This is a genomic window from Klebsiella sp. 28 (assembly GCF_018223905.1).
GTDB classification, from domain to species: Bacteria; Pseudomonadota; Gammaproteobacteria; order Enterobacterales; family Enterobacteriaceae; genus Klebsiella; species Klebsiella pneumoniae.
The window spans coordinates 1-55,322 of the sequence record NZ_JAGRQY010000057.1 but is presented as its reverse complement, the minus strand read 5'-3'; the positions used below and the strand labels follow the sequence as shown (position 1 = coordinate 55,322).

Genomic DNA, 55,322 nt, shown 5'->3' with positions numbered 1-55,322 from the left:
TCCCACTCCGCGGTCCTTGGCGTCAGGACGCACAGCGGGTGATTGAACAACGGCAGAATGGTGAGGCTGCTATCCTCCTCGACAGGCAGGGCGGTCATCGCCATATCAAGTTCGCCATTACTGACCGCCTGCTGGACCGTCAGGCCGCCAAACTCGGCGATCTTCAGCTCGACGCCCGGGTAGCGCTGGCGGAAGCGACTGATCGGTTCAGCCATCAACATCCCGACCATCGGCGGAATGCCAAGCCGCAGCACCCCTTTATGCAGGTGGTTGATATCGCTCAGCTCTGACTCCAGCTGGCTGAACTCGCCCAAGATCGCCTGGCCGCGTTCAAAAACGACGCGCCCGGTATCGGTGAGCAGCAGTTTGCGGCCGTCGCGGATCAACAGCGTGCAGTTCAGCTCATCTTCGAGATTCTTGAGCATCTTGCTGATGGTGGGCTGTGTGACAAACAGCTTTTCCGCCGCGCGAGTAAAACTCTGCTGACGAACCACTTCAACGAAATAGCGCAGCGTTCGGATATCCATAATTATTCCCTGAGACTATACCTGCGATGATTTTAATTCATTTCTGTCCGCTTCGGCGGCTCTCTATACTGCTCGCCTGACTTCTTTTTTTCAGGACTATCGCACATGGCCTTCGCGCCAGCTCGCGTTGCCCCCGCCGTGGCGCAACGACTTCAGATCCCGGTACAGGTACTTCTCTACGTCGGGTTATTCATCTTCGCACAATATCTGGTGAACAGGTGGCAGGTACCGCTGCCGGCTAACCTGGTCGGCATGGTGATGCTCCTGCTGCTGATCGTCTGCCGGGTGATACCGGTAAGCTGGGTGCGCGCCGGCGCCCGCTGGCTGCTGGCGGAGATGCTGCTGTTTTTCGTCCCGGCGGTGGTCGCGGTGGTGAACTACGCCCAGCTGTTGATGGTCGATGGTTGGCGGATTTTTCTGGTGATTGCCTTAAGCACGCTGATGGTGCTCGGCGCCACCGCCTGGGTCGTTGACAAGGTCTATCGTTACGAAGTGGGCAGGTTAAAAAAATGAGCGATGCCGTGCTGAGTATCCTGTGCCTGGTGGCGACGCTGGTCCTCTATTACGCCAACAAAAAACTGTATCGCCGTTTTCATAAACTCCCTCTGATGCCGCTGGTGTTCACGCCGATCCTGCTGGTGCTGATTCTGGTGGTAGGCCACATCTCTTATCAGAGCTATATGGGAGAGACCCACTGGCTGCTGTGGCTGCTGGGCCCGGCGACCATCGCCTTTGCCGTTCCGGTGTATGAAAATGTCGCGGTGATTAAACGCCACTGGATGTCGCTCAGCGCCGGGGTGGTGACGGCGGTAGTGGTGGCTGTCACCAGTTCCGTATGGCTGGCGCGCGGGTTTATGTTGTCTGATGAAATTCAGCGTAGCCTGGCGGTGCGCTCGGTGACCACGCCCTTTGCGCTGGCGGCGGCGAAACCGCTCGGCGGTCAACCCGATCTGGTGGCGCTGTTTGTGGTGATCACCGGCGTGTTTGGCATGGCGGTGGGAGATATGCTGTTCTTACGTCTTGCTATCCGGGAGGGGATGGCGAAAGGAGCCGGGTTCGGCGCGGCTTCCCATGGTGCGGGAACGGCGCGCTCGTATGAGCTGGGCCAGCAGGAGGGCGTGGTGGCCAGCCTGGTGATGATGCTGTCAGGCGTAGTGGTGGTGCTGGCTGCGCCGGTCGTCCGCTGGCTGCTGTTTTAACATTATCGCCAGAGTGAATGTTAATAAATATTGAGGAGAGGAATAGCTATCGGCTATTCCCTGTTTTTGTTATTGATGCATTTAACGGTTCATCATAAAAGATTAAGCCAATTCTTATATCAGCACTGACTTTGTAACTAAATGTTTCTCTGCATGCCCGTATTTAATTATGGGGCAAATATTATATAAATATCCAATTATCTTTGCGAATTTTATAACTTTATAACTCTTTGATTTTTATGGTTTTGAGTATGGCCACGCATGCGTTGCGATGTTATGTCGCAAAAAATCAATTTTTACATTAATAATTGAGTTCTTACCTCATGCTAGTTATTATTTTTACGCGAGCTTGTATTATTGAATGGATTCAAATGCTGGTCGTTTATTTATGAATAATATTAATTGTCATAAACCATATGTCATGTAAATACATGCATGACGCCGCGCTGCTTGAATTTCATTCTCTAATATCGCTGCATAAAGCAATTGACGGACTGATTGTCGTTTATAATGGATATGGGAATAAATATGAAGATGAGTAAAAAATTTCTGGCGGGTGCCCTGATTTTCTCTGCCTGCAGCGCGCTGTCTACCGTTGCGCAGGCTGATAACACCATTACCTTTAATGGTATTGTTTCCGATACCACCTGTACGGCGACCATTGATGGCGGTGTAACGGCTATTGATATGGGCACCACCTCAGTGGCGGATCTGAAAGCGTATACCTTCGGCGCTGCCAAGAACTTTTCCTTTAGCTTAGCTGATTGCCCGACCGCGGAAGAAGGTGGCAACAGTATCGCCCGCGTCACTTTTGGCGGTGTTTCCGATACCGCGAACAGCGATTATTTTAAAAACCAGGCAACTGATGAGCCGGCAACCGGCGTCGCTGTGGCCCTTTTCGACGAAGCGGGCAATGTGATGAAGAATAACGAAGAGGGTTCTGATGTTGATATCTCTTCGGGTGCAGCAACCATTCCGTTCACCGTAAAAATGGTGAAATCGGGTGATGCCGATCCGACGAAAGGTACCGTTCAGACAACCGTGACTTATAACGTGACCTATCATTAATTCGGCTTCTTGTTGAATGGAGAAAGGGGAATCGCCTGCTATTCCCCTTAAATTAAACATATGAGATATCCTTTTTTTGCGATCGGTTTATTGCTGTCTTCTTCCTTCGCGCAGGCCAGCGTGGTCGTTGGCGGTACGCGTCTGGTTTTTGATGGTACGAAAAATAACGCTGTAATAACGGTTGAGAATAAAGATCAGAACAGCAATATCGTTCAGTCCTGGCTCTCGGTGGTTGATGCAGCCTCACCTGCCAAAGACGCATTTATTATTACGCCGCCGCTGTTTCGTCTCAAAGCCGGGGAGAAAGGATTTGTCCGCGTAGTTCGATCAGGAAAGAAATTACCCGACGATCGCGAGTCGATGTTTTGGCTCAATATTAAAGGGATCCCGGCAACAGAATATGTACCTGATAAAAATGTCGTACAGTTTGCGATTAATTCGAAAATAAAATTGATTTATCGACCCGCTGCGTTAAAAGGTAATACACCGGAAGCGTACGCTGAAAAATTACAGTGGGGGAAAGAGGGGGCGTCGGTGACGGTAAAAAATAACTCACCGCTGTATATGAATTTCTCACAGGTTAGCCTTAACGGTAAAAATATTTCTGGCGCATGGTTTGCTGCCCCGTTTTCCATCTTAAAAATACCCGTGCAGAGTAGCCTGTCGGCGACAGGAAAAAAAGAGATCACATGGAGCGTGATTAATGATTATGGTATGTCAGGGAAGAAATATACCGCTATCATTCAGTAGCGTTGAGCTGCTATTTTCAACTAAAAGTATCTGCGTCGCTATTATTCTGTGCCTAAGTACTCTACCCTCTCGCGCGGAGGCCGGCGAATATTTCAACCCAAATTTACTCGAAGTCGCCGAGAGTCCTGCGGCTTCGGTTGATCTATCCTATTTTTCGCAAGATGGCATACCGCCGGGCACCTATCACCTGGATGTTTACATCAACGATAAGTACGTCAGTTCAGACTCGCTGACTTTTCAGGAAATTAGCCATGACGCAGGCGCGACTGCTTCTCCCTGCCTGTCCGCGGAGTATCTGAATTCATGGTTGATTAATACCACCGCCTATCCGCAGTTGTTCGAGGCAGGGGAAACCTGCGCCCGGCTGTCGGCGATCCCCGGGATGACGTTCTCGGTATCTCTTGCCCAGCAGCGCATTGATTTTACCGTGCCGCAGGCCGCCATGCTGAATCGCCCCAGAGACTATATTCCCGAGAGCCAGTGGCAACAGGGGATCAACGCCGGTCTTCTCAACTATAGCGTCACCGGGCAGCGTAATGCGCCGCGGCATAACGGCGCCACTATCGACAGTCAGTTCGTCAGCCTGCAGCCAGGGCTGAATCTGGGACCATGGCGCCTGCGCAACTACAGCACCTATAGCCACAGCGATAACAACAGCCGCTGGGAGTCGGTTTACTCCTATCTTGCCCGCGATATTCACACCCTACGCAGCCAGCTGGTGGTCGGTAATACGTATACCTCTTCCGGCATTTTCGACAGTTTGAGTTTTACCGGTCTGCAGCTCAGTTCGGACAAAGAGATGCTGCCGGATAGCCTGCATGGCTTTGCGCCGACGATTCGAGGGATCGCGCGCACCACCGCGGAGGTCTCGGTTTATCAGAATGGTTACAGCATTTATAAAACCACCGTCGCTCCCGGCGCCTTTGAAATTAACGATCTGTACGCCACCGGCAGCGCCGGCGACCTGTACGTCAACATTAAAGAGTCTGACGGCAGCGAGCAAAACTTTGTGGTGCCTTTCGCGTCGCTGGCGATCCTGCAACGTGAGGGCCAGCTGGACTATGCGCTGAGCAGCGGCAGGACGCGATCGGGTAGCTCCGACGATAAAGAATATAACTTTATTCAGTCTTCCCTGGCCTATGGCGCCACCAGCAACATCACTCTTTATACTGGTTTCCAGCAGGCGGAAGATAAATATACCAACCTGTTGTTAGGCGCTGGCTTTAATCTCGGTACTATCGGTGCGCTGTCGTTTGATGGCTCTCAGTCGTGGGCCGACGTGAAAACCAGCGATACGGCCTCGTCAACCAGTAAAGAGCAAGGGCAATCGTATCGCGTCCGCTTCAGTAAAAGCTTTCTGCAGACGGGCACCAGCTTTTCCGTGGCCGGTTATCGCTACTCCACCTCGGGATATTATTCGTTTCAGGACTTTGTCGATAACTCTTCCACACAGGGCGACTGCTGTACGCAGAGCGGCAGAACGAAAGGCCGATTTGACGCATCGCTGTCGCAGACGCTGTTTGGCTATGGTTCGCTCTCGCTTTCGTTGGTCAATGAGACCTACTGGGACAGTTCGCGTATGGAATCGGTGGGCGTGGGTTATAGCGGGTCGATTGGCAAGGCCTCCTACTTTATTAACTATTCCTATAACCGCAATGTGCAAAGCAGCGATGACAGCGACAATAACCGGCCGGCCAGCGATACGGTCGTCTCCCTGACGTTAAGTATTCCGCTTGGTGAGACGCTTTCGGCAAATTACACCCTGAACCATGGTCGGCATAACGACACCACGCACAGCGTGGGGCTCAACGGCTCGGCGTTCGAGGATCGCTCCCTGAACTGGAGCTTGATGGAAGGGTACAACACGCAGGATAAAAGCACCTCCGGTAACCTCAGCGTCAACTACCAGAGTTCGAAAGGGGATGTGGCTGGCAGCTATGGCTACGACCGCTACAGCAATCACTACAACTATTCGCTGCGCGGGGGCATGGTCGCCCATGCGGGCGGACTCACGCTATCACGCTTTCTGGGCGAGAGTTCTGCGCTGGTCGAAACGCCTGGCGTCAGCGATGTGACAGTGCGCGGTCAGACAAACGTGACGACGGATGCCGCCGGATATGCGGTGGTGCCTTACGTCCGTCCGTACCATCGTAACAGCCTGGCGCTGGATGAACAGGAAATACCTGGCGCTGAAGTGGATAACGTCGCGAGAACGGTGGTTCCGACGCGCAATGCGATCGTCAAAGTGAAGTACGACACGCGAATTGGCTATAAGGCGATGCTCACCCTGCGTACCCGCAATGGCGTGGTGCCTTTCGGCGCGCTGGTGACCCTCGATAATGATCACGGTAGCGCGTCGCGCAGCAATATCGTTGGCGATGAGGGGCAGGTGTATCTGACGGGGCTGCAGAAAAAAGGCCAGCTGTTAGCGCGCTGGGGGGAGAAAAGCAGTGAGCAGTGCACCGTTCATTATGACTTCTCCAGCATGGCTCTTGGCGACGATATTCTGTTCTATCAGGCCGAATGTCGGTAATGGATGCAGGTTTTCAACATGGAAGAGGGGCTGATATGAATATGCGAGACGGCAGCACAAGGGGCCTCCTGGTGGCCAGCCTTTTGCTGCTCTCCCTTCCGGCGCTGGCTTATGAGGGCAGCAGCACGGTCAATTTTAACGTCACGGGCACCATCGAAGCGCCTTCCTGTGAGGTGGCCGTGGAGCCGTCGAACAGTATCGATTTAGGCACCGTCTCCTCGCAGACGTTCTCCGGACATGCCGGGGCGAGCGGCGCCAGCGTGCCGGTTAAGCTGGTCTTTTCCAGCTGTTCCGCCGATGCGTCGGCGGTGACCATCGCGTTTAGCGGCACCAGCTTCGATAGCACCCACGCTTCAATCTATAAAAACTTCCAGACTGGCAGCAGCGGTGCCAGCGGCGTCGGTTTGCAGTTGCAGAGCATGGCCGACCAGCAGCCCCTTGGCCCCGGCGACCAGTATCTCTATACCTTTGGGGACGATGCGGATATCCATACCTTTAATATGGTGGCACGTATGTATTCGCCCTATGGCCAGGCGAACCCCGGCATCGTCGGGTTTACCGCCACGTTTGATGTGGTCTACAAATAATATTTCGACAGGGATGAGTATGAAAAAACTGATCTTCTTATGCATGCTGGTACTGTGCCCCCTCTATAGCTGGGCGACCTGCAGCGGAACTAACTCTGGCGATGTCTCAATGACCAACCTGCCGGAAAAGATCCTGGTCAACGCCGGGAGCTATACCGCCGGCACCGTGCTGTATGACTCGGGAAAAATTACCCGCGCGCAAACAGCATTTACCAACTGTCAGGGCAACGTCTATGCGGTATTTGCCTGGTCCTCGAACAATGCCGGGGCGCTGATAGGGGATAATATCTATGCCACCTCGGTGCAGGGGATTGGCCTCCGCGTCAAGGTGTGGCTCAATATCAGCGGTGAATATGAAGGTGATACTGATGATTTCAGCCCCGACTCGCAGGTACATTATATCGGGGATGTGAACTATTACCTCGGTAAGCCTACCGGTCTGTTTGATTATTATGCCTCGACCCATTACACCCCGGCATATCAGCTGCAGCTGGTGGCCACCGGCGGCGCTATTGCCAGCAACAGTCAATTATCGTTCAGCGATCCGGTGGCCACGGTATCGGCAAAAGATAATGGCGGGACAATCTCCATTTCCCGGCTGCACATTAGCGGCACCACCAGCATCCAGATGATCCCGATGGGATGCATCGTTAGTAGCAATAATCTCAGTTTTTCCATGGGCAGCATCAATGCCAGCGAGTTTAACACGGCGACGAAAGTGGGGTCAGCACGCCAGTCTTTGACTCTCTCCTGCGAACCGGGGACCAACGTCTCAATGAGAGTGGCGGCGGCGCAAGCGAGTGGGGATAACCCTGGCAACACGGTGATGGCCTTAACGGCAGGGGAGAATGTCGCCACCGGGGTGGGGGTTCAGTTGAATATGGATGGCGAAGCGCTGCCGTTAAATACCGATATCAGCCTCTATACTTCGAGCCGCACGACGGTGACCAACAGCGGCGCGGACGCCAGCTACAGCTATTTCACCAATCCCGACAGCCCCGGAGGCGCAGCGGCCATGCAGACGCTCGCTTTATCCACTAACTATTACAGGACGGGGAGCGCGGTGACCGCGGGGACAGCCAACGCCACCGGGGTGATCACCTTTACTTATAACTGAGGGGAGAATCCCTTCCCCGAACGATGCCGGGGAAGGGAGAGGACGATTAATGCGCCTGGCCGCGTTCGATACCGATCCCGGTTTGTGAACGGATAAACTGGGCGCGGAACTGCTCGCGCTCGCGCATCCCTTCCGGTGAGTTATCGGTGGCGGAGAAGACCCAGATGCCAATGAACGCGATGGCAATGGAGAACAGCGCCGGATATTCATACGGGAACAGCGCTTTCTCATGGCCGAGGATCTGCACCCAAATGGTGGGGCCGAGGATCATCAGAATGACCGCAGTCAGCAGGCCCAGCCAGCCGCCGACCATCGCGCCGCGGGTGGTCAGCTTCGACCAGTACATCGACAGCAGAATAATCGGGAAGTTACAGCTGGCGGCGATGGAGAAGGCCAGGCCGACCATGAAAGCAATATTCTGATTTTCAAACAGAATACCCAGCAGAATGGCCACCACCCCAAGGATCAGTACGGTGATCTTGGAGACCTTCAGCTCCTGACGCTCGGTCGCGCCCTTGCGGAAGACGTTGGCGTACAGGTCGTGCGACACCGCTGACGCGCCGGCGAGGGTCAGGCCCGCCACCACCGCGAGGATAGTGGCGAAGGCTACCGCAGAGATAAACCCGAGGAACAGGTTGCCGCCAACCGCATCCGCCAGGTGCACCGCCGCCATGTTATTGCCGCCGATAAGCTGTCCGGCCGCGTCTTTAAACGCCGGGTTCGCGCCGACCAGCATGATGGCGCCGAAGCCGATGATAAAGGTCAGGATATAGAAATAGCCCATAAAACCGGTGGCGTAGAAGACGCTTTTACGTGCTTCTTTGGCGTCGCTCACGGTAAAGAAGCGCATCAGAATATGCGGCAGGCCAGCGGTACCGAACATCAGACCAAGACCCAGAGAGAGCGCGGATATCGGATCTTTCACCAGTCCGCCGGGACTCATAATCGCCGCCCCTTTCGGGTGGACCGCCATCGCCTCGGTAAACAGGTTATTGAAGCTGAAGCCGACGTGCTTCATGACCATAAAGGCCATAAAACTGGCGCCGCACAGCAGCAGAACCGCTTTAATAATCTGCACCCAGGTAGTCGCCAGCATGCCGCCGAACAGGACATAGAGCACCATCAGCACGCCAACCAGCACTACGGCGACATGGTAATTAAGGCCGAACAGCAGCTGGATCAGCTTGCCGGCGCCCACCATCTGGGCAATCAGATACAGGGCCACCACCACCAGCGAACCGCAGGCGGAGAGGGTGCGGATCGGCCCCTGCTTCAGGCGATAAGAGGCGACGTCGGCAAAAGTGTAGCGGCCAAGATTGCGCAGACGTTCAGCAATTAGAAACAGGATAATCGGCCAGCCGACGAGAAAGCCCAGCGAGTAGATCAGCCCATCGTAGCCGGAGGTATACACCAGCGCGGAGATACCGAGGAACGACGCCGCTGACATAAAGTCGCCGGCAATCGCCAGCCCGTTCTGGAAGCCGGTAATATTGCCGCCGGCGGTGTAGTAATCGCTGCGCGAACGCACCCGTTTTGAGGCCCAGTAGGTGATGTACAGCGTCAGGGCGACGAAAATCAGGAACATGACAATCGCCTGCCAGTTGGTCGGCTGGCGCTGTACCGCGCCGGTAATAGCGTCTGCGGCGTGAGCGCCGAGGGGCAGCAGCGTGGCGGCGAGCGCCGTCAGGACTCTCTTGATCATGCTTTTACCTCGTTGAGAACGCTTTTGGTCAAACGGTCGAATTCACCGTTAGCTCGCCAGACATAAATACCGGTCAGGATAAACGAAATGACGATCACGCCAATGCCGAGCGGGATCCCGCGGGTGACGCTGGTTCCGGCGTGCAGCGGGGTGCCGAGCCAGCCGGGTGCAAAGGCGATAAGCAAAATAAAGCCCACGTAGATCACTAACATAATCACTGACAGAATGGCGGCAAACCGTTGCCGTGATGCAACTAACTCCCTGAAATGCGCACTATTTTCTATCCGCTGACAAAGTTGTTCATTCATCTTAGCGTCTCCAGAGGTCTCCCTTTCGTCATCCACTCGGCGGACGCTGGCGACAGCAACCCCTCCGGCGACGGAGCCGGGACAGGTTTTGCTGACGGCGTTCCTGCGAGTGAAATCCTGGGGGAGGGACTTATTTTTATCCTCTCCCCGGAAGGGGAGAGGGTGTAGGGAATCGGTCCTTACTTACGATGGCATGGTAATGGCCTGCTTCTCTTCGAGCAGTTTTTCCACGACGCCAGGATCGGCGAGGGTCGAGGTATCGCCGAGGTTGCTGGTGTCGCCTGCGGCAATCTTACGCAGAATGCGGCGCATGATTTTGCCCGAGCGGGTTTTCGGCAGCGAATCGGTCCAGTGCAGCACATCCGGCGTCGCCAGCGGACCGATCTCTTTGCGTACCCAGTTACGCACTTCGGCATACAACTCCGGCGTCGGTTCTTCGCCGTGATTGAGCGTCACGTAGGCATAGATGGCCTGGCCTTTGATGTTATGCGGGATCCCCACCACCGCCGCTTCGGCGATTTTTGGGTGCGACACCAGCGCCGATTCGATCTCGGCGGTCCCCAGACGGTGTCCGGAGACGTTCAGGACGTCATCCACCCGGCCGGTGATCCAGTAATAGCCATCTTCATCACGACGCGCGCCGTCGCCGCTAAAGTACATATTTTTGAAGGTGGAGAAGTAGGTTTGCTCAAAGCGCTCATGGTCGCCGAACAGGGTACGCGCCTGGCCGGGCCAGGAGTCGGCGATGGCGAGGTTGCCCTCGGTGGCGCCATCCAGCGGCAGGCCTTCGTTATCCACCAGCACCGGCTGGACGCCGAAGAACGGACGCGTCGCGGAGCCGGCCTTCAGCTCAATCGCGCCCGGCAGCGGAGTGATCATAAAGCCGCCGGTTTCGGTCTGCCACCAGGTGTCCATCACCGGGCACTTCTCGTTACCGATCTTCTTCCAGTACCACTCCCAGGCTTCCGGGTTAATCGGTTCGCCGACCGAGCCAAGAATGCGCAGCGAGGAGCGGTCTGTGCCTTCGATAGCTTTGTCGCCTTCCGCCATCAGGGCGCGAATAGCCGTCGGGGCGGTATAGAGAATGCTGACCTTATGCTTATCGACGACCTGGCACATGCGCGCCGGCGTAGGCCAGTTCGGCACCCCTTCGAACATCAGGGTGGTGGCGCCGCAGGCCAGTGGGCCGTACAGCAGATAGCTATGGCCGGTGACCCAGCCCACGTCGGCGGTGCACCAATAAATATCGCCCGGATGGTAGTCGAAAACGTATTTAAAGGTGGTGGCCGCATAGACCAGATAGCCGCCGGTGGTGTGCAGCACCCCTTTCGGTTTACCGGTGGAGCCGGAGGTATAGAGGATGAACAGCGGATCTTCGGCGTTCATTTCGACGGGCCGGTGTTCGGCGCTGGCGTTCGCAATCAGGTCGCTCCACCACAGATCGCGGCCTTCCTGCCAGTCGATATTGCCGCCGGTGCGTTTCAGGACCACCACGTGCTCAATGCTTTTCACGTTCGGGTTTTTCAGCGCGTCATCGACGTTTTTCTTCAGCGGGATGGCGCGACCGGCGCGCAGCCCTTCGTCAGCGGTGATCACCAGGCGTGAGCTGGAGTCGATAATGCGTCCGGCCACCGCCTCCGGCGAGAAGCCGCCGAAAATGACCGAGTGGATTGCCCCGATGCGGGCGCAGGCCAGCATCGCCACCGCGGCTTCCGGCACCATCGGCATATAGATAGCAACCACGTCGCCTTTTTTAATCCCGAGGTCGAGCAGCACATTGGCGAAACGGCACACGTCGGCATGCAGTTCACGGTAGGTGATGTGCTTGCTTTGGCTGGCGTCATCGCCTTCCCAGATGATGGCGGTTTGATCGCCGCGTTCGGCGAGGTGGCGGTCGAGACAGTTAGCGGCGAGGTTCAGGGTGCCATCTTCATACCATTTGATGGAAATATTACCCGGTGCGAAGGAGGTGTTCTTTACACGGGTATAGGGCCGCATCCAGTCAAGGATCTTGCCCTGCTCGCCCCAAAATGTATCAGGGTCGGTTATGGATTGTTGGTACTGCGCCTTGTACTGATCCGGGTTAATCAGGCAACGTTCCGCAATATTAGCGGGAATAGGGTGTTTGTGAATTTGGCTCATGGCTTTTTTTCTCCTTTGAACTTGTTAAATATATGTCAAACAAACGTTAAGAGTAGGGGTTTTGACAGCTTTGTTTGTTAATTGGGGGGCAGATCACGCAATGATTAAACTGGGTGAAATTTCATCAAATGAAACTTTGAAGCGAAATAATTACGCAAATGAATTTATAGAAACGGAAGCTGTGAAATTTTTTTTATTACAAATACTTATGCAATATAACTGGGGGAAATTCGCTGCTTTATGCATAAAAGCAGAGGAAAGCCCTGTTCTTAAAGGCTTGCGCAGCATGCCGTGCAAATGATACTGATATTGCGCGTTAAATAACCCCACAAAGCAACGCAACACAATTCATACCCCCTGCAGTGGGTACCATGACGAAAAGGAATGGTGCCTTTCATTGAGGAAGTCAGTAGTGAAGAAAACAAAAAAAGTCAGTCTGGCCTGGCAAATTTTGCTAGCCCTGGTGCTGGGTATCCTTCTGGGCAGTTATCTGCATTACCACGCTGAAAGTCGCGATTGGTTAATTAGCAATTTGCTGACGCCGGCGGGCGATATCTTTATCCATCTGATTAAAATGATCGTGGTCCCGATTGTCATTTCGACCCTGGTGGTCGGGATTGCCGGCGTGGGTGACGCCAAACAGTTAGGGCGGATCGGTGCCAAAACCATTATCTATTTCGAAGTGATCACCACGGTGGCGATTGTGCTGGGTATCACCCTGGCCAACGTCTTCCAGCCGGGGACGGGCATTGATATGTCGCAGCTGGCGGCAGTTGATATTTCGAAATATCAGAACACCACCGCCGAAGTGCAGAGCCATGCGCACGGCCTGATGGGCACCATCCTGTCGCTGGTGCCGACCAATATCGTGGCATCGATGGCGAAAGGCGATATGCTGCCGATTATCTTCTTCTCGGTGCTGTTTGGCCTGGGGCTCTCCTCGCTGCCGGCGACCCACCGTGAGCCGCTGGTGACGGTCTTCCGCTCTATCTCCGAGACTATGTTTAAAGTCACCCATATGGTGATGCGCTATGCGCCGGTCGGGGTATTCGCCCTGATTTCGGTAACCGTCGCCACCTTCGGTTTCGCCTCGCTGTGGCCGCTGGCCAAGCTAGTGTTGCTGGTTTACTTTGCGATCCTGTTCTTCGCGCTGGTGGTGCTGGGGATTGTCGCGCGCCTGTGTGGTCTGAGCATCTGGATCCTGATCCGCATCCTGAAAGATGAGCTGATTCTGGCTTATTCTACCGCCAGTTCGGAGAGCGTACTGCCGCGCATTATTGAGAAGATGGAAGCCTACGGCGCGCCGGCGTCGATCACCAGCTTTGTGGTGCCGACCGGTTACTCCTTCAACCTCGATGGTTCAACGCTGTATCAGAGCATCGCGGCGATCTTTATCGCCCAGCTGTACGGTATTGACCTCTCTATCTGGCAGGAGATTACCCTGGTGCTGACCCTGATGGTGACCTCGAAAGGGATCGCCGGCGTGCCGGGCGTCTCCTTCGTGGTGCTGCTGGCCACCCTGGGTAGCGTCGGGATCCCGCTGGAAGGGCTTGCCTTTATTGCCGGCGTCGACCGTATCCTCGATATGGCGCGTACCGCGCTGAACGTGGTGGGTAATGCGCTGGCGGTGCTGGTTATCGCCAAGTGGGAGCATAAGTTCGATCGCAAAAAAGCGCTGGCCTATGAACGCGAAGTGCTGGGCAAGTTTGATAAAACCGCCCAATAAAACACAAAGCCCGGCGCGATAGCGCCGGGCTTTTTCTTATCCTTTACTAATCCGGTCAAACTCTTCGCAGCCGGTATCAAACCCCTCCAGGCAACTGACGTTGAGCCAGTGCAGCGCCTTCTGCTTATTCGGTTCGATAAAGCCTTTCTCTCCCTGCTGGAACATCATCCCGGCCCAGTATTCGGCATAGCCGGTGCGGGAAAGTGATGAACTGCCTTTAAAGTATTCACTTGCTTTCACATCATCCTCCGGGCCGTGTACGCCGCTGGCGTAGATCAGCCCCAGCAGCATCTGGGCATCTACCGCCGCATCGCTTTCGCTATCCCGGGCAGCATCCTGCAGCAGCGTGATGGCGTGTGCTACGTCGGTGGCGCCAGCCTGACGGTTGACCAGCACCCGCGCGAGGACGATCTCTCCGGATTTACTGCCGGCCTCGACGGCTTTTTCCGCCAGCTGGCGGGCCTGCGGATAGTCCGCCTGTTGGGGGTTACGGATTTTGAGCTGCGCCAGCAGCGCCAGCGCATCGCCATCGCCCTGGGCGGCCGCCTTCTGCGCCCAGTATTCGGCTTTTTGATAATCGCCGGAGCTGACCCAGGTATCGGCAAGGTAATATTGCGCGCGTCGATCGCCGGCTTCGGCCTGCTGTTGATACTGACTGCCAGGTTCGGTGGCCACCGCTGCGCCGCTGGTGAAAACCAGTAGAAATAAAAAGAGGTATTTCATTTGTATTTATTATCAGTAAGGAACATAGCGCGCAGTATAAAGGGAGGCGAAAAAGAAGAAAATGGCGGGTATCGGTAGGTAGGGCCGATTTGCGCTACCTGACCGTAGGCCCGCGCAAGCGCAGCGCCGCCGGGCGACAGACTGTGGACACGGAGCCGCTTGTGTGCCGGGTGGCGGCTGCGCCTGACCCGGCCTACGGATGGAGATGCTCCTGCCAACCGTAGGCCCGCGCAAGCGCAGCGCCGCCGGGCGACAGACTGTGGACACGGAGCCGTTTATGTGCCGGGTGGCGGCTGCGCCTGACCCGGCCTACGCATCGCGCGAGCCGGGTCAGACCGCCGAACCTTAACCCATCGCGCTTTCGCGCAGGCGGGATTTCAGCTTGTTGTACTCGTCGATCACGTACTGTTCCGCGGCGCGCTGATCGGCAATCCGCTCAACGTTGACCGCGCAGTACTTGTACTCCGGCGTTTTGGTTATCGGACTCAGGTTCTCTGAGACCAGTTCGTTACAGGCGCCGATCCACCACTGGTAGGTCATGTACACCGCGCCTTTATTCGGCCGATCGCTGACCTGCGCGCGGGTGATGATGCGCCCCTTACGCGAATTGACCCATACCAGCGCTTCATCTTCGATGCCTAGCCGTTCGGCATCGGCGGTGTTGATTTGCGCATAGCCTGGTTCATCCGCCAGCGCCGCCAGCGCCGCGCAGTTACCGGTCATTGAACGGCACGAGTAATGGCCGACCTCGCGCACCGTCGACAATACCATCGGGTACTCATCGGTAAGCTTATCGATCGGCGCGACCCAGTCGCAGGTGAAGAACTGCGCCAGTCCGTTCGGGGTATCGAACTTCTCTTTAAACAGATACGACGTTCCCTGATCGGCGTCGGACTCATCGCGGCACGGCCACATGACATAGCCGAGCTCACCCATTTTCTCGTAGGTGGCGCCGTAGAAGTCCGGGCACAGATGCCGCAACTCGTCCCAGATCTCCTGGGTGTTGTTGTAGTGCATCGGATAGCCCATCCGGGTGGCGATTTCGCTGATGATCTGCCAGTCGGTTTTCAGATCCCACTTCGGCTCCACCGCTTTAAAGAAGCGCTGGAAGCCGCGGTCCGCTGCGGTATACACGCCTTCGTGCTCGCCCCACGAGGTGGACGGCAGGATGACGTCAGCCGCGGAGGCGGTTTTGGTCATGAATATGTCCTGGACGATAACCAGTTCCAGATCGTCGAACGCTTTGCGGACCGCCGAGAGTTCGGCGTCGGTCTGCAGCGGATCCTCACCCATAATGTACGCCGCCCGCACTTCACCGTGCGCCGCGCGGTGCGGCAATTCGCTGATGCGATAGCCGGTATGCGCAGGCAGGCTTTCCACGCCCCAGGCTTTGGCGAATTTCTCGCGGTTCTCCGGGAACTTGACGTACTGATAGCCCGGATAGGTATCTGGTAGCGCACCCATATCGCAGGCGCCCTGAACGTTGTTCTGGCCGCGTACCGGGTTGACGCCGACGCTCGGCTTGCCGAGGTTGCCGGTGAGGATCGCGAGGCTGGTCAGCGACCGCACCGTCTCCACGCCCTGGTAGAACTGGGTGACGCCCATGCCCCACAGGATGGCGGCGGATTTGGCGCTGGCATACATCCGGGCGCAGGCGCGGATCTCCTGGGCGCTGACCCCGGTGATCTCCTCCACCGACTCCGGCGTATAGCCTTCAACGATTTTGCGATACTCCTCGAAGCCTTCGGAACGGCTGGCGACGAAGGATTTATCGTACAGATCCTCTTCAATAATCACGTGGCCAATGGCGTTGAGCAGCGCGATGTTCGAGCCGTTCTTCAGCGCAATGTGCATATCGGCGATGCGCGCGGTTTCAATTTTGCGCGGGTCGCAGACGATAATTTTCGCCCCGTTGCGTTTAGCGTTAATGACGTGATTCGCCACGATAGGGTGGGAATCCGCCGGGTTGTAACCGAAGATAAACACCAGATCGGTGTTATCAATCTCCGTGATGGCATTACTCATGGCGCCGTTACCGACCGACTGGTGCAGACCTGCAACCGAAGGGCCGTGTCAGACGCGAGCGCAGCAGTCGACGTTATTGGTACCAATAACGGCGCGCGCGAATTTTTGCATCACATAGTTGGTTTCATTACCGGTGCCGCGGGAGGAGCCGGTGGTTTGGATCGCATCCGGGCCATATTTGGCTTTAATGGCGCTGAGGCGGGTGGCGACGTAATCCAGCGCCTCGTCCCAGGAGACGGATTCCAGCTTGCCGCCGCGTTGACGGCGGATCATGGGGGTTTTCAGGCGCGGCGTTAGGATCTGGGTATCGTTAATGAAGTCCCAGCCATAATAGCCCTTCAGGCACAGGGTTCCCTGGTTGGTTTTCCCCTGCGCCGCTTCAGCCCGAACGATTTTGCCGTTATCGACCACCAGGTTGATTTTGCAACCTGATGCGCAATACGGGCAAACCGTGACGACTTTTTTCATCGGTCTTGCTCCAGTTATTCAATGGGCGCGTTTGCGCTATCGCGCCGTCACTATGCATCTTCTATGCCATATTTTCATTGTGGGTATTCCTTGATGATACGCGGGTTTTTTGGGCGGAATGCTGACGAAAAACAGCCTGTCGACAGATTTGACATGTCGATACCCTGGAGATGTGACGGCGCTTGAAAAAATGTCACCGGGAGAGGAATTTGTCGGCGCAGGCTTGCAGAATCGATCAGACTGACACTAATTCCCGGCGGGCAGAGGCAAAAATGAAACCAGTCATTTTAGTGGTGGATGATGACAGGGCAATGGGCGAGCTGCTCAGCGATGTGCTCGGCGTGCACGCGTTTGAAGTGCTTGTCAGCCAGACCGGCAACGACGCGCTGACGACGGTGGCGCAGCGGGCGGATATCGCGCTGGTCTTACTGGATATGATCCTGCCGGATACCCATGGCCTGCAGGTGCTCCAGCAGCTGCAGCGCACGCGGCCTGAGCTGCCGGTGGTGATGCTCTCCGGTCTGGGCAGTGAGTCTGATGTGGTGGTGGGTCTGGAGATGGGCGCCGATGATTACATCGCCAAACCGTTCAGCTCGCGGGTGGTGGTCGCCCGGGTGAAAGCGGTACTGCGACGCAGCGGGGCGCTGGCCGGCGAGGCGTCGGGCGCCGGTGCTGGCCTGACGTTTAACGGCTGGCGGCTGGATACCACGCGCTGTGAACTGTATAACCCGCAGCAGCAGGCGATCCCGCTGACCCAGGGAGAATATGGCCTGCTGCTGGCGCTGGCGCAGAACGCGCGCCGGGTATTGAATCGCGAACAGCTGCTGGCGCTGACTCATAATGAAAGCACCGAGGTATTCGACCGGACCATCGATGTGCTGATCATGCGCCTGCGGCGCAAAATTGAGCTCAACCCGCATCAGCCGACGTTGATTAAAACCCTGCGCGGTCTGGGCTATGTCTTTTCCGCCGACGTGACCCACAGCGAGAAGGCGGCGTAGGGCGGGTTTGCTGCCAACCCGCTGTTGACTTTATTTGGTGCAGGGAGTTTACTTTTTTTATTAAAGTGACACTCTGGGTTAATCTATGGCAACAAAATTAAACTGGCTGCTGCAAAACAGCGCTCCCGGAGATGTGATCCTTCAGTCCTGGTTAAGCCAGCATGCCATCTCTCCCTCTCTGGCCTTTAAATACGCGCAAAGTGGCTGGTTAAAAAAAAGAGGCAACGGCGTATATGCGCGTGCGGGACGTGAGCCGGAGTGGAACGATGCATTAGCATGTTTGCAAAATCAGCTTGCCGCTCCGGTGTATGTTGCGGGGCTCAGTAGCTTAGTCTGGCAGGGCCGTTCACACTATCTACAGCTAAAACAAAACCAGTGCTGGCTTAGTGTGGAAAATAAAGCGCTGCTGCCGAAATGGTTCAGGGAATTCCCGGGTGTGGAGTGGATAGTCATATCGGGGAAAAAACTGCCGGTGCTGGATGATAGATACCGTGTAACGCTTGATATAAAAGGGAAAAAACTCATCGGCAGTGCGCCAGAACTGGCTGCTTACGAGTTGCTGAGCGCGGTGCCGGAGACCCTCTCATTTAACCACGCTGCAGAGCTTTTCCAGGGGCTGGTTAATCTTAATCCTCGTAAAGTAGAGTATCTTCTTTCCGTCAGCCAGTCCGTGCAGGCCAAGCGTTTGTATCTCTTCTTCGCCAGTTTTTACGAGCATGGCTGGCTCAAACGAATCGATAGCCAAAAAATCGATCTGGGAGCGGGCAAGCGGCAAATCGTGGAAAATGGAAAGTTCAATGCTCAATACCAAATCACAGTGCCTGAACGCTTTCAAAAGGAATAAAAAATATGGATATACAGGCGCCTTATTATCGGCAGGTTGCTCTGCTAATGCAGGTTTTACCCTATGTTGCTGTCGAACGGGAATTTGCGCTGAAAGGTGGCACTGCCATCAATCTCTTTATCCGCGATTTCCCTCGATTATCGGTGGATATCGACCTCGCCTGGGTGCCCCTGGAAAGCAGAGCCATCGCTTTACCTCATATACGGGATGCGCTTGCACGTATTGCCGCCAATCTGCAACAACAGGCAGGTATGAGCGCTGTATTACAAGCTAATCGTTCAGATGAGATGCGTGTCATTGTTACTACCGATAGCGCGCAAATAAAGATAGAGGTTTCACCGGTCGCCCGGGGAACATTATATCCACCACAGGAGCGAGAAGTGGTGGGGGCGGTAGAGGACGTTTTTGGCTATGCCAGCCTTCCAGTGGTTTCGTTGCCTGACCTCTACGGTGGAAAATTATGCGCGGCGCTGGATCGCCAGCATCCCAGAGATTTTTATGACGTGAAATTACTTCTTGATGCGCAGGAGCTTGACCGTCCCATTTTCAATGGGTTTATCGCGTATTTACTGAGCCATAATCGGCCTCTGGCTGAAGTGCTGAATCCTCGCTGGAAAGATATTGCTGAACCTTTTTACCGTGAATTCAGCGGGATGACATTTGAGACGATAGCCCTGGAGGAACTGACAGCAGTCCCCAACAGGATGATTGCTGCGTTAAAATCCTGTTTCACACAACAGGATGTCGATTTTTTACTGTCATTTAAACGAGGCGAACCAGACTGGCGTTTAGCGCCGGAAATGCGTATTCAGGATTTGCCTGCCGTGCAGTGGAAATTGCGCAATATTCATCAGATGCCAGCGATAAAACGCGCTGAGTCATTAGATAAACTGGAAAAGGTGCTGGCCGAGTGGCGCAGTTAGTTACCTGGCCCGCCCTTGTTGAACTCAGCGTAAAACAGGCGTGATTTGAATAAACCGTATCCCTTTTCTCGCCATGAAACGCCGTTCTCCTGTGGCATCGCCCTGATAGCGGGATCTACTCGATCTAAACATTCTGCAACTGAATAAACGCCTGCAGCTCAGGGAGCGTTTTGGCGCCGTCGATCGCATTGGCGGCCTGCAGGCTGGCGCGGGCGCAAGCGTGAGCCAGCTGCAGACTGGCGGTTAACGGCCAGCGTTCGTGGCTGCCGTACAGCAGGCCGGCGCAGAAGGCGTCCCCCGCGCCGACGCTGCCGATAATCTCCTCCGGCGGCAGCCGCCATGACGGTACCCAGCGCCCGGCTTCGGTACGGGAAACGCCCCATGCCCCCTCCGGACAATGGATCACTACCCGCTGGCGTACGCCGGCGTCAAGCAATGCGCTGGCGGCGCGGGCGATATTGGCGACGTGCGGCTCGCCGTTGGGTAGACGAATCTCCAGCCCGCTAAACTCGCTGGCTTCCAGTTCATTGATGGTCAGGTAGTCAAGATGCTTCAGCGCCGGCAGGACCAGCGGCCGGTAGCGCGGGTCGCCCTTGCGCGACACCAGATCGAGGGACACCTCATAGCCTCGCTCGCGCATCTGCGCCAGCAGTCGCGCGCTGCGGGTGCCGTACACTTCATCGGGGCGATCGAGGCTTTCGAGCAGCAGCAGATAGCCGAGATGGAAAATTTTCAGCGGCGCATCCAGCGGCTCAAAAGCCGGGAGATCAAGCAGGTGGTTGGCGCCGGGAGAGTGAAAGAAAGTGCGCTGGCCTTCGGCGTCGGTCATCACCTGGGTCATCGAGGTGGGGGCGGAGCTGGTGCGCTGTACGAGCTGGCGATTGATATGGTACTGATCGAGCATGGCGGTGATGTAGTCGCCATCGTTATCCTCGCCAATCAGGCCGACCGCCTGCAGCGGCAGCCCGGCGTGCATTTTGGCCAGGGTCAGCAGGACATTCAGCGGCGCGCCGCCGGTGGCGCGTTCGCTATGGACAATTTCCACCAGCCAGCCGCGCTCCGGCCACTGCCCGATCTGGTGGACATGATCGACCAGCATGTTGCCTGCGGCAATAATGCCTTTCCGTTCCATGATTGCTACTCCGCGCCGTCATATTCGTTAAGCGTAGCGCACAATCGGCGGAACGATTGTGCGCCTGGTTGCGCTTATTTCACGGTCCAGCCTTTGTAAGAGCTGACGTTATTTTTGTCGATCATCGTCACCGGGATCAGTACCGGCGCGGTCGGCGCAGGTTTGCCCTGCAGGATGTCGTAGCCAATCTCCACCGCCTTCGCTGCCATCACCTGTGGGTCCTGCGCTGGGGTGGCGACGAACAGCGAGTTCTTACGCTTCAGCGCCTCTTCGCCGTCCGGGCTGCCGTCGACGCCGACGATGAAGAACTCGCTGCGCTGCGCCTGTTTCGCTGCCAGATCGGCACCAATCGCCGTCGGATCGTTGATCGCGAACACGCCGTCAATCTTCGGATTGGCCGCCAGCAGGGAGGTCATCACCTCCAGGCCGCCTTCCCGGCTGCCTTTGGCGTTCTGGTTGGCGGAGAGGATTTTAATGTCCGGGTGTTTTTTGAACTCCGTTTCGCAGCCTTCGACGCGGTTTTGTACGGCGGAGACCGGCGGCCCGTTGATGATCACCACGTTGCCTTTGTTGTTCAGGCGGTCGCTAATGTATTTACAGGCCAGCTCGCCCGCCTGGGTGTTATCGGAGGTGATGGTGGCGTCGGCCCCTTCGGCGGCGACGTCAACCGCCACCACCACGATCCCGGCCTCTTTGGCCCGCTTCACCGCCGGGCCAATGCCTTTCGAATCGGCGGCGTTGAGGATGATCATATCGACTTTGGCGGCGATAAAGTTATCGATCTGCGCCACCTGCTGGCCCAGATCGTAGCCGCTGGAGACCAGCGTCACTTTGACGTTATCCCCCGCCAGTTTGCGGGCCTCCAGCTCCGCCCCTTTGGTGATCTGTACAAAGAACGGGTTGGCAAGGTCGCCCACCGTCACGCCAATCGCTTTCAGCTCTTTGGCCGACGCAAAAGGGGAGGCGGCCAGCAGCGCGCCAGCACACAGCGCGGTGACTATCGGTTTTAAACGCATTCGCTTTTCCTCGCAGGTAAGATGTTGTTGTTATGCACTTTGATGATGTCGGGTACGGTATTTGTCGATCAGCACCGCAATGATGATCACCGCCCCTTTGATCACCAGTTGCCAGAAGTAGGAGACCCCCATCAGGGTCATGCCGTTATTGAGGGTGGCGATAATTAGCGCCCCCACCAGTGTACCGGTGATGGTGCCGATACCGCCGACGAAGCTGGTGCCGCCGAGAATGACCGCGGCGATGGCGTCCAGCTCGTAGCCGACGCCGAGGTTGCCGTTGGCGCTGTACAGCCGCGAAGCGCTCATCACCCCGCCAAGGCCGGAGAGCAGGCCGCTCATGCCATAGACAAACAGCAGCACCAGCCAGACTTTGATGCCGGTCAGCCGCGCCGCCTGCATGTTGCCGCCCACCGCGTAGATATGCACCCCAAGGGTGGTGCGGCGCAGGATAAACCAGCACACCGCGATCACCGCCAGGGCGATGACTACCAGCCACGGCACCGGGCCGAGGTAGTCATTGCCGATCCACTCGAAGCTGATATCGGAGTTGATCACCGTGGTGCCGTCGGCCAGCAGATAGGCGGCGCCGCGCAGCGCCGTGTAGGTGCCGAGGGTGACGATAAACGGCGGCAGCCCGGCGAAGGCGACCAGCGCGCCGTTGAACAGGCCGAGCAGCAGGCCGAGCATCAGCGCCGCCGGAATCGACAGCAACGCAAACGCCGGGATCAGCGACACCACCATCGCGGCCACTGCGGTGGTGCCAAGGATGGAGCCGACGGAAAGGTCAATGCCGCCGGTGAGGATGATGAAGGTCATTCCCGCCGCCAGCACAATGTTGATCGAGGCCTGGCGGGTGATATTCAGCAGATTGCTTTCCGTGAAAAAGTTGGGGGCGATAAAGCCGAAAACGGCGACGATCAGGATGAGTATCGGCAGAATGCCGACGGTCTGCATCAGGTCGCCCATCAACATTTTTTTCGCCGAAGCGGATTTCGCGACCGGCGCGGAGGTCTCTTTCGGTATGCTCATAGTTGCCCTGCCTTAAGGTGAGAATCGGTCACGCCGGTGGCCAGCGTCATGATACTTTCCTGGCTAATATCACCGGCCTGTAGCTCGCCGGCGATAACGCCCTCGCGCATCACATAGACCCGGTCGCTCATGCCCACCACTTCGGGCAGCTCGCTGGAGATCATCAGAATGGCGACGCCCTGGCGCGCCATGTCGTTCATGATGCGGTAAATTTCGCTTTTCGCGCCGACGTCGACGCCGCGGGTGGGTTCATCGAGGATTAGAATGCGCGGGCCAATCGCCACCCAGCGCGAAATTAACAGCTTCTGCTGGTTGCCGCCGGACAGTCCGCCGGCGCGCACCTGGGCGTGCGGCACGCGGATGTTAAGCAACTGGATGGCGTCATCGGAGATGGTTTGCGCCTTCCGGCGGTTGAGCATCCCCCAGGTCGCGTCGCGCTCCAGCGTCGCCATGGTGATGTTTTCCTGGGCTGCCAGTTCGAGAAACAACCCCTGTTCTTTGCGGTTTTCGGTCAGAAAGCCGATCCCGAGGTCGATGGCTTCCCGCGGCGAGTGGATCACCACCGGCTCGCCGTCGATCTCAATCACCCCGGCGGTGGCTTTGCGCACCCCGAAGATCAGCTGCGCCAGTTCGGAACGCCCGGCGCCGACCAGCCCGGCGAGGCCGACGATTTCGCCGGCATGCACCACCAGGCTGCTGGGCTTAATCTTGCCGCCATCGGTCAGATCCTCGACCCGCAGGCGCGGCTGGCCGCGGGGAATGTCCCGTTCTTTATTGAAGAGATCGCTGAGCGGCCGACCGACCATCATGCGCACCAGCTCCGGCGCGTTGAGCTTGTCGCGCACCAGGCTGCCGACATACTGCCCATCGCGCAGGACGCTGACCCGGTCGGAGAGCTCATACACTTCCGCCATGCGGTGGCTGATATAGATGATCGCCATCCCCTCATCGCGCAGGCGCAGGATGAGCTCGAACAGGCGCTGGGTTTCCCGCGAGGAGAGGGCGGCGGTGGGTTCATCCATCACCAGAATGCGGCTTTGACGGTGCAGGGCGCGGGCGATCTCCACCTGCTGTTGTTCGGCGATGGTTAGGGTCATCACCCGGTCGCTGGCTTTGAACTGGGCGCCGAGACGGTCGATCACCGCCTGCGCCTGGCTGAGCATGGCTTTGCGCTGCACCAGACCACCGCGCGCCAGCTCGCTGCCGAGGAAAATGTTTTCCGCGACGGTCAGGTTCGGCGCCAGCTGCATCTCCTGGTAGATCAATGTGATCCCGGCGGCCAGCGCGTCCTTGGGGCCGCGGATCGTTTGCGGTTTTCCGTCGATCAGGATCTCGCCGCTGGTGGCGGTATAGGCGCCGGCGAGGATCTTCATCAGCGTGCTTTTTCCGGCGCCGTTCTCCCCCATCAGGGCATGGATCTCGCCGGGCCAGACCGTCAGGTCGACGCCCTTCAGCGCGTAGAATTTGCCAAAAACTTTGGCGATATGGCGCATTTCCAGTACCGGCATGGCGGTCATCGCGGCGCTCCTGTCTGTAAGAACAATAGCTGCAGTCCACCACCGGAAAATAAATGCAGAATGTCAGAATCCATTCATATTTGTCATAGTGATAAATAGTTAACCGCGATCACAGTTACGCGGCGTCATTTTCTGCACCGTCACGCTTATCTGCCGACCGATCCTTCACCGGAGTTGTTATGACCGCTCGCCGACACCCGTTTTTCACCAGCGCCCGTGGCCGCCTGCTCTCCTTTAATCTGCTGATGGGCGTGGTCACCCTGTTGGTCAGCGGCGTGGCGGTGTTCGGCTTTCACCACGCCAGCCAGCTGCAGGAGCAGGTGCAGCGCCAGACTCTCAACGACATGCGCGGCAGTATGGATCTGGCGCGGGACACGGCGAATGTCGCCACGGCGGCGGTGCGCCTGTCGCAGGTGGTGGGGGCGCTGGAGTACAAAAGCGAAGCGGAACGGCTGCTGGCGACGCAGCAGGCGCTGAAGCACTCGCTGGCCCAGCTGGCGGCGGCCCCGCTGGCGCAGCAGGAGCAGGCGCGGGTGGCCAATATTATTCGCCGCAGCAACGCGCTGCAGCAGAGCGTGGCGGAGATGCTGGAGCGCGGCCAGCGCCGCCATCTGCAGCGCAATGCGCTGCTGAGTTCGCTTTACCAGAATCAGAGTAACCTGCGCCATCTCGCCGATCTTAACGATCGCGGCGGGGATAAGGCGATCGATCCGCGCCGGCTGGCCGAGATGGACCGGCTGATCGTGGCTGCGATCCATACCGTCACGCCGCGGTCGATCGTCCTGCTACTCGACCAGCTGCGCGGCGCCCTGCCGACACGCAGCGCCGATCCCGCGCTGGCGTTTGTCCTCCCTGATGTGACCCGCGAACTGGCGACGCTGGCCCCGCTGTCGGCCCAGCTGGAGGAGAGCGACCTGACGATCAGCTGGTACATGTATCACATCAAAGCGCTGGTCGCGTTGCTTAACGAAGATATCAATCAGTACGTGACCCGGGTGGCGGAAGCCTCAGAGCAGCGGGCGGCGCAGAGCCATCGGGAGCTGCGCTCCATCAGTATGTTTATTCTGCTTTCCGCGCTGCTGGCGCTGGCGATCACCGGCTGCGCCGGGTGGTACATCTACCGTAATCTCGGCTCGAACCTGACCGCCATCTCGCGGGCGATGTCGCGGCTGGCTCAGGGAGAGCCGAACGTCTCGGTGCCGGCCCTGCAGCGGCGCGACGAGCTGGGGGAGCTGGCGCGGGCCTTTAACGTTTTCGCCCGCAATATGGCGTCGCTGGAGCACACCACCCGGCTGCTGAAAGAGAAGACCAACCAGATGGAGATCGATCGGATTAAGCGCCAGGAGCTGGAGGAGGCGCTGCTGCATAGTCAGAAGATGAAGGCCGTCGGCCAGCTGACCGGAGGTCTGGCGCATGACTTTAACAACCTGCTGGCGGTGATTATCGGCAGCCTTGAGCTGGTGGAGCCGGATGCGCGCGATGCGCCGCGCCTCTCCAGGGCGCTGAAGGCGGCGGAGCGTGGGGCGCTTCTGACCCAGCGGCTGCTGGCCTTTTCGCGCAAGCAGGCGCTGCATCCCCAGGCGGTGGCGATGGCGCCGCTACTGGAGAACCTCAGCGAGCTGATGCGTCACTCCCTGCCGGCGACCTTAAGCCTGGAGATTGAGGCGCAGTCGCCGGCGTGGCCGGCATGGATAGACGTTGGCCAGCTGGAAAACGCCCTGATCAATCTGGTGATGAACGCCCGCGACGCCATGGCGGGGCGCGACGGGGTCATCAAAATACGCACCTGGAATCAGCGGGTCACCCGCAGCAGCGGCCAGCGGCAGGATATGGTGGCCCTGGAGGTGATCGATCATGGCAGCGGGATGTCGCAGGCGGTGAAAGCCCGGGTGTTTGAACCTTTCTTCACCACCAAAGCCACCGGCAGCGGCAGCGGCCTGGGGCTGTCGATGGTGTATGGCTTTGTGCGCCAGTCTGGCGGCCGGGTGGCGCTGGAGAGCGCGCCGGGGCAGGGGACGACGGTGCGGCTGCAGCTGCCGCGAGCGTTGACCGAGGTTGAGAAGGAGGTGGCGCCAGCGGTGGACGAGCCGTCCCCGGCGGGCGAGCGGCTGGCGCTGGTGCTGGAAGATGAAGAGGATGTCCGCCAGACGCTATGTGAACAGCTGCATCAGCTGGGCTGGCTGACGCTGGAAACCGCCAGCGGTGAAGAGGCGCTGCAGCTGCTGGAGGCCTCGCCGGATATTGCCCTGCTGATTAGCGATCTGATGCTGCCCGGCGCCCTGAGCGGCGCCGATGTGATCCATACCGCCCGACGCCGCTTTCCGGCGCTGCCGGTGCTGCTGATCAGCGGCCAGGATTTGCGTCCAGCGCAGAACCCGGCCCTGCCGGAGGTTGAGTGGCTGCGTAAGCCGTTTACCCGCGCCCAGCTGGCGCAGGCGCTGAGCGCGGCGTACGCGAGGATTTGAGATTCCTCCGCTACTCGGGGGGTGTACGCTTGATTAAGGTAGCGGCAGGACTCTGATGAGATTGGCCCCGATGAAACGTTACGCAACCGCACTGCTCTTTTGCACTCTGTCGCTGACCAGCCTGGCCGCTCGCGCCGATATTATCGATGACGCGATCGGCAATATTCAGCAAGCCATTAACGACGCCTATAACCCGGGCAGCAGTCGCTCCGATGACGACGACAGATACGATGACGATGGCCGGTATGATGACGGGCGCTATCAGGGGAGCCGTCAGCAGAGCCGTGACAGTCAGCGCCAGTATGACGAGCGGCAACGCCAGCTGGACGAGCGCCGCCGCCAGCTGGATGAACGCCAGCGTCAGCTCGACCGCGATCGTCGTCAGTTAGAAAGCGACCAGCGTCGGCTGGATGATAGCTACTGATCGCCCCCCGCAGGCCAGCGCTTAATCCAGCGCTATTTCCATCCCGTCATAGCCCGCTTCGAAACCTGTCGGCAGCGGGTTATCCATCATCCAGACGTCAAACTGGTGGCTGATATGGGTGAGGATCACCCGCGGACAGCCAATGACCTGGTTAAGGCTGCGGACGGTGTTTAGATCGTTATGGTTACGCGGGGTCTGCGCGCGCGGCTCATGACTGCAGTCGATGATCATCGCCTGCGGGCGGTTATTGAGCAAAAACTTCAGCGTCTTGTCCGGCAGCCCGGCGGTATCCGAGAGCCAGGCCAGCCGGCTGTGGGCCGACTCCAGCAGATAACCAAAGGTCAGCTTCGAGTGATTAAGGGGTAGGGGCGTCACCCGCAGCCCCTGCAGGTTAAACATCACAAACGGCGTGACGGTATGGCTAAAGTCAAGCAGACCGGGGTGTTTGAGCAGATCGTCGCAGCCGGCGTCATCCGGCGGGCCATAGACCGGAATCGACGCGCCGACTCCCCAGCGCAGCGGAAACAGCCCCTGCACATGATCCAGATGGTAGTGGGTCAGCAGCACCTGTTGAAAGCTGCCGGCGGGATGATGCTCCATCAGATCCGGTCGTCCGGCATCGAGCAGCGTCACGGCGCTGTTGAACGTGACCACTCCGCTACAGGGGCGGCGTCGGTGGCTCTCCTCGCGGCGTGCGCGGCGGCAGGCCGCGCAGTCGCAGCCGAAGACCGGCACCAGCTGAGCGCCGCCGGTGCCGGTTAAGCGGAGGGTCAGGCTCATCGTGTCACCTTTTGTTTATACCAGTTGATCCGCTTCGCGCGCCGCGTGGCTGCGAAGCAGGCGGAAAAATTCATCGACCGATTGTCGGAGACTGCCGTCGTTATTCAATGTCAGGCAGTTGTCCGGCTTATAGCGCGCGGCGCGTTCCAGACGCTGGGCGATTTCCAGCGCGTTTTCCCGGCCGCGCTGCTCCAGCCGCTGGCGCAGCACCGGCGGCGAGACGGCGAGACAGATCGGCACCAGCACCTCGCCGTAGCGTTCCCGGGCCAGCGCCAGATGGGCGCGGGAGCCGTTGGCCACCACGTCAAAGCCGGCGTGCAGCCAGAGGTCGATCTCCACGCCAATGCCATAGTAAGTATTGTTGGCGTGCCAGCTGAGAGCAAAAAGATGCTGCTCGGCGCGGGTAAAAAACTCATGTTCGCTGAGGGCGATATGATTCTCGCTGCCCGCGTTAAACGGGCGGGTTATGTAACGATGGGCCACCAGCAGCTGCGGGTGCTCGCGCTGGCGCAGCGCCGCCAGCAGGCTATCTTTACCGGAGCCGGAGGGGCCAACCAGCCAAATCAGTTTTCCTGGCATTAAAAGACCCTCTTTCCCTGGCGCCAGACATGGTCGATCTGGATATGTTCGCCGCGACGGTGCGCCAGCACCAGGTCGGCGCGTTTCCCCTCGGCGATGACGCCGCGATCGTCAAGGCCCAGCGCCTGCGCCGGATGCTGACTGACCAGACGGATCGCCTGTGGCAGGGTGAAGGCATTGTCCTCGGCGTCGGCGATGCGGAAAGCGGCATCCAGCAGGCTGGCGGGGTAATAGTCAGATGAGAGGATGTCCAGCAAACCGTGGCTCGCCAGCTGGTGGGCGGCGACGTTGCCGGAGTGGGAACCGCCGCGCACGATATTCGGCGCCCCCATCAGGACGTGCATCCCGTGCTGACGTGAAGCCTGCGCCGCGGCCAGCGTGGTGGGAAACTCGGCGATCACGCTCCCTAGCTGGTGGGATTCGGCCACATGCGCTTCGGTGGCGTCGTCGTGGCTGGCGAGGGCGATACGGCGGGCGCGGCACATGGCGGCGATGGTCTGGCGATTGGGCTGCGACCAGGTGGCGGCCAGAGCCATCTGCTCGGCTTCAAAACGGTCCATTTCGTCATGCGTCAGATGATATTTGCCCTGATAATAATCGCGGTACTTGCTGCGATCGGCGTACTGACGCTGGCCCGGCGAGTGGTCCATCAGAGAGACCATGCTCACCGACTCGCGATCGATCAGCTTTTCAAACAGCGGCAGCGTGGTGTGATGCGGCAGCTCGCAGCGCAGGTGCAGGCGGTGTTCGGCGCGGTTGAGACCGCGCTTTTGCGTCTCCTCCACGGCATTGACCATCTTCTCCAGATTCTCAAGACGATCGCCGCCATCGCGCACGTCGCCAATCGCCACGGCGTCCAGCACGGTGGTGATGCCGCTGGCGACCATCATGGCGTCATGGCTGCTCATCGCCGAGTGGGCCGGCCAGTCTACCTTCGGCCGCGGGGTAAAGAACTTGTCGAGGTTATCGGTATGCAGCTCGATAAGGCCCGGCAGCAGCCAGCCGTCTTCCCCATCCAGCGCCTGCGGCAGCCGGCTCTGGCTTTCGGCGAAGGCGAGGATGCGACCGTCATGGACTTCCAGCGAACCGTGGACCACCTCGTCGTCGAGAACCAGTTTTACGTTATTGATAATCATGCTGTCATTCCCATAGAGTGCAGTCGGTCGGCGACCTGACGGCGTACCCCTTCTTCATGGAAAATCCCCACGATGGCCGCGCCGCGCGCTTTGGCATCGTGGATCAGGTTGACCACGGCAGCACTGTTTTTGCCATCCAGTGAGGCGGTGGGTTCATCAAGGAGCAGGATCGGATAGTCGACCGCAAAACCGCGGGCGATGTTGACCCGCTGCTGCTCGCCGCCGGAAAAGGTGGACGGCGCAAGGTGCCACAGGCGTTCCGGAACGTTGAGGCGGGTCAGGAGCTGGGCGGCTTTGGCGGCGCTCGCTTCGCGCGGCGTCCCAAGATCGAGCAGCGGCTGCATCACCACCTCCAGCGCCGAAATGCGCGGGATCACCCGTAGAAACTGGCTGACCCAGCCGATGGTGGTTTTGCGCACTTCCAGCACCTTGCGTGGGGTGGCGATGACCAGGTCCACCCATTCGTCGCCGTGGCGGATATGGATATGGCCGCTGTCCGGCAGATAATTGGCGTACAGCGAACGCAGCAGGGTCGATTTGCCGCTGCCGGAGTGACCGTGGAGCACCACGCACTCCCCGACGTTAACGGTCAGCGAGGCGTCGGCCAGCACCGGCAGACGCACGCCGTGCTGCTGGTGCAGAACAAAGGTTTTATGGACGTTTTCAACGCGGATCATGTTAGCTCTCACGGGGTTGAGTTGCCGGGTGGCGCTTCGCTTACCCGACCTACGAATAACGCACCTGTGGGCCGGGTAAGGCGCAGCCGCCACCCGGCAAAACAGCATCAATTCTGCAACACCGACGACACCAGCAGCTGGGTGTAAGGATGGTGCGGATCGTCGAGCACCCGGTCGGTTAAGCCACTCTCCACCACCTGGCCCTGCTTCATCACCAGCAGACGGTTCGCCAGCAGGCGAGCGACGCCGAGATCGTGGGTAACAATCACCACCGCCAGATTCAGCTCCACCGCCAGGCCACGCAGCAGGTCTAGCAGCCGCGCCTGCACGGACACATCCAGCCCGCCGGTGGGTTCATCCATAAACACCAGCTTCGGCTGGGTGACCAGATTGCGGGCGATCTGCAGACGCTGCTGCATGCCGCCGGAGAAGGTGGTGGGCAGGTCGTCGATGCGCGAGGGCGGGATCTCCACCTCCTGCAGCCACTTTTCGGCGGTGGCGCGAATGTTGCCGTAGTGGCGGGCGCCGGTGGCCATTAGCCGTTCGCCGATGTTGCCCCCGGCGGAGACCTGGCGACGCAGACCGTCCATCGGGTGCTGATGCACTACGCCCCATTCGGTGCGCAACAGGCGTCGGCGTTCGGCTTCGCTCATGGCGTACAGCGAGCGCTGCTGGTACAGCACCTCGCCCTGCTGCGGCGTCAGGCGGGCGGAGATTGCCTTCAGCAGGGTGGTTTTACCGGAGCCGGACTCGCCGACGATGCCGAGCACTTCTCCCGGCCACAGCTCGAAGGAGACATCGCGAAAACCTTTATCCGGGGCGTAGAGATGGGTCAGGTTATTCACAGCAAGTAATGGCTGGTTCATTTTTTCTGCCCCTCGCTCTGCTGGCGGCAATAGTCGGTATCGGAGCAGACAAACATCCGCTGGCCGCTGTCATCCAGCACCACTTCGTCGAGGTAGCTGTGGCGCGAGCCGCAGATGGCGCAGGGCTCATCCCACTCCTGCACGGTAAAGGGATGGTCGTCGAAATCGAGACTCTCCACCGGGGTATAGGGCGGCACGGCGTAGATCCGCTTTTCGCGCCCGGCGCCGAACAGCTGCAGCGCCGGCATCATGTGCATTTTCGGGTTATCGAATTTCGGGATCGGCGAAGGGTCCATCACGTAGCGGCCATTGACCTTCACCGGATAGGCGTAGGTGGTGGCGATATGGCCGAAGCGGGCGATATCTTCATACAGTTTCACCTGCATGACGCCGTACTCTTCCAGGGCGTGCATGGTGCGGGTTTCGGTTTCACGCGGCTCGATAAAGCGCAGTGGCTCCGGGATCGGCACCTGGTAGATCAGGATCTGATCTTCCACCAGCGGCGTCTCCGGGATCCGGTGGCGGGTCTGGATCAGGGTGGCGTCTTCGGTACGCTCGGTGGTGGCGACGCCGGTGACGCGCTTAAAGAACTGACGAATCGACACCGCGTTGGTGGTGTCATCCGCGCCCTGGTCAATCACCTTCAGCACGTCATTCTCACCGATGACGCTGGCGGTCAGCTGGATGCCGCCGGTGCCCCAGCCGTAGGGCATTGGCATTTCGCGCCCGCCGAACGGCACCTGGTAGCCGGGAATCGCTACCGCTTTGAGAATAGCCCGGCGGATCATGCGCTTGGTTTGCTCGTCGAGGTAAGCAAAGTTATAGCCAGTCAGTGGGTTAGCCACGTTCGTTCTCCCGTTGCAGGCGTTTCAGCAGCGCCAGTTCGGCCTGGAAATCGACATAGTGCGGTAGCTTCAGATGCGAGACGAAGCCGGCCGCTTCGACGTTATCGGCGTGAGCCAGCACAAACTCTTCATCCTGCGCCGGGCCGGCAATCTCTTCGTCATAGTCCGGCGCCTGCAGCGCACGGTCGACCAGCGCCATGGCCATCGCTTTGCGCTCGCTCATGCCGAAGGTCAGGCCGTAGCCGCGGGTGAAGTGCGGCGGCTCCTCCTGCGGGGCGACGAAGCCATTAACCATCTCGCACTCGGTCAGCAGCAGCTCGCCAATATTGACGCTAAAGCCCAGCTCTTCCGGGACGATTTCCACCTGCACGTAGCCGCTGCGGATCTCGCCGGCAAACGGATGGTTGCGGCCATAGCCGCGCTGGGTCGAATAGGCCAGCGCCAGCAGGTAGCCTTCATCGCCGCGCATCAGCTGCTGCAGGCGCGAGGAACGCGAGCAGGGGTAGACCGGCGGGGTGCGGGTGATATCGTCGGGCGGCGTGCCGCGATCTTCCTCGGTCTTCGCCAGCCCCTGCTGCGTGAGCAGGCTAAAGACGTGCGGCGTCGGCTCTGCTTCGCCATCGGCTTGCTGCACAGACGGCGCTTCGCCGTTGGCCAGCAGGGTAAAATCGAGCAGGCGGTGGGTGTAGTCGTAAGTGGGGCCCAGCAGCTGGCCGCCGGGGATATCTTTATACACTGCGGAGATGCGGCGTTCGAGGCGCATCTCCGCGGTATTAATCGGTTCGCTGACCGCCAGCCGCGGCAGGGTGGTGCGGTAGGCGCGCAGCAGAAATATTGCTTCGACGTTATCGCCGCTGGCCTGCTTCAGCGCCAGCGCCGCCAGTTCGCGGTCGGCGATGCCGCCCTCGGTCATCACCCGGTCCACCGCCAGGCTGAGCTGGTCGCCTATCTGTTCGACGCTCAGTTCGGGAAGCCGTCCATCGCCCCGTCGTTTCTGTTCCTGTAAGGCGTGAGCGGCGCGGATCGCCTTCTCGCCGCCCTTGACGGCAACGTACATTTAGCACACCTCCACGTGGGTGGTGCGCGGGATCGCCAGCAGGCGCTCGCCGCAGGTGAGGATCAGGTCGATGCCCAGCGGGAACGGATGCGGGCGTTCGGTTAATTCGTCGATGATGCAGTCCGGCAGCTGCGGCGCGATCATTCGCTCTTCGGCAATGCCTGCCCCGGTCAGGCGCAGCATGCGTCCGCCGCTGAGGCTGGCAAGCTGAACGATCAGTGTGACGCCGGTTTCCGGCGCGGTGACGGTGCCAGCGGAAAGGACGTTGAGCTGCTCGGCGCTGATGCCGTCATTGGCGATGGCAAAAACCGCCTGCTGCGGCTGGTCCACCAGCGGCGCGCCGGTATGAAAGCGCAGATTCTGTCCCACCAGATCGTTACGCAGAGCGCTGGCGAGCCAGACCGGTGTTTCATGATCGGCAAGGGTCAACAGCAGGCTGGTGGAGGCCACGTTCAATGGCTGCCAGCCGTGCTGAAGCTGCTGCAGGGAGACAATCACCCCCGGCTCGCTCATCGCTTTCAGCAGGCGACGAAAACTGTGTTGGGCATCCTGCACAGCCAGGGTAAAAGCGGGTTGTAAGGTCATGCGTTATCTCCGCGAACCAGGGTAAAGAAGTCGACCCGGCTGGCGTTGACTTCGGCGCGTCGGGCTTCAATGCGCGCGCTGCGTAGCGCTTCCAGCGGGGTTATCAGGGTTTCCATTAAGGTGTGAAAATGGCGGGGCGACTGCAGCAGGGCGTCGATCGCCGCGCAGCGTTCAGCGTGCGGGCGGTCGCGGCCTAAGATCCAGCTGTAACCGAGGGTACCGTCAGCCAGGCGTACCGCTGCGCGGGTAAGGGTGGCGTCGCCGGCAAAGAAGCGGTCGCCGATACCGCCCATGCGGGCCTGGAGCTGTACCAGCCCGGTTTCCGGGGTGCGAATCAATTCATATTCCGGCGCCAGCTGCAGGGACTGCATGCGCGCCAGAAGGTCCTGCGGTTCACTGTGGGCCAGCACGGACATCCAGCGCTGGCGGGTGGCGGTATCGAAGTGCATTCAGTGCTCCATGGTAAATTCAATCATGTCGGCGCGGGTCAGGCTGACGGAGTACTCCGCCGTGAGCGACTCGCCCTCGCGGCTATTGAGCGTGCGGACGCAGAGCAGCGGCGCCATATTGGGGATTTCCAGCAGCTTGCTCTCTTTTGCCTGCGCGCGGCGGGCGCTGATTTTGGTGCGTACGCGGGTCAGTTCGACGTCGAGCCGATCGCGTAGCAGATCGTGCAGCGAGCCGTGGCTGAAGGTCTGTAGCACCGGCCAGAAGCGCAGGTCGGCGAAGTAGTGGTCGATCAGGCACAGGGCGACGCCATTGACCCGGCGCAGGGTACGCAGGTGGATCACGTTCTCGCCCTCATTGATGCCAAAGGCTTCGGCGACATGGGCGCTGGCGGGGCGCAGCACCGATAGCAGCTTTTCGCTGGTGGGATCGCTGCCTTGTTCCAGCAGGTTTTGGCTGAAGCGCGCCTGGGCGTTAAGCGGGTAGTCGATGGGGCGCATCAGCACCAGCACACCCACGCCCTGACGGCGCTGAACCCAGCCGCGCTCAACCAGCTGGTCGATAGCCCGGCGCAGGGTGTGGCGGTTAACGTCGAAGCGCGTCGCCAGCTGCTGCTCGGCGGGCAGATAGTCGCCGCAGCGATAGTGATGGCGCAGCTCCTGCTCAAGTCGGGCGGCGATTTCCTGATAGCGCGTGGGGTAACTGGTCGGATGTCTGGACAGGTGCATAGTCATCAAGCCTCACACAGCATAGGCGAGGAGCTTCCTCGCGTTGTGGGCCGATCCTGACCGGTTTATGTTGCATTTCGGTTAAGTGACGATGACTAAAGGATGAAGAGTTGATGCCAGGCGGATGACAGGGCGGCCGGGCCGCCCTGGGGGCGTCAGCCTTGTTTGACCACGTTGATCATCCAGGGGACGCCAAAGCGGTCGACGACTTTGCCGAAGCCGTGGGCCCAGAAGGTTTCCTGCCAGGCCATCTCAATGCGCCCGCCGACAGCCAGCGCGTCGAACCAGCGCTGGCCTTCAGCGACATCGCTGGGATCGAGGACGAGGGTGAAGCCGGCGTAATGCACATCGGGCCCGAAGGCGCTGTCGCTCAGCATCAGCTCGCCATTATTGATGCGCAGGCTGGCGTGGGCGATAGCATCATCCTCCATCTTCTGGCCAGACGGGCAGCCGTCTGACGCTTCCTGCGCCGGGGGCGGCATTTCGCCAAAGGTCATTTTAAACATCAGCTCTGCGCCCAGCGTCTGCTGGTAGAAGGCGATCGCCTCGGCGCAGTTGCCCGCAAAGGCAAGGTAGGGACTTAAGGACATGGTGAATACCTCAGTGACCGTAACCCGTAAAGCGTAGTCGCCCGGCAGGCGATTGAGCCAGACGGCAGGGCGAAAAGGGGCGCTGAAATATGACGGCAGGCGACAGCGTAAATAGCGGTTGCCGGCGAGGGAAATAACAGGATGCGCCGGGGGACAAACGGCCACCAGGATATCGGGAGCGGCGACGGTTATGTGAAAAAATAATCGCGCCGCCTACCCGAAATTAAATCAGTTCTTTTTCACAAATTCCGATTTGAGCTTCATCGGACCAAAACCGTCAATTTTGCAGTCAATATTGTGATCGCCTTCGACCAGACGGATATTTTTCACTTTGGTGCCGATTTTCAGCATCGAAGAGCTGCCTTTAACCTTCAGATCTTTCACGACGGTAACGCTGTCGCCATCGGCCAGTAAATTGCCATTGGCATCTTTAACGATCAGAATGTCGCTCTCTTCCGTCGCCTCGGCAGGGTTCCACTCATGGGCACATTCCGGGCAGATGTACATGCCGCTATCTTCATAAGTGTAAGTCGAATCGCATTTTGGGCAGTGTGGCAGTTGCATGACGCTCCTCATGATGTCGTCGAAAAACAGGATGTTGGTCCTTTAAACAGCGGCTGAGAGCCGAAAGTGGGTATGATTATAGCGCAATCACCCACTTTTGTCGGGTGTTTTTTTGCTAAAAAATAGCCGTGGTGTTATTCCGGAAAGAAGTGAATAAACGCTGAAATTAACCGCCCGAAGTGGAGCAAAATCGACGAAATAATTTCCGCGCGATCGGCAGGAAATGAACTTATTTATTTTCCGACACTCTGTAATGAGGCGGTAAATTTCTGTGAAGTTGATCGCAGATATAAACACTGTTAGGGTAAAAAAGGGGAGCAGGTCAATTTCATCAAGCATCACGATGAGCCGCTCCATTTATTCACCAGTAGCCAGAGCAGGCGTCAACAGGTTCGGTTGTACATTCTGTCAGCAGACAGTGCAGGCAAACCTGCTACGCTTGAAATGAGGAGCACAGCAATTCACCGCTCCTGACGCACGATGCGAATGGCCTTGCCATTCGGCGAAGAGGCGTGCACTCAAGGCGGAGTAGCAGAGGAAAAATATGCTTAAAAGGAAAAAAATAAAGCCCATCACCCTTAAGGATGTGACCATCATCGATGATGGTAAACTGAAAAAGGCGATCACCGCGGCCTCCCTGGGCAACGCGATGGAGTGGTTCGATTTCGGCGTCTACGGCTTTGTGGCCTACGCCTTAGGTAAAGTCTTCTTCCCCGATGCCAACCCAAGCGTGCAGATGATTGCCGCGCTGGGTACCTTCTCCGTACCATTTTTAATTCGTCCGTTAGGCGGCCTGTTCTTCGGGATGCTGGGCGATAAATATGGTCGGCAAAAAATTCTCGCGATAACTATCGTGATCATGTCGATAAGTACTTTCTGTATCGGCCTTATTCCGTCGTATGCCACGATAGGTATCTGGGCGCCGATCCTGCTGCTGCTGTGTAAAATGGCGCAAGGCTTCTCGGTTGGCGGTGAATATACCGGGGCGTCGATCTTCGTCGCGGAATACTCTCCTGACCGCAAGCGCGGCTTTATGGGCAGCTGGCTGGACTTTGGCTCCATCGCCGGGTTTGTGATGGGGGCCGGCGTGGTGGTTCTCATCTCCAGCGTGGTGGGTGAACAGAACTTTCTCGACTGGGGTTGGCGTATCCCGTTCTTCCTGGCGCTACCGTTAGGTATCATTGGTCTCTACCTGCGCCATGCGCTGGAAGAGACGCCGGCGTTCCAGCAGCATGTTGACACCATGGAGCAGGGCGACCGTGAAGGACTGCAGGACGGGCCGAAGGTCTCTTTTAAAGAGATTGCCACCAAGCACTGGCGTAGCCTGCTGACCTGTATCGGTCTGGTGATTTCCACCAACGTGACTTACTACATGCTGCTGACCTACATGCCGAGCTATCTGTCGCATAACCTGCACTACTCGGAAGATCATGGAGTGCTGATCATCATCGCTATCATGGTCGGGATGCTGTTTGTACAGCCGGTTATCGGTATGCTCAGCGACCGTTTCGGCCGTCGCCCGTTTATCCTGATTGGTAGCGTGGCGCTGTTTGCCCTGTCGATCCCGGCCTTCATTATGATCAACAGCAACGTGACTAGCCTGATCTTCGCCGGCCTGCTGCTGCTGGCGGTGGTGCTGAACTGCTTTATCGGGGTGATGGCCTCCTCGCTGCCGGCGATGTTCCCGACGCACATCCGCTTCAGCGCCCTGGCCAGCGCCTTTAACATCTCGGTGCTGATTGCCGGTCTGACGCCAACCCTGGCGGCGTGGCTGGTGGAGACCACCCAAAACCTGATGATGCCGGCGTACTACCTGATGGTTATCGCGGTGGTGGGTATGGCGACGGGCCTGTCGATGAAAGAGACGGCTAACCGTCCGCTGAAAGGGGCGACCCCGGCGGCGTCGGATATCCAGGAAGCGAAAGAAATCCTTGGCGAGCACTACGATAACATCGAGCAAAAAATCGAAGATATCGATCAGGAGATCGCCGATCTGCAGGCAAAACGGTCGCGTCTGGTGCAGCAGCATCCGCGTATCAACGACTAACCGTTTTCACTGTTAATCATGCCGCCTGGGGAAACCCCGGCGGCATTTTTTATGCCTCCGGCAAGGCCAGGCCGTGACGCCGCTGCTGGCTGAGTTTACGGTACTGCTGCGGCGGCATGCCCACGTAGCGGGTAAAGGTGCTGTAGAAGCGGCTGCTGGAGCGAAAACCGGCGGTAAGGGCAATATCCAGGATGGTCTTGTCGGTATCGCTCAGCAGCGCCCGCACATGATTGATACGCATGGCGGTAATGTACTGCTTCATGGTCTGCTGCATCACCCGCTGAAAGACCCCCATCGCGTAGTTCGGGTTGAGCTTCACGTGCTCGGCAACGGCATTGACGGTCAGCGCCTGGTCGTAGTGGGCAGCGATAAACTCCAGCATCTGGCTGACATAAAACTGCGCGTGGCGCGAGACGCTGTTCTTGTGGGTGCGTGAGGTTTTATTGACCAGAATCGGCTGCCAGCCGGCGAGGCTCAGCCGCTTCAGCATCAGGGCGATTTCATCGATCGCCAACTGGCGTATCTGTTCATTCTCGTGGCTCAGTTCCTGCTGCCAGCGGCGTACTTCGAAGGCGCTCAACTGCTGCGCGGCGAGGGATTTAATCACCATCCCATGGGTGACGTGGTTGATAAGCTCCCGGTCCAGCGGCCATGAGAGAAACAGATGCATCGGCAGGTTGAATATCGCCATCTGCTGGCAATCGCCGGGGCGGGTCAGCTGATGCGGCGTACAGGCCCAGAACAGAGTGATATAGCCTTTCTCAATGCGCACCACTTCGTTATTAATCAAATACTCCACGTCGCCATCGAACGGCACGTTGACCTCCACCTGGCCGTGCCAGTGGCTGGTGGGCATGGCGTGCGGCGGGCGCAGTTCGATATCCATACGCTGATACTCGGAGTAGAGCGCCAGCGGGCTGCGGCTCTGCTTTTCGTCGCTGCTGCACATAAAGGGATCGGGGGGCAGAGAGGTGAAGCGGTGTTCCATCGTTAGCGTATTCCTGAATTGTCAGAGTGGCTGCATTTTTCGCCAGAACTGACGACAGCTTAGCGGAAGAATCGGCCCATTTTCTCTCCTTTTTGCTCAATCTGTTCCCGAAATCTCAGATTTTGTGGCGCTTAATGGCCGATCTGAGCTTTCGGGAATGCTCCGGCGGGAACAGGGCAGCGCAGCGGGGAGCGGCGTGCCACTCTGCAAGTGTTCAATGACCTGATGGAGAGTGCGTGATGTCTGCCCCAAAAATTACTTTTATCGGCGCCGGTTCGACGGTGTTCGTCAAAAATATTCTCGGTGATGTTTTCCAGCGCCCGGCGCTGAAATCGGCGCATATCGCGCTGATGGATATCGATGAAACCCGGCTGGAAGAGTCGCATATCGTGGTGCGCAAGCTGATGGATTCCGTGGGCGCGAACGGCGAAATCAGCTGCCACCGCGACCGGAAAACCGCCCTGCAGGGCGCCGATTTTGTCGTCGTTGCCTTCCAGATTGGCGGCTATGAGCCCTGTACCGTCACCGATTTTGCAGTCTGCAAGCGCCACGGCCTGGAGCAGACCATTGCCGATACGCTGGGGCCGGGAGGCATTATGCGCGCGCTGCGCACCATCCCGCACCTGTGGGCTATCTGCGACGATATGAGCGAGGTCTGCCCGGACGCCACCATGCTTAACTACGTCAACCCGATGGCGATGAACACCTGGGCGATGTACGCCCGCTACCCGCATATCAAGCAGGTTGGCCTGTGCCACTCGGTGCAAGGCACAGCGGAAGAGCTGGCGCGCGACCTCGATCTCGATCCGGCGGATTTACGCTACCGCTGCGCGGGGATTAACCATATGGCGTTCTATCTGTCGCTGGAGAAAAAGCTCGCGGATGGCAGCTACGTCAGTATCTACCCCGACCTGCTACAGGCCTACGCCGACGGGCGGGCGCCGAAGCCGAACCTGCACGGCAACCCGCGCTGCGAAAACATTGTCCGCTATGAAATGTTCAAAAAGCTGGGCTACTTCGTCACCGAGTCCTCGGAGCATTTCGCGGAATACACGCCATGGTTTATCAAGCCGGGCCGCGATGACCTTATCGCTCGCTATAAAGTGCCGCTGGATGAATACCCTAAACGCTGCGTCGAGCAACTGGCCAACTGGCATCAGGAGCTGGAGAGCTATAAGCGCGGGGAGCACATTGAGGTGAAACCCTCCCGCGAATATGCCAGCACCATCATGAACGCCATCTGGACCGGCGAGCCAAGCGTGGTGTACGGCAACGTGCGCAACGATAATCTCATCGACAACCTGCCTCAGGGCTGCTGTGTGGAAGTGGCCTGCCTGGTGGACGCCAACGGCATCCAGCCGACCAAAGTGGGCGCGCTGCCGGCGCATCTGGCGGCGCTGATGCAGACCAATATCAACGTGCAGACGCTGCTCACGGAGGCGATCCTCACTGAAAATCGCGATTACGTCTATTACGCCACGATGATGGATCCGCACACCGCCGCGGTGTTGGGGATCGAAGAGATCTACGCGCTGGTGGACGATCTGATCGCCAGCCACGGCGACTGGCTGCCGGCCTGGCTGCACCGTTAATCCTCTTATGCCGCCGGGGGCAACGAACCCGGCGGTGCCTGTCACGCTCTATCAAACGCTGAAGGAGGCGCTGGCGACAGCGACCTGGACCCTATGAGTATTTCAATGACAACAAAGCTCAGCTACGGATTTGGTGCCTTTGGTAAAGATTTCGCTATCGGTATCGTCTACATGTACCTGATGTATTACTACACCGATATTGTTGGCTTATCGGTCGGGGTGGTTGGCACCTTGTTCCTGGTGGCAAGGATCCTCGATGCGATAGCCGATCCGATTATGGGATGGATCGTTAACTGTACGCGGTCGCGATGGGGAAAGTTCAAACCGTGGATCCTGATCGGCACGATAACCAACTCGGTGGTGCTGTATATGCTGTTCAGCGCCCACCATTTCAGCGGCGGGGCGCTGCTGGCGTGGGTGTGGCTAACCTACCTGCTGTGGGGCTTCACTTACACCATCATGGATGTGCCGTTCTGGTCGTTGGTGCCGACCATTACCCTCGATAAACGCGAACGCGAGCAGCTGGTGCCTTACCCGCGCTTTTTCGCCAGTCTGGCGGGATTTGTCACGGCCGGCGTCACGCTGCCGTTCGTCAACGCCGTCGGCGGCGCCGATCGCGGTTTCGGTTTTCAGATGTTCACTCTGGTGCTGATCGCCTTTTTCGTCGTTTCCACCCTCGTCACCCTGCGCAACGTGCATGAGGTTTACTCCTCCGACAGTGGTGTGAGCGAAGACTCCAGCCACCTCTCACTGCGCCAGATGGTGGCGCTGATCTATAAAAACGATCAGCTGGCCTGCCTGTTAGGCATGGCGCTGGCCTATAACACGGCGGCGAACATTATCGCTGGCTTTGCGATTTACTACTTTACCTACGTGATTGGCAGCGCGGAGATGTTCCCGTATTACATGTCCTACGCCGGGGCGGCGAATTTGCTGACGCTGATCCTGTTCCCACGACTGGTAAAAGGGCTATCGCGGCGCATTCTGTGGGCGGGTGCTTCGATCATGCCCGTGTTGGGCTGCGGCGTGCTGTTGCTGATGGCGCTGGGCGGCGTTTACAACATCGCGCTGATTTCGCTGGCCGGGGTGCTGTTGAATATCGGCACCGCGCTGTTCTGGGTGCTGCAGGTTATTATGGTGGCCGATACCGTCGACTATGGCGAATATACGATGAATATCCGCTGCGAAAGCATCGCCTATTCCGTTCAAACGCTGGTAGTCAAAGCCGGTTCGGCGTTTGCGGCCTGGTTTATCGCTATCGTGCTCGGTATCATCGGTTACGTGCCGAATGTTGTGCAGTCGCCCCACACGCTGCTGGGGATGCAGGCGATTATGATTGCGCTGCCGACGCTCTTTTTTGCTCTGACGCTGTTTCTCTATTTCCGTTATTACAAACTGAATGGCGATATGCTGCGACGGATTCAGATTCACCTGCTGGATAAATATCGCCGGGTACCGGAAAATGACGTCGAGCCGGAACGGCCGATTGTGGTACCCAATCAGGTGTAAAAAGCGTGCGAAAACCGCTGACGAAAGAGGGGAGGGATGCTCTCTTTTTGAGCAAAAAACAGTGTCTTAAAAAGACAGAAAGAGAAAACTGTAGTTCTCTATTTTATCTCAATTATTTCTCTTTTTGAGCGTTCTGGACTGTTTGTTTCTCCGATTGTTCTCAAATAAAACTCAGAATTGTCTCTTTTTCGTGCTCTTGCGCTGCTTTTTAACTCTTGCTACTCTTTTTGGGTCTTACATTTTTCTCTTATTTGTCTCAGTGATGGAGCAATGCAATGCGCATTTTTATCGATGATGGTTCAACCAATATCAAAATGCTGTGGGAGCAAGATGGCGAAACTTTCACCCATATCAGCCCCAACAGTTTTAAACGCGGCTGGTCTGCCACCTTCGGTTCGGGGAAGCCTTTTAACTACACGGTGGATGATGAAAAGTACTCATTCGACCTGATCACTCCCGATGCGCTCCCAACCAATAACATTGACTGGCAATATAGCCCGTTGAACTCCATCGCTGTCCATCATGCGCTGCTGACCAGCGGTCTTGAGCCGCAGGATGTTGAAATTGTGGTCACCCTGCCGCTGACCGAATTTTATGATGAAGATGCGCAATATCGCCTCGACAATATTGAGCGCAAGAAAAAGAGCCTGCTGCGCGACGTTAAACTGAATAAAGGCGTGGTGTTCAATATCACTAAAGTTACCGTGCGCCCGGAATCGATTCCGGCGGGTATCAGCCTGTGTGATGAGCTGAAACCGTCGCATTCGGTGCTGATTGTCGACCTCGGCGGCACCACGCTGGATATTTCAATGGTCGCCGGGCAGATGACCTCGGTTTCGCGCATTTACGGCGACCCGAAGCTGGGCGTGTCGCTGGTGACCGACGCCGTTAAGCTGGCGCTGGCGCGGGCGAATACCGATACCTCCAGTTATAACGTTGACCAGATAATCATCAACCGCCACGACGAAGAATACCTGACCGACAACATCAACGATCCGGATGCGGTTTCTGAGGTGAAGAAGGTGATCAATAACAGTATCGAACGTCTGACCACGCGTGTCCTGACGGCCATCGATAGCTTTAAAGGCTATTCGCACGCGATCGTCATTGGCGGCGGCGCGCCGCTGGTTGCCGACGCCATTCGTGAACGGATGGGTCTGCGCGAGGATCGTTTCGTGGTGGCTGAAGAGCCGCAGTTTGCCCTGGTGCGTGGTCTGAAAATTATTGGTTAAGGAGCGTCTATGACTCTGGATCGCAGAAAAGTGCTGATTTACCTGCGCCCGGATATCAGCGCCAGCGAGCGCTTCGCGGACGCAAAAATTGAGGCCCATCACCGTGGCGACCGCGGCGATATGTCGCGTACCGCGCTGCTGGCGGGGCTGGCGTTAGGGGAAGTCGATAGCCGCTTGCCGTCGATGCTGGCGGCGCTGCTGGCGGAAGATACTAAACCGGAAACGCTGCGTAAGATGCTGGCCTCGTTCCTTGAGATCCAGCCGGCCTCTCCCGCCCCGGCAGCCGCGCCAGCAGCCGCTCCGGCTAAGGCGCCGGAGCCGCCCGCGCCGGTGAGCGAGAGCGTCTCCGCGCGTAATCTCGCCGGTTCGTTACCGGATTAAGCGCTATTCCCGGTTTGCGCGACCCGGGAAACTCCCCTGCTTGCGTTGCGCTTAGTTTGTAGGCCGGGTAAGGCGTAGCCGCCACCCGGCATACAGGCGGCTCCCTGGCTGGGGCCATGCCCGGCGGCGCTACGCTTGCGCGGGCCTACGGATCCAGTGTAATGGTGGGTCCAGTGCCGTTTGTAGGCCGGGTAAGACGTAGCCGCCACCCGGCGCGAAGACGGAACGCCACGACCCGGGATGGCACCCCTATCCGTGGGCGAGGAAGCGCGCCAGGCGCTGCTGCAGCAGGCGATTTTCGCGGGTTAGCCGCGCGTTCTCATCCAGCAGGGTCAGCGCCACCGCAATTCCCGGCCAGTCCAGCTCCAGCTCGTTACGCAGGCGTACCGCGCGATGCACGATTGTCACCGCGCTGTCGTCGAACAGCCAGGTGTCCGCCTGCGGCTGGTGTGGCTCAATCATCCCTAAGCCGACGATCTCCGTCAGCTCCTCTTCCGACACCCCGGTACGCAGGCACAATTCGGTAATGGTAAACGTCACTGTTACTGTAGCCATCAGGCTTTCCCCCATGTCTTACGCGGATCGAAGCTGGCTTCGGCGGCGGCCAATTGTTGCCAGAGCTCACGCGCTTTTTCATCTGGTTTTGGCGGCATCACTATTTTAATAACGGCGAACAAATCGCCGGTGTGGGTTTTGCTCACGAGTCCTTTCCCTTTGATACGCAGTCGCTGCCCTGCCTGACTGCCCGGCGGCACCGTCAGCAGAATGCTCTCTTTCAGGGTGGGCACCGTCACTTTCGCGCCCAGCGCGGCCTCCCATGGCGCCAGCGGCAGGACGATCTCCAGGTTATGACCGACAATATCGAATAGCGGATGCGGGGCGATGTGGATAACCAGCCACAGATCGCCGTTCGGGCCGCCATTCTCCCCCGGCGTCCCCTGGCCTTTCAGGCGGATACGCTGACCATCGACTACCCCGGCGGGGATCTTCACATTCAGCGTTTTCGGCGTTTCGCTTTCGATCATGCCAAACACGTTGTACACCGGCAGGTTATAGCTGATGGTGCGCGTCTGCTCGGCCAGCGTCTCTTCAAGGAACACCGCCACTTCGATCTCCAGATCATGGCCGCGCGCCGCGTGTTGACGACGACGCTGATGCGCCTGCTGGCCAAACATGGAGGAGAAGATGTCGTCGAAATCTTGCTGACTGTAGCTCTGCTCGTGGGTCTGTCGCTGGCGACCGAAGCCGGGATCGTTGCGATGCTGCCAGAGCTGATCGTATTCGGCGCGCCGTTGCTCATCTTTCAGGACTTCCCAGGCTTCGGCGAGATCCTTAAATTTGGCTTCGGCATCGTTTTCTTTACTGACGTCGGGGTGATATTTGCGCGCCAGGCGGCGGTAGGCGGTCTTGATGGTTTTCAGATCGTCGGTTGGTTGCACCCCGAGAATGGCATAATAATCCTTCAATTCCATGATTTTTTCTCATCTATGCTCAGTGCGGTGGTTACATATTCCCTGGAACAGGCGTCAGTATAAAGCGTAGGGCAAATGCGCCCTGACGGGGAAGAAAAGTGGCGGAAACTTGACGCCGTCGGGGTCGACGGCGCCGTGGATAAGATTAGTCTTTCGCCTGCGGCCGTGGGCGGCGGCGCCATCCGGTGAATAGCACCAGCAGCGCGCCGACGGCGCCAGCCAGGCGCGCGGTGCCCTCGCCGGCGCTGGGAAACAGCTGGCGAATGGTAGGGTCGCTGACCAGCATTGACCCGGCAATCCAGCCGATGAGCATCCCGCCCAGCAGCACCACCGCGGGAAAGCGGGTGAGCAGGACCAGCACCAGCTTGCTGCCGGCGACAATAACCGGAATGCTGATCGCCACGCCGAGGGCGACCAGCGCAATGTGCCCTTTCCCCGCAGCAGCTACCGCCAGTACGTTATCCAGCGACATAATCACATCGGCAACAGTGATGGTGATCGCGGTGCGCCACAGGCTGCCAGAGCTGCTAACCTCGCTCTCTTCTTCCTCATTCCTGACCAGCTTGATACCAATCCACAGCAGGAGCAGGGCGCCGACTATTTTCAGCCACGGCAGCGACAGGAGATACAAAGCGATCGCCAGCAGCAGAACGCGCGCCAGGATGGCGCCCACGGTACCGATGATGATCGCTTTGGTGCGTTTCTGCGGCGGCAGTTTGCGGCAGGCCATGGCGATCACCACGGCATTGTCGCCACCCAGCAGTAAGTCGATGGCGACAATCTGCAGCATAATCACTGCCATGTCCCATTGTTGAAGAAATGCATACATATCGAGAGAAACCACCTGAAAAAAGAGCAAGAAAAACCGCTGCGCAGGGTACTCCGCCTGGGCCGCGTTGACCACTGGCGCAGACCTGCGCTATCGCGCGGGAAAGAGAGAGCCTGAAAAATAAAGTTACGAATCAAGGCGCCGTTGGGCAAGGCTTCGGCGAAAAAGGGTGATATTTTGTCACCCAGACTCACCTGCCGTTCACTTATCGCAAGGATCCCCACTATGTCTGGCCACAAGAAATACCTCTCTGTCGCCCTGCTGAGCGCTGTCTTACTGCCGGCGATGGCCTCTGCCGCTGACGCGCCGGCGACTTTCACCCCGGAACAGGAGGCGAAAATCGGCAAAATCGCCGCCGACTATCTGGTCGCCCACCCGGAAGTCCTGCTGCAGGCGAGCCAGAAACTGCAGCAAATTCAGGCTGAGCAGCAGGCCAGCGCGGCCACTCAGGCGGTGCTGAAGAACGCCGCCGTGTTGACCCAGGATAAAAATACCCCGACCTACGGCCCGGCCAACGGCAAAGTCACGGTGATCGAATTCTTCGACTACCAGTGCGTCTACTGCAGCCGTCTGGCGCCGGTGATGGAGCAGGTGATTAAAGCGCACCCGCAGACCCGCTTCGCCTTCAAAGAGTGGCCGATTTTCGGCGGCCGCTGGGAAAGCTCGCTGGAGGCGGCAAAAACCGGCCTGCAGATCTATCAGCAGAAAGGGGCGGATGCCTATCTGGCCTACCATAACGGGATTTACGCTACCGGCCATAACGAAGGCAAGCTGACGACGGCGGATATCCAGCAGCAGGCGAAGAAAGCCGGCTTCGATACGAAGAAGGCCGCCGACGTCGAACCGGTGCTGCAGAGCATAAACGATCTGGCGCAGGAGATTGGTCTGAGCGGCACGCCGGGCGTGATCGTGATGCCGACCACCGGCGCCACGGAAGCCAGCATCACCGTCTTCCCGGGGCTGGCAGACAAAGCCTCGCTGGAAGCCGCCATCAAAAAAGCCGGCGGCTAATCCCCGGCATATTACCTGTCCAGGCCGCCGACGGCGGCCTTGCTCTCATGCGTCATCGCTCTCTTCCTGCGGCGGCGGTAACGCGTGGCTTTTTAAATCAATAATCTGCCCGATTTGATCGTGGTAAACGGTGAGCAAATTATAGCGGCTCATCTCCGAGATAATCTGCGGCGCGACGTTAAAGCTGCTCGCCAGCTCATCGTCGCGCAGAGCGAGCACCGCGGTATGACGCCGGGTACGGGCGCGGCGCCGGTTGTAGTGATACCAGAGGATCAACAGCCAGCCGTTCAGCGCGGCAATCAGCAGATACACCAGCGCCGTATTCAGGGAGTCCATCAGCGATTCCCAGCGCGGAGAGGGCGGCGCGATGAACTGCATCAGCAAATTGGCGTACAGAAAGAACAGAAAACCGAGCCAGGCCAGCAGCGTTAAGCCGGCGTCGACCAGCCGGGGCAGCACCCGATGTTCGGTTAAGATGAGCGTATTTTCATTCATCACAGGCTTCCTTTTCCCCGGTCCGGACTCACCCAGCGCGCGCGGGAACGTTGACGTTTCACCATCACTTTCGGAAAAGCGACCAGCGTGGTCAGCAGGCCGATCATCCAGTAGACCATCGGGAACCAGATCACCCAGAACAGCGATTTGGCGACCTTTTTCTCATAGCGCCGCTCGATATACAGGCTGGCGACGAACTGCAGCAGGCACATCAGGCCGAGCAGCATGCCGGTGAATTCCGGTGGAAACAGGCTATGCACCGCCAGATTGTCAGGCAGCGGCATCAGGCGGCTGAGGATAAACAGCAGAATGGTGATCGCATAGGCAAAGGCCCACAGCGTGGAGCAGGCATACTCCAGAAACAGCAGCCACATCCGGTGATGCTGCCAGTGAAACAGGCGGCGCAGATTGACCAGAAAGACTTCGGCGCCGCCCTGGGCCCAGCGCAGACGCTGCTTCCATAACCCTTTGAGGGTCTCCGGCATCAGGATCCAGCACAGCGCTCGCGGCTCGAAAAAGATGTCCCAGTGGCGGAGCTGAAGCTTCCAGCTGATATCAATATCTTCAGTGATCATATCCGGGCTCCAGTAGCCGACGTCCGCCAGCGCCTGGCGCCGGAAGGCGGCGATTACGCCGGAGACGGTAAAGACCCGGCCATAGATCCGCTGCGTCCGTTTGATAAGCCCAATGATCGACGAGAACTCCCCAACCTGAATGCGGCCGATCAGCGTGGATCGGGTGCGGATCCGCGGATTGCCGGTGACCGCCCCGACGTGCGGATAATGGATCAACGGCGCGACTAGCCAGGCCGCGGTATCCCGGTCCAGCAGGGCGTCGCCATCGATGCAGACCAGCAGATCGCCGCGGGCGGCGGCGGCGCCCGCTTTGAGCGCCACCGCTTTTCCCTGATTGGCGGCCAGATGGATCACCCGCAGCCTCGGCTCTTCCTGCGCCAGCTGCTGGAGCACCTGGGCGGTGTTGTCCGAAGAGCCGTCGTTAATCGCGATCACTTCAAGATTGGCGTAACGCTGGGCCAGCGCTGCGCTGATGGTTTCCCGGGCGTTTTTCTCCTCGTTAAAGCAGGGGATCAGGATCGAGATCAGTGGATTGCCCGGCAGCGTCGGCGGCGGGGTATCCTCCCCCCACGGCCAGTGACGTTCCAGCTGAAACCAAAAGTAGAGACCCCCGGTGATCCACAACACTGACATAAACAGCGGCCAGAAAAAGACAAAGTCGAGGATAAGCTCGCCGGTAAATACCGCTGCGACACCTAACGGCAGCCCGAATACGAGGCATAAAATGCACAATGCGATAATGCGATCAGTCATGGTCAGGGTACCACCAGGAAGAAAATTGCGGCCTGATACGAGAGATATCAGGCTGGTTGTTAATAAAATCGTCAGGGTAGTAGCCGTAGTTTTTGACGCCGTTCAGCCGCAGCAAACGCATCCAGTCCGCCAGCTGCTGGTCGGGAATGGCGTTTTGCTGGCGTCGATTCCAGTCTCTGGCCTGCAGTTCAAAGATGGTTTTCTTCAGCGCACCCGGGTGGCGGGCGACGGCCTGCACCAGCCGCGTCAGCCAGGCCTGGCTGGCGTCGATCGGCACGGACTCCATCAGCGGCATCGCCATGGGGACCGTCCAGTCATAGGCGGCAAGGAAGTCATCCAGATTCTGCGCAAACCAGGCTTCGCTTTGCGGCTCCAGGATCGGCAGGGCGAAGAGATTACGCGCCGTTTTCACCTGCGGGCCGCGGATGTCCTGCACTGCCTGGCGTAGATCCAGAGTGAAGCGGGTCAGGGTTTGGCTTTTGAAACGCATCCATGCCTGGCGCTCTTGCGGACGTTGGGGCACTGGGGCGGCATCGTGCGCCATACCCGTCTGCCGCCAGGCGGCGACCGCCTCCGGGCTCACGTCTTCAAAATCGGTCAGCACGGCGTCGTCGTGAAACAGGATCCCGCTGAAGCTGGCGTGTCGGGCCAGATCTTCGTAGATGTCGGTGATCTGCTGGCGAACCCGGGGATCCCAGGGCGACAGACGGACGTACGGCTGGCGGGCAAGTAACGCCTTCCCGGTTTGCGGATCCCAGCGCTGAACGCGCGGCAGATCTGAGGCAAGATCGAAGGCCAGCACCGGCATCCAGGCATAAACCTTCACATTGCCGCGGGTCTGCAACTGCCAGGAGACGAAGTTAAACAGGTCGGCGCGCATCGGCAGCCAGCGGTTGGGGAAATAGAGCGACTTGACCGTGCCGTCGCCCTGCGGGTCGGAGAAGGCCTGCAGAAAGACGTGGCTGATTTTCATGTCATAGACGCGCTGCACCAGCTTATCGATATTCTTTGCCTGCTGGACGGGATTGGGGTCATAGACATAGTCCAGATCCACATGCATCACCCGAACAGGATCGGCTTCCTGAATTTGGGTCACGGCGCTGGCAAAGGCCTTGAGCGACGGGTTACCGGCGATCAGCAGGCGTGGAATATTGTCCAGATCCTTCACGTTGCCCAGGCCGTCGTTCAGCGTAAACGCCAGCTGATACCCTTGCTGTTTGGCGATGGCCAGGGTGCTGCCGCTGGCGGCGCCGTAGGGCCACACCCAGGCGCGCGGCGTTTTCCCGGCAACCTCATGGATTTTCGCCGTCACTTTCTGCACGTCATCGGTCATTCGCCGGGTAAACTGCGCGTCGCTTTCATAGCGGCCGGTGGTTTTATCCCAGCCGCGGTTGGCGGCGGCAGGCTCGCGGCTGCCCTGCGGATTGGCCGGTAGACCGTAGTGCGAGGCCCAGGTGTGCGCGCCGATCTCCACCAGCGGCGAGCGGCTGAGCTCGCGCACCATCTCCCAGGTAGCGAAGCGCTCGCGCGGCGTCATCAGGCCGCCAAAATTAACGGGCTGACCAGCGGGAGTGTCCACCCAGCTGCCCACCGGCGCCCACAGCGCCGGGACGTTCCAGGCTTTAAGCAGCGGCCATACGCGGGTGTAAAAGCTGCTGTAACCATCGTCAAAACTGAGGAGAAAAGCCTTGGGCGGCAGCGACTTTAAGCCATAATGTGCATCGAGAATGTCCTGAACGCTAATCGCATGGTAGCCGTTATGCAGCAACCAGGCGATCTGCTCATTGAGTGCGCTGGTGCGCACCGAAAGATAACGCTGGTCGGCGGCATCGTCTTCGACGTCATGGTAGGCCAGCACCAAAAAGCGATCCGCCGGCCAGGGTTGATTGGCCTCCAGTTGGGGGCGCTGCTGCGGGGCGAGGAAGGGGACTTCCTCAGCACGCACGCTGAAGATAAGGCACAGCCAGATGAGAAGCATCAGGCCGTTGCGCAGGGTCGTGTTCAGCATGGTCATCCTTAAAACCGTATATTTGCATCAAGAGTGATGGCGAGGTTGTTTTCACGTTTGCCGTCGTAGGGGCGCTTATCCCAGTTCAGCATCACCCCGGTGTCGACGACGTTGTTCCAGCGCAGGCGCTGCCCGTAACCCAGCACCGTGATCGCCCCGGCGGCGTGATTTTTTTGCCAGTAGCTGCCGCCGCCGGCGAGCAGCTGCTGGCTCCAGACGGTGTCATAGCGCTGGTAAAGCGTGTGATCGACGGCCAGCGCCGCGGTGGCAGCGAGGTCCCGTGCCGGACTGTAGTAGGCGGTGTCGGTGCGGCTATTGGCGCTGGCCGACAGACCGGGCTGCAAATCCAGCGTTAACCATGGGGTTTGCCAGAGGCGTTCTTTACCGGAGAGGGTGTACTCCTGGCGGCGGTTGCGATCGGTAAACCGGCTGGCGGCCGCGCTGACGCGGTACTCCCGGCGTTCGTTTGGAGACCAGCGCAGCCAGCCTTCGCCGCGGTTGGCGCTGACGCCGTTGCGTAACGCGCGCAGCGGCGTCTGCTGCGAAATCCGCTCCAGTTCGCCGCCCAGCTGCCAGCGATCGCTAACGTCATGGGCGGCGGAAAGGCGGACGCCGGGCTTGTTCTCGCCGTGAAAATTGACGCTGGAGAGCTCAAGCTCGCCCCAGTAGTCGCGCGGACGCCATTCAATACCGGCAAACAGCTGGCGACGGCTGCCTTTCCCCTCTTCAAAATTGCCTTCAGCGAAGCGGTGCCCGCCGAACAACCGCCAGCTGTCGGCTAGCGGCGGGCTGTAGATCGCCGTCTCAAAACTGAGGTCGTGCGTGCCGCTCACCGGGTTGTCGGAATGCAGCCCTTTGCCAACGCTCAGGCGCAGCTCGGAGAGATGATGGATCTCGCGCGCTCTGGCCAGGCGCTGGGTGTTCAGATCCCGTGGCGAGCGGGCGACGACGTCGTCAGTCAGCAGATCCATTTGCCGCCACTCCTGCAGATCGAGGGCGACCCAGGCCTGCTGGCGCTCCAGCTGCAGGCTGGCGGGTTCTAGCGATTCCGCCGCTTTTAGCTGGCGTTCGGCTGCCCGTGGCAATCCTCTCTCCTGCAGAAGGGCGGCATAGTCTATCTGCAGGCCCTGGTTTCCAGGGGCCGTCGCCGCCAGGCGCTGCATTCGGGCTTCGGCCTGCGGCAGGTCGTTGGTGGCCGCTAAATAGTGCACGTTAAGCGACTGTGCGGTGAGCCAGTCGTCGTTCGGCTGCGACGTTGGCGAGCCGTAGAGACGACGGATGTAGGGCGCATTCCTGGTGAGGCGGGCGACATACCGTTGCGCCGCCGGGTACTGACCGGTGTCCAGCAGAGCGTAGAAAAGCTCTTGTTCCTCATTCTGTTGGCTTGTCAGCCACGAAGGATGCTGGTGGATAAGCGTCAGCGCAGGCTCAATTTGCTTAAGGGCGATAAAAGAGGAGATGACCCAGCCGATGGCCCAGTCGGGAACGGCCCGCTGCTGGGCGATCAGGCTTTGGTATTCGCGGATGACCTGCGCGTACTCGGCGCTGGCGTACAGCGCGCCCAGACGATCAATACGCGCCCGGATGATGTCGGGCGCAGCCTGTGGGTCGGGGTGCCAGGCGGCGATCATCGCGTCATACTGCGTGAGCGCCGTGCGGGCCAGCGCGTAACGCGCCTTTTCTTCGCGGGAAGGGGTATCGGCAAGGCGCACCAGTTCGGCGGCGGCGTTCAGCTGCAAGTTACGCTTTTCCGCAGGCGTCAGTTCGACGCTACTCGCCAGGCCGAGAGCAGGGGAATCAATCCGGTTGCGGGTCAGGGTCGCCATCAGGCTGGCCTGCGCGGTTTTGTTTTGCGGATCACGATCGAGGATCTGCGTGTCCACCAACAGCTGGTCCCAGCTTTTGCCCAGCCGCAGGTAGACATAGGAGAGCGTCTGCAGGTGCGCAACGCTCGCCTGCTCCGCCACCAGGCGACGCGCTTCGCTGAGCGCCTCGCCGTCCTTGCGGGCATCGGCGAGCGTTTTGATATAGCCGATACGATAGTCGTCGCTGCCAGGGGCCTGGCTGAGCGCCTGCTGCCAGAGGGTGAGCGAGGTTTGCCACTGCTTCTGGTTGCGCAGGGCCTGCGCCGCGGCGGCGGTGCCCCGTGCGGGAAGCGGCATATAGACCTGGTAGCGTCGCCAGACTTTCACCACTTCATCGTCCTGACCGGCCCAGAGGGCCACCTGCAGCCAGTCCGCCACCTGAGAAGGGGTTAAGGCATGCCGCAGCTGGTACTGCTGAAGGTAACTGAGAAAGGGGGCGTACTGGCCTTGGCGCGCTTGCAAGATTTGCTGGTCATAGAGCGAATCCGCTCCCTGAACCAGCGCCGGGAAGAGCAAAAGCAAGCCGATTGATAGCGAGAGTTTCGTGTTGCGATTAAACAATAACGTATTTGAATAAGGTGATCTTTCCATTTCTATTTGCCATATGTTCATCAAGAATCCATTGCACAACACGACCGTCCTTTGACGGTGAGTTAAAGGATGAGGATGGTCCCATTTAGCTGACTGGCACTGCAGGTGAATGACCTATTGCAAACTAATAAACATATCTCCTGTAGATAAATGAATGGGTAATTTATACCCGATACGGCAACCGATAAATATGGATAAATTATGGTCTGCGTTTTAAGATAATTCTGTAAAATCGACTTCATTCGAGCGGAAGTGTTCAAGTTGATTTCTTTAACCTACTGATATAAATAAAAAAGAAAGTCAGGTGGAATTTTGTTTCAAAATGGCGGTGTGACTTATATTTAGTTGGGATTAGAGTTTTTTAGGCAATATTTAAGATGATTTCTGACAAAAATTCTCAATAGCAAAAAAAGCATCTTTTCTGTGGATTTTTTTTATTTATAATCAATCTGTTTATTTCCTGTCAGAACGCAAGGAGGGTTTTCACAGCCAGATTCAGATGCCGCGCTAATGATAAATCACAGGTCTCGTTATTTTCACCGCCATGCGAAGCGTTCCATAGGGGGAGGGAAAACGTCTGGTTGACGAGAATTTGTTGATTAAATGTTAAAGGGACGATTTGTGGCAACTTTAATGATATTGGTTACCCAGGATTACTATCTTTTTCAAGGTGTTAAGAATTTTTTTCCTGATATCATTCAGTTAGATTCTAGCGGAAAAGCGATTTTAGATAATGAGGTTGATGAAGTCTCTCTGCTGGTTGATAGCCGCTCGCCGCTTTGCCATTACGATTATCTCGTGCTGGCAGCGGCGAAATCCAGAAAGCGAATATGTTGTATCGTCCTCGATATGCGCCATCGGGAAGAGCATTTACTGAGCCTGAAATCGTTTTTAAACATGTCATTATCACCCGCGGATATGGCGACATTATTTGGCCTTTTTCTGGAGATGAATAGCAAGCGTCTGACCAAAGAGTGGTTTGACGATCTGCGCTTAAGTTTGTCTGAACAGTTAATGTTACGTTTACTCATGGCGGGGATGACCATGGAGGAGGTGGCCGTCAATCTCAATACGTCACTAAAAAGCCTTTACCGCAAGCGTACTGCGCTTTATGAGCGGTTGGGGTTAGATAATTTTAATGAAGCTTGCTTATTTATCTTTCGAAATAAGCTGCTGGAGCAGACCGAACGTTCGTTATGAAGCTTCGCTGTACAGAGAATGGATGTTATCGCAAGGTATTTGTTGACGAAAATCTAATAAATTAAATAGATATTGATAGGTACAACCGTCGATACCCGGCGGTATCGATGATGGCATTCGGCATATAATTCCGGAGCTCTTTGGAAGTATTTACCGCCAATGCGGTTTGCTATGCACAGCGATTATTATAATGAATATATTCCTTGCGCCGCACAGGAATAGTTTTGTCATAAATTAACACTACCATGGTATTCCGACTCACGTGTCGGAATACCATGAGATATCGTGAAAGCATCAGAGGAGCGAGGTGGATGAGAATAAGGGACAGTATTGCTGAGCGGCTAGAGGCATGCGGGCTCTACCGTCGGGCGGCATCCAGATGGATTGAGGTGATGCAGCGTTGCCTGGACGATGAGGACCGAGAGTGGATCCGTCACCATCGCAATCAGTGTCTGAAAAAGGCGCAACGTCCGCCGGCGCCGAAAGAGGAGTTTGCCGACCTCCACCAGGCGGCGAAAGAGACTCAATATCGTATGGGCATTGCGAAGCCCTATGGCGAAGCATTCAGGCTGCCCGGCAAAGGGAAAACGGCCGCCGAGTAATGCCTTTCTTCACGACGTTTGCCTGACGGCTTCGCCTTATCCGGCCTGCGGGTCCTCCACAGGTTCAAACAGCGTAGGCCCGCGCAAGCGCA

57 protein-coding genes (1 of these 57 running past the window's edge) are annotated in these 55,322 nt (G+C 58.2%); 25 read left to right on the top strand and 32 right to left on the bottom strand.

Annotation, left to right across the window (positions count from 1 at the left end; all coding sequences use genetic code 11):
* Positions 1-527, bottom strand: partial view of a LysR family transcriptional regulator gene (locus tag KHQ28_RS10460; protein WP_002885085.1) — the 5' portion only. It extends 355 nt beyond the left edge of the window; the window shows 527 of its 882 coding nt (coding positions 1-527); the start codon lies at positions 525-527; the stop codon falls past the left edge of the window.
* A 105-nt stretch (positions 528-632) separates the two neighbouring features.
* On the opposite strand from KHQ28_RS10460, the gene KHQ28_RS10455 reads away from it, so the two are divergent.
* From KHQ28_RS10455 to KHQ28_RS10425, 7 genes are all read left to right on the top strand, one after another.
* The gene (locus tag KHQ28_RS10455; RefSeq protein ID WP_002885086.1) at positions 633-1,040 is read left to right on the top strand and encodes a CidA/LrgA family protein; all 408 of its coding nucleotides are present in this window, start codon (positions 633-635) and stop codon (positions 1,038-1,040) included.
* Positions 1,037-1,726 carry an LrgB family protein gene (locus KHQ28_RS10450; RefSeq protein ID WP_002885088.1) on the top strand — a complete coding sequence of 230 codons (690 nt, stop codon included), beginning with the start codon at positions 1,037-1,039 and terminating at the stop codon, positions 1,724-1,726. The genes KHQ28_RS10455 and KHQ28_RS10450 overlap by 4 nt, the downstream gene beginning before the upstream one ends.
* Positions 1,727-2,236: 510 nt before the next feature.
* The gene (locus tag KHQ28_RS10445) at positions 2,237-2,794 is read left to right on the top strand and encodes a fimbrial protein (protein ID WP_004192602.1); all 558 of its coding nucleotides are present in this window, start codon (positions 2,237-2,239) and stop codon (positions 2,792-2,794) included.
* A gap of 60 nt (positions 2,795-2,854) precedes the next feature.
* The gene (locus KHQ28_RS10440; protein ID WP_032418191.1) at positions 2,855-3,544 is read left to right on the top strand and encodes a fimbrial assembly chaperone; all 690 of its coding nucleotides are present in this window, start codon (positions 2,855-2,857) and stop codon (positions 3,542-3,544) included.
* Positions 3,498-6,077 carry a fimbria/pilus outer membrane usher protein gene (locus KHQ28_RS10435; protein ID WP_032418189.1) on the top strand — a complete coding sequence of 860 codons (2,580 nt, stop codon included), beginning with the start codon at positions 3,498-3,500 and terminating at the stop codon, positions 6,075-6,077. Before KHQ28_RS10440 ends, KHQ28_RS10435 begins: the two co-directional genes overlap by 47 nt.
* 35 nt (positions 6,078-6,112) lie before the next feature.
* Positions 6,113-6,664 carry a fimbrial protein gene (locus KHQ28_RS10430; protein ID WP_044816513.1) on the top strand — a complete coding sequence of 184 codons (552 nt, stop codon included), beginning with the start codon at positions 6,113-6,115 and terminating at the stop codon, positions 6,662-6,664.
* Positions 6,665-6,683: 19 nt separating this feature from the next.
* Entirely contained in the window at positions 6,684-7,781 is a 1,098-nt protein-coding gene (locus tag KHQ28_RS10425; RefSeq protein WP_004178296.1) for a type 1 fimbrial protein, read from the top strand.
* 46 nt (positions 7,782-7,827) lie between these two features.
* Here KHQ28_RS10425 and actP read toward each other — a convergent pair whose 3' ends face one another.
* The 3 genes from actP to acs form a co-directional block, all read right to left on the bottom strand.
* A complete protein-coding gene (gene actP, locus KHQ28_RS10420) occupies positions 7,828-9,480 on the bottom strand; it encodes a cation/acetate symporter ActP (protein ID WP_024623073.1) in 1,653 nt (550 codons plus the stop codon).
* On the bottom strand, positions 9,480-9,791 hold the full coding sequence (locus KHQ28_RS10415) for a DUF485 domain-containing protein (protein WP_004177812.1): 312 nt from the start codon (positions 9,789-9,791) through the stop codon (positions 9,480-9,482). The genes actP and KHQ28_RS10415 overlap by 1 nt, the downstream gene beginning before the upstream one ends.
* A 183-nt stretch (positions 9,792-9,974) precedes the next feature.
* Entirely contained in the window at positions 9,975-11,933 is a 1,959-nt protein-coding gene (gene acs, locus KHQ28_RS10410; protein ID WP_002885145.1) for an acetate--CoA ligase, read from the bottom strand.
* A gap of 100 nt (positions 11,934-12,033) precedes the next feature.
* On the opposite strand from acs, the gene KHQ28_RS10405 reads away from it, so the two are divergent.
* Complete coding sequence (locus KHQ28_RS10405) at positions 12,034-12,234, top strand: hypothetical protein (RefSeq protein WP_004146658.1); 201 nt, start codon at positions 12,034-12,036, stop codon at positions 12,232-12,234.
* Positions 12,235-12,345: 111 nt separating this feature from the next.
* Positions 12,346-13,659: a glutamate/aspartate:proton symporter GltP gene (gene gltP / locus KHQ28_RS10400; protein WP_004146659.1), complete on the top strand. Its 1,314-nt coding sequence runs from the start codon at positions 12,346-12,348 to the stop codon at positions 13,657-13,659.
* A gap of 36 nt (positions 13,660-13,695) precedes the next feature.
* Here the strand turns inward: gltP and KHQ28_RS10395 are convergent, their stop codons facing one another.
* A complete protein-coding gene (locus tag KHQ28_RS10395) occupies positions 13,696-14,382 on the bottom strand; it encodes a tetratricopeptide repeat protein (RefSeq protein WP_004151733.1) in 687 nt (228 codons plus the stop codon).
* A 205-nt stretch (positions 14,383-14,587) separates the two neighbouring features.
* On the opposite strand from KHQ28_RS10395, the gene KHQ28_RS10390 reads away from it, so the two are divergent.
* Complete coding sequence (locus KHQ28_RS10390; RefSeq protein ID WP_022631365.1) at positions 14,588-14,731, top strand: hypothetical protein; 144 nt, start codon at positions 14,588-14,590, stop codon at positions 14,729-14,731.
* Here the strand turns inward: KHQ28_RS10390 and fdhF are convergent.
* Positions 14,728-16,875: a formate dehydrogenase subunit alpha gene (gene fdhF / locus KHQ28_RS10385; RefSeq protein ID WP_077598926.1), complete on the bottom strand. Its 2,148-nt coding sequence runs from the start codon at positions 16,873-16,875 to the stop codon at positions 14,728-14,730. The two genes, KHQ28_RS10390 and fdhF, sit on opposite strands and share 4 nt — an antisense overlap.
* Before the next feature lie 272 nt (positions 16,876-17,147).
* Here fdhF and KHQ28_RS10380 point away from each other — a divergent pair, with 272 nt between their 5' ends.
* The 3 genes from KHQ28_RS10380 to KHQ28_RS10370 all read left to right on the top strand — a co-directional run bounded on the left by KHQ28_RS10380 (position 17,148) and on the right by KHQ28_RS10370 (position 19,643).
* Positions 17,148-17,876 carry a response regulator transcription factor gene (locus tag KHQ28_RS10380; RefSeq protein ID WP_004210017.1) on the top strand — a complete coding sequence of 243 codons (729 nt, stop codon included), beginning with the start codon at positions 17,148-17,150 and terminating at the stop codon, positions 17,874-17,876.
* 85 nt (positions 17,877-17,961) lie between these two features.
* Complete coding sequence (locus tag KHQ28_RS10375; protein WP_032418188.1) at positions 17,962-18,720, top strand: type IV toxin-antitoxin system AbiEi family antitoxin; 759 nt, start codon at positions 17,962-17,964, stop codon at positions 18,718-18,720.
* Positions 18,721-18,725: 5 nt separating this feature from the next.
* A complete protein-coding gene (locus KHQ28_RS10370; RefSeq protein WP_004146663.1) occupies positions 18,726-19,643 on the top strand; it encodes a nucleotidyl transferase AbiEii/AbiGii toxin family protein in 918 nt (305 codons plus the stop codon).
* A gap of 124 nt (positions 19,644-19,767) precedes the next feature.
* On the opposite strand, the gene KHQ28_RS10365 is transcribed toward KHQ28_RS10370, so the two are convergent.
* The 4 genes from KHQ28_RS10365 to KHQ28_RS10350 form a co-directional block, all read right to left on the bottom strand.
* Positions 19,768-20,775: a carbohydrate kinase family protein gene (locus tag KHQ28_RS10365; RefSeq protein ID WP_032418187.1), complete on the bottom strand. Its 1,008-nt coding sequence runs from the start codon at positions 20,773-20,775 to the stop codon at positions 19,768-19,770.
* Between the two features lie 74 nt (positions 20,776-20,849).
* Positions 20,850-21,791, bottom strand: a complete 942-nt coding sequence (locus tag KHQ28_RS10360; protein WP_002885156.1) for an ABC transporter substrate-binding protein — start codon at positions 21,789-21,791, stop codon at positions 20,850-20,852.
* Between the two features lie 30 nt (positions 21,792-21,821).
* Positions 21,822-22,820, bottom strand: a complete 999-nt coding sequence (locus KHQ28_RS10355) for a ribose ABC transporter permease (RefSeq protein ID WP_002885172.1) — start codon at positions 22,818-22,820, stop codon at positions 21,822-21,824.
* The gene (locus KHQ28_RS10350) at positions 22,817-24,337 is read right to left on the bottom strand and encodes a sugar ABC transporter ATP-binding protein (protein ID WP_032418186.1); all 1,521 of its coding nucleotides are present in this window, start codon (positions 24,335-24,337) and stop codon (positions 22,817-22,819) included. Before KHQ28_RS10350 ends, KHQ28_RS10355 begins: the two co-directional genes overlap by 4 nt.
* A 179-nt stretch (positions 24,338-24,516) precedes the next feature.
* Here KHQ28_RS10350 and KHQ28_RS10345 point away from each other — a divergent pair, with 179 nt between their 5' ends.
* Together KHQ28_RS10345 and yjdP are read left to right on the top strand one after the other, a co-directional pair.
* Positions 24,517-26,802 (top strand): ATP-binding protein, encoded by a 2,286-nt coding sequence (locus KHQ28_RS10345; RefSeq protein ID WP_032418185.1) that lies wholly within the window; start codon positions 24,517-24,519, stop codon positions 26,800-26,802.
* A gap of 70 nt (positions 26,803-26,872) precedes the next feature.
* On the top strand, positions 26,873-27,226 hold the full coding sequence (gene yjdP / locus KHQ28_RS10340; protein ID WP_004151729.1) for a DDRRRQL repeat protein YjdP: 354 nt from the start codon (positions 26,873-26,875) through the stop codon (positions 27,224-27,226).
* A 21-nt stretch (positions 27,227-27,247) separates the two neighbouring features.
* Here the strand turns inward: yjdP and phnP are convergent, their stop codons facing one another.
* The 13 genes from phnP to KHQ28_RS29590 all read right to left on the bottom strand — a co-directional run bounded on the left by phnP (position 27,248) and on the right by KHQ28_RS29590 (position 36,437).
* Positions 27,248-28,006, bottom strand: a complete 759-nt coding sequence (phnP, locus tag KHQ28_RS10335; RefSeq protein WP_004151728.1) for a phosphonate metabolism protein PhnP — start codon at positions 28,004-28,006, stop codon at positions 27,248-27,250.
* A 15-nt stretch (positions 28,007-28,021) separates the two neighbouring features.
* Positions 28,022-28,585 (bottom strand): ribose 1,5-bisphosphokinase, encoded by a 564-nt coding sequence (gene phnN / locus KHQ28_RS10330; protein WP_004151727.1) that lies wholly within the window; start codon positions 28,583-28,585, stop codon positions 28,022-28,024.
* Entirely contained in the window at positions 28,585-29,721 is a 1,137-nt protein-coding gene (gene phnM, locus KHQ28_RS10325; protein ID WP_004177788.1) for an alpha-D-ribose 1-methylphosphonate 5-triphosphate diphosphatase, read from the bottom strand. Before phnM ends, phnN begins: the two co-directional genes overlap by 1 nt.
* Positions 29,718-30,398 carry a phosphonate C-P lyase system protein PhnL gene (gene phnL, locus KHQ28_RS10320; protein WP_032418184.1) on the bottom strand — a complete coding sequence of 227 codons (681 nt, stop codon included), beginning with the start codon at positions 30,396-30,398 and terminating at the stop codon, positions 29,718-29,720. Before phnL ends, phnM begins: the two co-directional genes overlap by 4 nt.
* A 107-nt stretch (positions 30,399-30,505) precedes the next feature.
* Positions 30,506-31,264, bottom strand: coding sequence for a phosphonate C-P lyase system protein PhnK (gene phnK / locus KHQ28_RS10315; protein ID WP_004178305.1), 759 nt, complete (start codon positions 31,262-31,264; stop codon positions 30,506-30,508).
* Entirely contained in the window at positions 31,261-32,109 is an 849-nt protein-coding gene (locus KHQ28_RS10310) for an alpha-D-ribose 1-methylphosphonate 5-phosphate C-P-lyase PhnJ (RefSeq protein WP_002885202.1), read from the bottom strand. The genes phnK and KHQ28_RS10310 overlap by 4 nt, the downstream gene beginning before the upstream one ends.
* Positions 32,102-33,166 (bottom strand): carbon-phosphorus lyase complex subunit PhnI, encoded by a 1,065-nt coding sequence (locus tag KHQ28_RS10305; RefSeq protein WP_004177786.1) that lies wholly within the window; start codon positions 33,164-33,166, stop codon positions 32,102-32,104. The genes KHQ28_RS10310 and KHQ28_RS10305 overlap by 8 nt, the downstream gene beginning before the upstream one ends.
* The gene (gene phnH / locus KHQ28_RS10300; RefSeq protein ID WP_004221970.1) at positions 33,167-33,751 is read right to left on the bottom strand and encodes a phosphonate C-P lyase system protein PhnH; all 585 of its coding nucleotides are present in this window, start codon (positions 33,749-33,751) and stop codon (positions 33,167-33,169) included. It abuts the gene before it with no gap.
* Positions 33,748-34,200: a phosphonate C-P lyase system protein PhnG gene (phnG, locus tag KHQ28_RS10295; protein ID WP_004210036.1), complete on the bottom strand. Its 453-nt coding sequence runs from the start codon at positions 34,198-34,200 to the stop codon at positions 33,748-33,750. The genes phnH and phnG overlap by 4 nt, the downstream gene beginning before the upstream one ends.
* Positions 34,201-34,926, bottom strand: a complete 726-nt coding sequence (gene phnF / locus KHQ28_RS10290) for a phosphonate metabolism transcriptional regulator PhnF (RefSeq protein ID WP_004177785.1) — start codon at positions 34,924-34,926, stop codon at positions 34,201-34,203.
* Between the two features lie 155 nt (positions 34,927-35,081).
* Positions 35,082-35,516: a VOC family metalloprotein YjdN gene (gene yjdN, locus KHQ28_RS10285; protein WP_012737181.1), complete on the bottom strand. Its 435-nt coding sequence runs from the start codon at positions 35,514-35,516 to the stop codon at positions 35,082-35,084.
* Between the two features lie 228 nt (positions 35,517-35,744).
* Complete coding sequence (locus KHQ28_RS10280) at positions 35,745-36,080, bottom strand: zinc ribbon domain-containing protein YjdM (RefSeq protein ID WP_004177783.1); 336 nt, start codon at positions 36,078-36,080, stop codon at positions 35,745-35,747.
* Positions 36,081-36,167: 87 nt separating this feature from the next.
* Complete coding sequence (locus KHQ28_RS29590; RefSeq protein ID WP_016831374.1) at positions 36,168-36,437, bottom strand: hypothetical protein; 270 nt, start codon at positions 36,435-36,437, stop codon at positions 36,168-36,170.
* Positions 36,438-36,624: 187 nt separating this feature from the next.
* Between KHQ28_RS29590 and proP the strand changes: the two genes are divergently transcribed.
* Positions 36,625-38,127 (top strand): glycine betaine/L-proline transporter ProP, encoded by a 1,503-nt coding sequence (gene proP / locus KHQ28_RS10275; protein WP_002885227.1) that lies wholly within the window; start codon positions 36,625-36,627, stop codon positions 38,125-38,127.
* Between the two features lie 49 nt (positions 38,128-38,176).
* Here proP and melR read toward each other — a convergent pair whose 3' ends face one another.
* Positions 38,177-39,115 carry a transcriptional regulator MelR gene (melR, locus tag KHQ28_RS10270; RefSeq protein WP_002885229.1) on the bottom strand — a complete coding sequence of 313 codons (939 nt, stop codon included), beginning with the start codon at positions 39,113-39,115 and terminating at the stop codon, positions 38,177-38,179.
* Positions 39,116-39,354: 239 nt separating this feature from the next.
* Here melR and KHQ28_RS10265 point away from each other — a divergent pair, with 239 nt between their 5' ends.
* The 5 genes from KHQ28_RS10265 to KHQ28_RS10245 all read left to right on the top strand — a co-directional run bounded on the left by KHQ28_RS10265 (position 39,355) and on the right by KHQ28_RS10245 (position 43,829).
* Positions 39,355-40,707 carry an alpha-glucosidase/alpha-galactosidase gene (locus KHQ28_RS10265; RefSeq protein ID WP_032418181.1) on the top strand — a complete coding sequence of 451 codons (1,353 nt, stop codon included), beginning with the start codon at positions 39,355-39,357 and terminating at the stop codon, positions 40,705-40,707.
* Positions 40,708-40,800: 93 nt separating this feature from the next.
* The gene (gene melB / locus KHQ28_RS10260) at positions 40,801-42,216 is read left to right on the top strand and encodes a melibiose:sodium transporter MelB (RefSeq protein WP_004218080.1); all 1,416 of its coding nucleotides are present in this window, start codon (positions 40,801-40,803) and stop codon (positions 42,214-42,216) included.
* A gap of 5 nt (positions 42,217-42,221) precedes the next feature.
* Positions 42,222-42,344, top strand: coding sequence for a hypothetical protein (locus KHQ28_RS10255; protein ID WP_004146677.1), 123 nt, complete (start codon positions 42,222-42,224; stop codon positions 42,342-42,344).
* Between the two features lie 147 nt (positions 42,345-42,491).
* A complete protein-coding gene (gene parM / locus KHQ28_RS10250; RefSeq protein WP_032418180.1) occupies positions 42,492-43,448 on the top strand; it encodes a plasmid segregation protein ParM domain-containing protein in 957 nt (318 codons plus the stop codon).
* A 9-nt stretch (positions 43,449-43,457) separates the two neighbouring features.
* Positions 43,458-43,829, top strand: coding sequence for a plasmid partitioning/stability family protein (locus KHQ28_RS10245; protein WP_004186571.1), 372 nt, complete (start codon positions 43,458-43,460; stop codon positions 43,827-43,829).
* A gap of 249 nt (positions 43,830-44,078) precedes the next feature.
* Here KHQ28_RS10245 and cbpM read toward each other — a convergent pair whose 3' ends face one another.
* Positions 44,079-44,384, bottom strand: a complete 306-nt coding sequence (gene cbpM / locus KHQ28_RS10240) for a chaperone modulator CbpM (protein ID WP_002885324.1) — start codon at positions 44,382-44,384, stop codon at positions 44,079-44,081.
* Positions 44,384-45,301, bottom strand: coding sequence for a curved DNA-binding protein (gene cbpA / locus KHQ28_RS10235; protein ID WP_002885338.1), 918 nt, complete (start codon positions 45,299-45,301; stop codon positions 44,384-44,386). The genes cbpM and cbpA overlap by 1 nt, the downstream gene beginning before the upstream one ends.
* 75 nt (positions 45,302-45,376) lie before the next feature.
* Here cbpA and KHQ28_RS10230 point away from each other — a divergent pair, with 75 nt between their 5' ends.
* Positions 45,377-45,490, top strand: coding sequence for a hypothetical protein (locus KHQ28_RS10230; protein ID WP_020316611.1), 114 nt, complete (start codon positions 45,377-45,379; stop codon positions 45,488-45,490).
* Here the strand turns inward: KHQ28_RS10230 and KHQ28_RS10225 are convergent.
* Positions 45,447-46,130: a TerC family protein gene (locus KHQ28_RS10225; RefSeq protein WP_004221988.1), complete on the bottom strand. Its 684-nt coding sequence runs from the start codon at positions 46,128-46,130 to the stop codon at positions 45,447-45,449. The two genes, KHQ28_RS10230 and KHQ28_RS10225, sit on opposite strands and share 44 nt — an antisense overlap.
* A gap of 225 nt (positions 46,131-46,355) precedes the next feature.
* Between KHQ28_RS10225 and KHQ28_RS10220 the strand changes: the two genes are divergently transcribed.
* On the top strand, positions 46,356-47,141 hold the full coding sequence (locus tag KHQ28_RS10220; RefSeq protein WP_032418179.1) for a DsbA family protein: 786 nt from the start codon (positions 46,356-46,358) through the stop codon (positions 47,139-47,141).
* Between the two features lie 45 nt (positions 47,142-47,186).
* Here KHQ28_RS10220 and pgaD read toward each other — a convergent pair whose 3' ends face one another.
* From pgaD to pgaA, 4 genes are read right to left on the bottom strand one after another with little or no spacing between them, the layout of a single operon-like run.
* A complete protein-coding gene (gene pgaD, locus KHQ28_RS10215) occupies positions 47,187-47,636 on the bottom strand; it encodes a poly-beta-1,6-N-acetyl-D-glucosamine biosynthesis protein PgaD (RefSeq protein WP_004177775.1) in 450 nt (149 codons plus the stop codon).
* Complete coding sequence (gene pgaC, locus KHQ28_RS10210; RefSeq protein ID WP_032418178.1) at positions 47,636-48,964, bottom strand: poly-beta-1,6-N-acetyl-D-glucosamine synthase; 1,329 nt, start codon at positions 48,962-48,964, stop codon at positions 47,636-47,638. The genes pgaD and pgaC overlap by 1 nt, the downstream gene beginning before the upstream one ends.
* On the bottom strand, positions 48,957-50,972 hold the full coding sequence (pgaB, locus tag KHQ28_RS10205) for a poly-beta-1,6-N-acetyl-D-glucosamine N-deacetylase PgaB (protein ID WP_032419420.1): 2,016 nt from the start codon (positions 50,970-50,972) through the stop codon (positions 48,957-48,959). The genes pgaC and pgaB overlap by 8 nt, the downstream gene beginning before the upstream one ends.
* 8 nt (positions 50,973-50,980) lie before the next feature.
* Entirely contained in the window at positions 50,981-53,428 is a 2,448-nt protein-coding gene (gene pgaA / locus KHQ28_RS10200) for a poly-beta-1,6 N-acetyl-D-glucosamine export porin PgaA (RefSeq protein ID WP_072198329.1), read from the bottom strand.
* 633 nt (positions 53,429-54,061) lie between these two features.
* Here pgaA and KHQ28_RS10195 point away from each other — a divergent pair.
* Complete coding sequence (locus KHQ28_RS10195; protein WP_002885396.1) at positions 54,062-54,628, top strand: LuxR C-terminal-related transcriptional regulator; 567 nt, start codon at positions 54,062-54,064, stop codon at positions 54,626-54,628.
* Here the strand turns inward: KHQ28_RS10195 and KHQ28_RS10190 are convergent.
* Complete coding sequence (locus KHQ28_RS10190; protein WP_004146686.1) at positions 54,623-54,745, bottom strand: hypothetical protein; 123 nt, start codon at positions 54,743-54,745, stop codon at positions 54,623-54,625. The two genes, KHQ28_RS10195 and KHQ28_RS10190, sit on opposite strands and share 6 nt — an antisense overlap.
* A gap of 128 nt (positions 54,746-54,873) precedes the next feature.
* Here KHQ28_RS10190 and KHQ28_RS10185 point away from each other — a divergent pair, with 128 nt between their 5' ends.
* Complete coding sequence (locus tag KHQ28_RS10185; protein ID WP_305961458.1) at positions 54,874-55,230, top strand: PerC family transcriptional regulator; 357 nt, start codon at positions 54,874-54,876, stop codon at positions 55,228-55,230.
* Positions 55,231-55,322 lie beyond the last annotated feature (92 nt).

What these genes read in the sequence shown, in the direction of transcription:
- KHQ28_RS10455 (WP_002885086.1), top strand. Translation starts at nt 633, where the DNA reads ATGGCCTTCGCGCCAGCTCGCGTTGCCCCCGCCGTGGCGCAACGACTT.
- KHQ28_RS10450 (WP_002885088.1), top strand. Translation starts at nt 1,037, where the DNA reads ATGAGCGATGCCGTGCTGAGTATCCTGTGCCTGGTGGCGACGCTGGTC.
- KHQ28_RS10445 (WP_004192602.1), top strand. Translation starts at nt 2,237, where the DNA reads ATGGATATGGGAATAAATATGAAGATGAGTAAAAAATTTCTGGCGGGT.
- KHQ28_RS10440 (WP_032418191.1), top strand. Translation starts at nt 2,855, where the DNA reads ATGAGATATCCTTTTTTTGCGATCGGTTTATTGCTGTCTTCTTCCTTC.
- KHQ28_RS10435 (WP_032418189.1), top strand. Translation starts at nt 3,498, where the DNA reads ATGATTATGGTATGTCAGGGAAGAAATATACCGCTATCATTCAGTAGC.
- KHQ28_RS10430 (WP_044816513.1), top strand. Translation starts at nt 6,113, where the DNA reads ATGAATATGCGAGACGGCAGCACAAGGGGCCTCCTGGTGGCCAGCCTT.
- KHQ28_RS10425 (WP_004178296.1), top strand. Translation starts at nt 6,684, where the DNA reads ATGAAAAAACTGATCTTCTTATGCATGCTGGTACTGTGCCCCCTCTAT.
- KHQ28_RS10415 (WP_004177812.1), bottom strand. Translation starts at nt 9,791, where the DNA reads ATGAATGAACAACTTTGTCAGCGGATAGAAAATAGTGCGCATTTCAGG.
- acs (WP_002885145.1), bottom strand. Translation starts at nt 11,933, where the DNA reads ATGAGCCAAATTCACAAACACCCTATTCCCGCTAATATTGCGGAACGT.
- KHQ28_RS10405 (WP_004146658.1), top strand. Translation starts at nt 12,034, where the DNA reads ATGATTAAACTGGGTGAAATTTCATCAAATGAAACTTTGAAGCGAAAT.
- KHQ28_RS10395 (WP_004151733.1), bottom strand. Translation starts at nt 14,382, where the DNA reads ATGAAATACCTCTTTTTATTTCTACTGGTTTTCACCAGCGGCGCAGCG.
- KHQ28_RS10390 (WP_022631365.1), top strand. Translation starts at nt 14,588, where the DNA reads ATGCTCCTGCCAACCGTAGGCCCGCGCAAGCGCAGCGCCGCCGGGCGA.
- KHQ28_RS10380 (WP_004210017.1), top strand. Translation starts at nt 17,148, where the DNA reads ATGAAACCAGTCATTTTAGTGGTGGATGATGACAGGGCAATGGGCGAG.
- KHQ28_RS10375 (WP_032418188.1), top strand. Translation starts at nt 17,962, where the DNA reads ATGGCAACAAAATTAAACTGGCTGCTGCAAAACAGCGCTCCCGGAGAT.
- KHQ28_RS10370 (WP_004146663.1), top strand. Translation starts at nt 18,726, where the DNA reads ATGGATATACAGGCGCCTTATTATCGGCAGGTTGCTCTGCTAATGCAG.
- KHQ28_RS10365 (WP_032418187.1), bottom strand. Translation starts at nt 20,775, where the DNA reads ATGGAACGGAAAGGCATTATTGCCGCAGGCAACATGCTGGTCGATCAT.
- KHQ28_RS10360 (WP_002885156.1), bottom strand. Translation starts at nt 21,791, where the DNA reads ATGCGTTTAAAACCGATAGTCACCGCGCTGTGTGCTGGCGCGCTGCTG.
- KHQ28_RS10355 (WP_002885172.1), bottom strand. Translation starts at nt 22,820, where the DNA reads ATGAGCATACCGAAAGAGACCTCCGCGCCGGTCGCGAAATCCGCTTCG.
- KHQ28_RS10350 (WP_032418186.1), bottom strand. Translation starts at nt 24,337, where the DNA reads ATGACCGCCATGCCGGTACTGGAAATGCGCCATATCGCCAAAGTTTTT.
- KHQ28_RS10345 (WP_032418185.1), top strand. Translation starts at nt 24,517, where the DNA reads ATGACCGCTCGCCGACACCCGTTTTTCACCAGCGCCCGTGGCCGCCTG.
- yjdP (WP_004151729.1), top strand. Translation starts at nt 26,873, where the DNA reads ATGAAACGTTACGCAACCGCACTGCTCTTTTGCACTCTGTCGCTGACC.
- phnP (WP_004151728.1), bottom strand. Translation starts at nt 28,006, where the DNA reads ATGAGCCTGACCCTCCGCTTAACCGGCACCGGCGGCGCTCAGCTGGTG.
- phnN (WP_004151727.1), bottom strand. Translation starts at nt 28,585, where the DNA reads ATGCCAGGAAAACTGATTTGGCTGGTTGGCCCCTCCGGCTCCGGTAAA.
- phnM (WP_004177788.1), bottom strand. Translation starts at nt 29,721, where the DNA reads ATGATTATCAATAACGTAAAACTGGTTCTCGACGACGAGGTGGTCCAC.
- phnL (WP_032418184.1), bottom strand. Translation starts at nt 30,398, where the DNA reads ATGATCCGCGTTGAAAACGTCCATAAAACCTTTGTTCTGCACCAGCAG.
- phnK (WP_004178305.1), bottom strand. Translation starts at nt 31,264, where the DNA reads ATGAACCAGCCATTACTTGCTGTGAATAACCTGACCCATCTCTACGCC.
- KHQ28_RS10305 (WP_004177786.1), bottom strand. Translation starts at nt 33,166, where the DNA reads ATGTACGTTGCCGTCAAGGGCGGCGAGAAGGCGATCCGCGCCGCTCAC.
- phnH (WP_004221970.1), bottom strand. Translation starts at nt 33,751, where the DNA reads ATGACCTTACAACCCGCTTTTACCCTGGCTGTGCAGGATGCCCAACAC.
- phnG (WP_004210036.1), bottom strand. Translation starts at nt 34,200, where the DNA reads ATGCACTTCGATACCGCCACCCGCCAGCGCTGGATGTCCGTGCTGGCC.
- phnF (WP_004177785.1), bottom strand. Translation starts at nt 34,926, where the DNA reads ATGCACCTGTCCAGACATCCGACCAGTTACCCCACGCGCTATCAGGAA.
- yjdN (WP_012737181.1), bottom strand. Translation starts at nt 35,516, where the DNA reads ATGTCCTTAAGTCCCTACCTTGCCTTTGCGGGCAACTGCGCCGAGGCG.
- KHQ28_RS10280 (WP_004177783.1), bottom strand. Translation starts at nt 36,080, where the DNA reads ATGCAACTGCCACACTGCCCAAAATGCGATTCGACTTACACTTATGAA.
- KHQ28_RS29590 (WP_016831374.1), bottom strand. Translation starts at nt 36,437, where the DNA reads ATGGAGCGGCTCATCGTGATGCTTGATGAAATTGACCTGCTCCCCTTT.
- proP (WP_002885227.1), top strand. Translation starts at nt 36,625, where the DNA reads ATGCTTAAAAGGAAAAAAATAAAGCCCATCACCCTTAAGGATGTGACC.
- melR (WP_002885229.1), bottom strand. Translation starts at nt 39,115, where the DNA reads ATGGAACACCGCTTCACCTCTCTGCCCCCCGATCCCTTTATGTGCAGC.
- KHQ28_RS10265 (WP_032418181.1), top strand. Translation starts at nt 39,355, where the DNA reads ATGTCTGCCCCAAAAATTACTTTTATCGGCGCCGGTTCGACGGTGTTC.
- melB (WP_004218080.1), top strand. Translation starts at nt 40,801, where the DNA reads ATGAGTATTTCAATGACAACAAAGCTCAGCTACGGATTTGGTGCCTTT.
- parM (WP_032418180.1), top strand. Translation starts at nt 42,492, where the DNA reads ATGCGCATTTTTATCGATGATGGTTCAACCAATATCAAAATGCTGTGG.
- KHQ28_RS10245 (WP_004186571.1), top strand. Translation starts at nt 43,458, where the DNA reads ATGACTCTGGATCGCAGAAAAGTGCTGATTTACCTGCGCCCGGATATC.
- cbpM (WP_002885324.1), bottom strand. Translation starts at nt 44,384, where the DNA reads ATGGCTACAGTAACAGTGACGTTTACCATTACCGAATTGTGCCTGCGT.
- cbpA (WP_002885338.1), bottom strand. Translation starts at nt 45,301, where the DNA reads ATGGAATTGAAGGATTATTATGCCATTCTCGGGGTGCAACCAACCGAC.
- KHQ28_RS10230 (WP_020316611.1), top strand. Translation starts at nt 45,377, where the DNA reads ATGCGCCCTGACGGGGAAGAAAAGTGGCGGAAACTTGACGCCGTCGGG.
- KHQ28_RS10225 (WP_004221988.1), bottom strand. Translation starts at nt 46,130, where the DNA reads ATGTATGCATTTCTTCAACAATGGGACATGGCAGTGATTATGCTGCAG.
- KHQ28_RS10220 (WP_032418179.1), top strand. Translation starts at nt 46,356, where the DNA reads ATGTCTGGCCACAAGAAATACCTCTCTGTCGCCCTGCTGAGCGCTGTC.
- pgaD (WP_004177775.1), bottom strand. Translation starts at nt 47,636, where the DNA reads ATGAATGAAAATACGCTCATCTTAACCGAACATCGGGTGCTGCCCCGG.
- pgaC (WP_032418178.1), bottom strand. Translation starts at nt 48,964, where the DNA reads ATGACTGATCGCATTATCGCATTGTGCATTTTATGCCTCGTATTCGGG.
- pgaB (WP_032419420.1), bottom strand. Translation starts at nt 50,972, where the DNA reads ATGCTGAACACGACCCTGCGCAACGGCCTGATGCTTCTCATCTGGCTG.
- pgaA (WP_072198329.1), bottom strand. Translation starts at nt 53,428, where the DNA reads ATGGAAAGATCACCTTATTCAAATACGTTATTGTTTAATCGCAACACG.
- KHQ28_RS10195 (WP_002885396.1), top strand. Translation starts at nt 54,062, where the DNA reads ATGATATTGGTTACCCAGGATTACTATCTTTTTCAAGGTGTTAAGAAT.
- KHQ28_RS10190 (WP_004146686.1), bottom strand. Translation starts at nt 54,745, where the DNA reads ATGCCATCATCGATACCGCCGGGTATCGACGGTTGTACCTATCAATAT.
- KHQ28_RS10185 (WP_305961458.1), top strand. Translation starts at nt 54,874, where the DNA reads ATGGTATTCCGACTCACGTGTCGGAATACCATGAGATATCGTGAAAGC.